The following is a 57,671-nucleotide window of genomic DNA, read 5'->3' on the forward strand; positions in this document are numbered from 1 at the left end:
ACCGTGCCTCCCGTCCGTCCGTCCGTCCGTCCCGGGTCGCGTCCGTTACCGGCGCGCCACCTGCGTCATGCCGGTGAAGGACACTGCACCGAGCCCCGTGACGTCGTCGTACCCCTTGGCGGTGGTGAGCGACGTGTCGTGGTCGAGCGTGACCAGGTAGTCCTTGCCCGAGGTCGCACTCGTGTAGGCCAGGGCGATCGGCGACCGCGGCGGCCGCACGTCGCTGAACGCCGTCGGTGCGGCACGGTAGGTCGCGTACAGCGTCGGGTTGGCGAACCCGAGCCGCGTGTGCGTCGACTGCTGGACGAGCGCCGACAGCGCCGCGGTCAGCGGCGAGGCCAGCGACGTGCCGCCGTACGTCTCGTTCTCGAACGCGCCGACGGCCAGCGTCGAGTCGTCCGTGATCGGGCGGATCCCGATCGAGAACCCGGTGTACGGGTCCGCGAGGGCCGCGAGGTCCGGCGAGACGCGCTTGCCACCGGCGAGCGACGCCGGGACGACGCCCTTCTGGTACGCGGGCTGGTCGAAGAGCGTGCTCCGGCCACCGCCGGCGCCACCGCCGACCAGGCCACCGGGGAGCGGCGTCGAGTAGACGTTGCCGCGGTCGCTGCTGACGATCTGGTCGAGCACGTCGCCCCACCCGGTCTCGAACGTCTTGCGGTCGTCCTTGCCGATGCCGAGGCTCGTGCCGCCGACCGAGGTCACCCACGGGCTGGACGCCGGGAAGTCGGGCTGGGCGCTGCCGAGCGCTGCGGACTCGTCGCCGTTGTCGCCGCTCGAGAAGTACAGGCCGATGCCCTCGCCGGCGGCCTGGACGTGCAGGTTCTCCTGGCCGCGGATGCTCGACAGGGGCACGTTCTCACCGATGTCGCCGTAGCTGTTGCTGACGAGGTTCGCGAGGCCCTGGTCGAGGATCTTCGACATCGCCACGTCGAGTCCGCCGCCGCAGTTCGTGCCGCCGACGTAGAGGATCTTCGCGGCCGGAGCGACGGCGTGCACGGACTGCACGTCGAGGGTCTCCTCGCCCTGCCACCCGCTCGGCTGCTGGCAGAGCGCCTGGTCGGTGAACTGCGCGGGCGAGGGGATGCGCTGGGCGAAGGTCGCGCTCGTCAGGGCCGGCTCGCCGTTCTGCACCGAGTAGCTGTTCGTGTCGTGGACGATCGACGGCGAGGCGTACGCGTCGATGATCGCCACGGTCTGGCCCTGCCCCTGGACGCCCTTCGCGGCCAGCCCGTCGACGCCGTACGCCGAACGGATCTGCTTCGGGACGTAGCCGCACGCGAACGTGTGCACGCTGGTCTTGCCGTAGGCCGCCGGCACCGTCGCGGTGTGCTGGCCGTCGTACTGCGAGCACTTCGCCTGGATGCCGGTCGGGGCCGTCGCCTGCTGCTTGAGCGAGCGGGCGGGGGTCGAGGTCGCCGGTGTCTCCCCCTGCTGGACGAGTTCCGGGTGGGTCAGCAGGCGGCCCTGGTCGACGCTGACGCCGCTGACGAGCCCGGCGACGGACGCGGGCAGGCTCGGCGCGGACGACGGCGCGACGAGGGTCCGACCCGCGTGCTGGTACTGGTGCAGCGAGACGCCGAGCACCGAGTTCACCACCGAGGCAGGACCGCGGAACACGACGTACTCGTGGCTGGCCGGCACGGCGGTGATCGAGAGGCCCTGCGCCCGCAGGAACCCGGTCACCTGGTCGGCGTCCGCCTTCGTCGGGGCGTACTTCGCGATCCACGCCGACGGGCTCAGGGGCTTTCGGTAGCGCGCGCTCCCGGGCGTCGAGACGGCGGTCGCGAGGGCCTCGGCCCCGCGCTGGTCCTGCAGCGGCAGGTACACCTCGCCCTCGACGTCGGTGCTGGCTGCGACCGTGCCGGCGTCGTTCGCGCTCGTCGCCCAGGTCGGGGTCGAGTCCGGCAGCACGTGCCGGGTCGCCGCGTCGGCCGGGCCGGCGGCGAAGAGCACGGCGCCGATGGTGCACGCCGCGGTGGTGAGCGCGATCGCGGTGGTGCGCGTCCGGCTCGTGGAGGGGGTGGTCCGACCGGGGGTCGGTGGGCGTCGTTGCACTTCGGGTCCTCTCGACGGTGAGCCCCTCGTGGTCGCGGGTCGCCGGGGCGGTCCGTTCCCAGCGGTTTCGTGGGCTGCGGTGAGGTGACTGTAATGAGTGGCGCGACGGCTCGGACAGTCGGTGGTTCCACCGACGAACCATGTCACCCGTCCGGGGGGCGAAGCTGTTGCTCCCCTCAGCCGTTCCGCCCCGCCGTTGCTGGGATCGACGGCGGCGTGCTGGGTCCCTGCCCTGAACCGGCGTGCCGGTGTTGCGCGCGGCGCGGCGGCATCGTGTGCACTTGCCGCGCTCAGCCCGTGGTGGGCTTCTCGCCCCGCTGCAGCGACTCGACGACGGCGACGGACTTGCCGACCAGGGCCGCGTCGGAGTCCGTGCCCTGCACCCGGTAGTCCGAGGCGACGCCGTCACCGCCCGTCCCCGACGCCGGCAGCGGGTCGCCGAGTGCGACGACGACCGCACCGGCGTCGTGCGCGACCTGTATCTCGCCGCTCAGGGCGGACGGGTCGGCGGCCTCGACGAGGAGCACCTTCGCGCCGGCTCGGACGAGGGTCCGGAGTGCCGCCCGCTGGTCACCGGACGGGTCCGTCGCGCCGGCCACCCGGACGTCGGGCCGGAAGCCCGCCGAGGTCAGGTCCCGCTCGAACCGGTCCGGCAGGGCGACCCCGCCGGAGGTCGGACCGGCGGTGGCGGCGGCGGGGAGCAGGACGACCCCGACCACGGCGTGCTGGTCGAACCCGCCGTCCGAACTCGTCAGGTCCGAGCTCTCGACCGGGGTGGGCGCATCGGACGTCGTGCCCTGGCACCCGGCCAGGACGAGCATCGAGCACACCGCCACGAGGGCGGCCACGGAGCGCAGCACGACGGATCCTCCAACGCTTGATCGGTCTGCCACGCTACCCGGTCCCGCCGGTCGCCGACGCCGAGCCAGAGGTCGAGCCCGACGCCGGGGGCGGCACCGGCCCGAGCCGACGGACGGCGGCGATCGCCAGGACCGCGATGACGATCATCCCCGCGAAGACGAGCGGGAACGACACCGTGCCCTCGGCGCCGCCGGTACCGATGAACAGCAGGCCGGTGACGGCGAGGCCGATCACGCTGCCCGAGGCGTCGGCGATGGTCAGGGCCGAGCTCGCGAAGCCGTCGTCGCCCTCGCGCGAGAACCGCAGCGTGAGCATCGAGGTCCGCGGGTAGATCGCGCCCATGCCGGCGCCGCCCACGAACCACCCGACGACGAGCAGCCACCACGGCAGGGCCAGGGACGCGACGGCGAGCGCGGTGAGCAGGCTGACGAGGACGAGTGCCAGACCGACGCCGAACGTGCGGGCGGCGGTGAGCCGGTCCTCCCCCAGGCGGCCGTGCACCCACGACGCTCCGGCCCAGCTCAGCGCGGCGACGGTGAGCGCGAGCCCGGCGGCCGATGCCGAGAGTCCGTCCTTCGCCTGCAGCAGGAACGGCACGTACGCCTCGCTGCCGAAGAACGCCGCCGCGACGAGCCCGCGGAGCAGGACCACCGACGACAACCCCGGAGCGGCGCGGAAGGTCCCGGCGGGCAGCAGCGGGCGCAGGGCGAACCACGTGCCGACGAGTCCGACCACGACGGCCGCCACCCGGGCCCAGGCGCCGAGGTCCGGAGCGATGTTGAGCAGCAGGATCGCGACCGCGGCGCCGACCGACCACGCGATGCGGGCACGCTGCCACGGCGGTCGGAGCGACGCGGCCGGCGGGTGCAGGCGGCCGAGGGTGGGGACGAGCAGGGCGAAGGCGCCGAGGGCGATCACGAGCGCGCCGGCGAAGACCCAGTGCCAGTTCCAGACGTCGGTGACGATGCCCGCCAGGGCCGGACCGACGAGCGCTGGCACCACCCAGGCGGCGGCGAACCCGGCGAACACCGGGCCGTGCAGCTCGGCGGGGAAGATGCGGGCGACGAGCACGTAGAGGACGACGTCGATCGCGCCGGCCCCGAAGCCCTCGACCAGTCGACCGGCGAGGAAGACCTCCATCGTCGGCGCGAGCATCACCACCGCGGTCCCCACGGCGAACAGGGCGGCGGACACCCACGCGACGACCCGGCCGCCGGCGCGGTCGGTCCAATTGCCGGCGAGCACCATGCCCGGCACGCCGGCCGCCAACGGTGCAGCGAAGGCGAGGGCGTAGAGGGTCTCGCCGTCGAGGTCGCGGCTGATCTCCGGCATGACGGTCGTCATCGCCAGGTTCTGGAACGCGGCGACGGCGACGATCGCGACCATGCCGACGGTGGCGAGGGCGTACGGTCCGCTGAACAGACTCGTCCTCGTCGCCGCGGTGCTCACCCGATCATCGTAGGGCGAGCCCGCGACGTCGGCGCGTGCGCGCCGTCCGTCAGCGCGCGAGCGCCTGCTGCAGGTCCGCCACCAGGTCGCCGGCGTCCTCGATGCCGACCGACAGCCGGACGACGTTCTCCGGCACGGCGAGCTCGGTGCCCTTCACCGACGCGTGCGTCATCTCCGACGGGTACCCGATGAGCGACTCGACGCCACCGAGGGACTCGGCGAGCGCGAACAGCTCGGTCGACTCCGCGAACCGCCGTGCGGCCGACGGCCCACCGGACAGCGCCACCGAGAGCATCCCGCCGAAGCCCCGCATCTGCCGGGCGGCGATCTCGTGCCCCGGGTGGTCGGACAGCCCCGGGTAGTAGACGCGCTCGACGCCCGGCGCGGCGACGAGCGCCTCGGCCACGGCCTGCGCGTTCAGCGAGTGCCGCTCCATCCGGACCGCGAGCGTCTTGATGCCGCGGGTCGTGAGGAACGCGTCGAACGGCGACGAGATCGCCCCGGCGCCGAACTGCAGGAACTGCACCTTCGCCGCGAGCTCCTCGTCGGCGAGCACCACGGCACCGCCCACCACGTCCGAGTGGCCGCCGAGGTACTTCGTGGTCGAGTACACGACCACGTCGGCCCCGAGCGCGAGCGGCTGCTGCAGCGCCGGCGAGGCGAACGTGTTGTCGACGACGACGAGCGCACCGGCCTCGTGCCCGAGGGTCGCGAGGGCGGCGATGTCCGCGATCTTCATGAGCGGGTTGGTCGGGGTCTCCACCCAGAGCACCGTCTGCGCCGGAGCGCCCTCGAGCGCGGCGCGCACCTGGTCGAGCTCGCTCATGTCCACGACGACCAGCTCGACGCCCCACGGCACGTGCAGGCGGCTGACCAGGCGGTGCGTGCCGCCGTAGACGTCGTTGCCCATCACGACGCGGGCGCCCGGGGCGAGCGCGGCACGGAGCAGGGCGTCCTCCGCCGCCAGACCGGAGGCGAACGAGTACGCGGCGATGCCGCCGTCGAGGTCCGCCAGGAGCGTCTGCAGCGAGTCGCGCGTCGGGTTGCCCGCCCGCGAGTACTCGTAGCCGTTCCGCATGCCTCCGATGCCGTCCTGCACGTACGTCGACGTCAGGTGGATCGGCGGGATGACGGCGCCGGTGGGGCCGTCGGGCTCCTGGCCGGCGTGGATGGCGCGGGTGCTGAACTCGGTCATGCGGGCGGGTTCCTTACTCGGGAGCGGTCGGGCGACCGGTCACTCGGACAGGTAGGTCATTCAGACAGGCCGGTCACTCGGACAGGTAGGTGAGGAGGTCGTGGCGGGTGAGGACCGTGACGGGCTTGCCGTCGGCGACCACGAGCAGCGCGTCGACGGACTCGAGGGCGCGGCGTGCGGACGACACGGACTCGCCGACGCCGATGAGCGGCAGCGGGTCGCCGACGAACCCGGTCAGGGCGTCCGCCATCTTCGCGGCGCCGGTGAAGACCTGCTCGAGCAGCGCCTTCTCCTCCACCGCGCCGACGACCTCGCCGATGACGACGGGCGGCTCGGCGCTCAGCACGGGCATCTGCGAGACGCCGTACTTCGTCATGATGTCGACGACCTCGCGCACGGTGTCGGACGGGTGCGCGTGGACGAGGTCCGGCAGCCGGCCGTCCTTGCCCGCGATGAGCGAGCCGACGGTCCGCTCGTCGTCCGTCTCGGCGAAGCCGTACGAGCGCATCCACCGGTCGTTGAAGATCTTGCCGAGGTAGCCGCGGCCGCCGTCCGGCAGGAGCACCACGACCACGTCGTCCTCGGTCAGGTCGCGGGCCGCACGGAGCGCGGCGACGACCGCCATGCCGCTCGAGCCACCGACGAGCAGCCCTTCCTCGCGCGCGAGCCGCCGGGTCATCGCGAACGAGTCGGCGTCGGACACGGCGATGATCTCGTCCGGCACGCCGGCGTCGTACGCGCCGGGCCAGAAGTCCTCGCCGACGCCCTCCACCAGGTACGGGCGCCCGGTGCCACCGGAGTAGACGGACCCCTCGGGGTCGGCGCCGACGATCCGGACGCGGCCGTCCGACGCCTCCTTCAGGAAGCGTCCGGTGCCGGAGATGGTGCCACCGGTGCCGACGCCCGCGACGAAGTGCGTGACGCGTTCCTCGGTATCGCGCCAGATCTCCGGACCGGTGGTCTCGTAGTGGCTGCGCGGGCCGTTCGGGTTCGCGTACTGGTTCGGCTTGTACGCCCCGGGGATCTCGCGGACGAGCCGGTCGGACACCGAGTAGTAGGACTCGGGGTGCTCCGGGGGCACGGCGGTGGGCGTCACGACGATCTCGGCGCCGTACGCCGTCAGCACGTTGCGCTTGTCCTCGCCGACCTTGTCGGGCAGCACGAACACGCACCGGTAGCCGCGCTGCTGCGCGACGAGCGCGAGCCCGACGCCGGTGTTGCCGGAGGTCGGCTCGACGATGGTGCCGCCCGGGCCGAGTTCGCCGGAGGCCTCGGCCGCGTCGAGGATGCGGGTGGCGATCCGGTCCTTCGAGGACCCGCCGGGGTTGAGGTACTCGACCTTGACGAGCACGGTCGCGCGCACCCCCTCGGTCACCCGGTTGAGCTTGACCAGCGGGGTGTCGCCGACGAGGTCGATGACGGAGTTCGCGTAACGCACCCGTCGATCCTAGGCGGCGGACACCGTCCGCTGCTGGGATGCGACGTGCGCGGACACCGCGGCCGAGACCTCCTGCCGCCGCCGGTCGATGACGTCGCCCATGTCCCGCGCCAACGCCGGGGTCCCCCGGACGATCTGGTCGAGCGCCGTGGCGGGCACGACCAGCACCGCGACCTCGGTGAGGGCGTACGCGCTCGTGAGCAGCGCCTCCCGGGTCAACGCCGTCTGCCCGACGTAGTCGCCGGCCTCGACGCGGGTCGCGGGCAGCTCGGCGTCCTCGAACGGGACCCGCAGGTCGACGCTCCCCGACAGCACGAACCGGACCGCGTCCGGCACCGTGCCGGCGGTGAGGATCGTCTCCCCCGCCGCGTAGCGCTCCAGCCGGGTGACCGGTGCCAGGGCCGCCACGTCGTCGCCCGTCAGGTACAGGGTCGCGGCGATCGTCTCGACGGCGGCGTCGCGCCGTTCGTCGGTGACGAAGTCGTCGGTGGTGTCGCCGTCCAGCCCGAGGCCGGCGCGACGCGCCGCGTACCAGAGCCACATCCGGAACTGGGCGAGCGCGTCGCCCTCCTGCGACGGGCCCCGGACCTCGAACGCCAGCGAGTACCCGGCGCCACCCGTCGGGACGGCCACCGGCTGCGTGCCCGGGTACCGCTGCGGCAGGCCGGACGCGACCCGCTGGAGCAGCGCGACCACGGCCGCCGGTGGGTCGTCCGTCGTGAACGTGACGTCCGTCGTGACCGGGAACGTGCCTCCCGTCCGGCTGAGGTTCGTGAAGGACGCGCCCGCCAGCGACGAGTTCGGCATGATCAGGATCCCGGCGCCCGTGTCGATGTGCACCGACCGCCAGTTCACCTCGACGACCCGGCCCCGCACCCCGCCGGTGTCCAGCCAGTCGCCCAACCGGAACGGCTGCTCGAAGAGCAGGAACAGGCCGGCGATGACCGGGCCGACCGCGGACTGCAGCGCGAGGCCGATGACGAGCGACCCGACGCCGAGGGCGGTGAAGATCCCGCCGACGTCGGCGCCCCACACGATCTTGAACACGAGCGCCAGCCCGAGGGCGATGAGCACGATGCGGGCGATGTCCACGAAGATCGACGGGATCTTCTCGCGCCAGCTGCCCTTCCGGGCGTTCGTGAACAGGACGATGTTGAGGCCGTTCAGCACGAACACGATGATGAGGAAGCCGAGCACCGTGCCGATGACCTGGTTCGCCACCGGCTTGCCCGGGTCCACGGCGTCGGTCACCTGGACGGACAGGACGAGGATCGCGATGATCGGCACGACGGCGTTCCGGAGCAGCCCGACCACCTTGTGCATCGCGTTGCCGCGACGCTCCAGGTTCGACTGCAGCTCGGTCAGGACCAGCAGCACGAGCGGCAGCCCGACGATGACGCTGATCGCCGGCCAGAACCACGCCTGCTCCCAGAACGCGGTCACGACACCGCTCCCGACGTGCGCTCGAGCTTCCAGATCCGCTGCGGACCGGCCTGGGTCTGCACCTCGCCGGCGTCCTGCACGCCGGCCCGGTCGCCGAGCTTGTCGACCACCCGCTGCGTCGCGTAGACCCCAGGCGCCGGTGCGATGCCCTGCACCCGGTACGCCAGGCTCACGGCGTCGCCCCACATGTCGTAGACGATGCTCGACCGGCCGACGAGCCCGCTCGTGACCTGACCGGTGTCGATCCCGGCGCGCAGGCCGATCTTCGCGCCGTGCTGCGCGTTGAAGCGTTCGAGCACGCCCTGGGCCTCCTCCGCCCAGTCGACGACCCGGCGGACGTTGTCCACGCGCGGCACGCTCAGTCCGCAGCTGGCGAGGTAGCCGCTGCGGGTCGTGCGGACCCGCTCGATGCCGTGTCGTCCTGCGGCCTCGTCGAGGGAGCGCCAGACGTCGTTGACGAGCGACAGCGACTCCTCCGCCGTCAGGTCCGCCGCGAACTCGTCGAAGCCGGTGATGTCGGCGTACACGACCGCGACGTCCTGGTGGTCCGCCGCGATCGTCTCGTCGCCCTGCTTGTAGCGGCGGGCGACCTCCTCCGGCATCAGGGTGAGCAGCAGCGTGTCGTTCTGTCGCCGCTGCTCGTCGAGGAGGTCCTGCTTCACCTGCAGGCTCCGGCTCATGTCGTTGAACGCCAGGCCGAGGTCGCCGATCTCGTCGCCGGCCTTCGTCTGCACCTCGACCCCGAGGTCACCCGAGCTCACCCGGTTCACCGCGGTCTGCAGCCGTCGGATCGGCCGGACGAACACCTGCGCGAGCAGCAGGGACAGCAGGCTGACCAGCACGATGATGCCGACGAGCGCGAGACCGATGTTCCGGGCGAAGTCGTTCACCGGCGCGAACGCCTCCGACGAGTCCATCTGCGCGACCACCACCCAGCGCAGTCCGTCGACCTCGAGCGGGGCGTAGGCGGACAGCACCTCCTTGCCCCGGTAGTCGGTCGAGATCATTGTGCCGGTCTTGCCCTGCAGCGCCCGACTGACCGGGGTGGTGTTCACCTCCTGCAGCAGGACCGACCCCTTGACGGCCACCTCGCGCTTGGCGGTCGCCGGAGCAGTCCCGGCCGAGACCACGTCGCGCCGGTACTGCTCCGGGTGCTGGAGCAGCTGGCGCGGGTACGACCGCATCAGGCTGTCGTCGCCGACCAGGTACGACTCCCCGGTGTCCCCGAGGCCGTCGTCCTTCCACTGCTCGTTGCCCGTCATCACCTGGTTGATGAGGTCGATCGGCACCTGGACCGCCATCACGCCGATGACCTTGCCGTCCTCGCCCACCGGGGACATCACCCAGAGCGTCGGCACGTTCAGGCTCGGCACGTACCGGGCGAAGTCCGTCACCACGAAGTCGTCGGCGCTCGTCAACTGCAGCGCCTGCTCGTAGCCGGTCGCCAGGTTCGAGTCGCGGAACGGGCCGTCGTCGAGGTTCGTGCCGAGGTCGGCCCCCGAGTACGCCGAGTACACGACGTCGCCGTCGGTGTTCATCAGGAGCAGGTCCTCGTAGCCCGCAGACTCGACGGCCTGCCGGAAGTACGACTGGTACTCGGCGTGCGCCGTCGACCACGCGCTGCCGTCCCCGGCGTCGTCCTGCACGATCGCCTTGTCGTAGTCGGTGAACGGTGCCGTGTACCGCGCCTGCAGGTACGCCTGCGGGTCCTCGGTCGGGGCGAACTGGTCCGGGTTCGCCGACCCGCCGTTCCGCTCGTCGAGCTGCGGCACGAAGCTGTCGCGGTACCAGGCGTCGACCTTCGCGTGGTCGTCGTCCGACACCGGACGCGACTGCAGCTCGTCCCACCCGGACTCGAAGGCCTTCGTCGCGCCGATGACGCTCGCGTTCCGCGTCTGCGACACCACCGTCTGGGTGAACTGGCCGAACGAGCGCTTCAGCTCGGTCGTGCGGCTCTCGCGGAGCGAGGTGACCTGGTTGAACGCGGCGGTCTCGAGCGAGGCGCGACCGTTCAGGTACCCGACGACGCCCACCACCAGGGCGGCGACGATGCTCACGGCCAGGAGCATCACGAGCAGCTTCGACTGGATGTCCAGCGTCCCGCTCGTGAGGAACGCGCGGAACTTCCCCCTCCGTCGTGGCGCGTCCTCGACGACGCGAGGAGCACCGGGACTCGCCGGGCCCGTGGGCGGGATGGGGTCGGACGGTGGGACAGCTGTCACTTCGGACTCCGCTCAGGGCACGGGGTGCTCGCGATCGTGTTCGCGCTCTCCGGACAACTGCTACCACGCGAGCAACGCTCGCGTCATCATCGGTGCCGTTTTCGTACCGGCCTGGAGGCGCGGGGCGGCGCCGACCCGCGCCTCCAGTCCGTCTCGTGGGACGCGAGCCGCTCGCGCTCGAGCGTCGGGATGCACGCCGCACGCCGCCACGCAGCGCGCCGCCACGGCACGCGCGGACCGCGCCACGTCAGCTGCCGAGTGCGTCCGCCGGGGCGTTCTGCTGCCGGTGCAGCGTCGCGTAGATGCCGTCGCGGCCGAGCAGCTCCTCGTGGCTGCCCTGCTCGACGATCTGGCCGTGGTCGAGGACGAAGATGACGTCCGCGTCACGGATCGTCGACAGCCGGTGCGCGATCGAGATCGTCGTCCGCCCCGCGGCGGCCGTGTCGAGTGCCGTCTGCACCACGCGCTCCGAGATGGAGTCGAGCGCGCTCGTGGCCTCGTCGAGGACGAGCACCGGCGGGTCCTTCAGCAGCACCCGTGCGATCGCGATGCGCTGCTTCTCGCCGCCGGACAACCGGTACCCGCGCTCCCCCACGACGGTGTCGTACCCGTCCGGGAACGACGCGATCGTCTCGTGGATGTTGGCCGCCCGCGCCGCCTGCTCGAGTTCCTCGTCGGTGGCGTCCGGCTTCGCGTAGCGCAGGTTGTCGCCGATCGTGGCGTGGAACAGGTAGGTCTCCTGGGAGACGATGCCGACGTGGCGCATGAGGTCCTCGTGCACGATGTCCCGGACGTCCTGCCCGGCGAACCGGACCGAACCCGCCGTCGCCTCGTAGAGCCGCGGCACCAGGTACGACACCGTCGTCTTGCCCGCGCCCGAGGGGCCGACGAACGCTGCGAACTGTCCGGGCTGGAGCTCGAACGACACCCCGCGGAGGGTCGGCTTGTCGGCCTCGCCGTCCGGGTAGGTGAACGTGACGTCCTCGAACGCGACGTGCCCGACGCGCGACTCGTCCACCGGCTTCGCCGTCGGTGAGTCCGTGATCGCCGGCTCGAGGTCCATGTACTCGAAGATGCGGGCGAACAGTGCCCCGGAGGTCTGCAGGTCGAGCACCACCCGGAGGAGGCCGACGGTCGGGAAGAGCAACCGGGACTGCACGGTCGTGAACGCCACGATCGTGCCCGCGGTGATCGGGACGTCGCCGATGATGAGGAACGCGGCGACGACGTAGATGATCGCCGGGATGATCGACAGGAAGATCTGCACGATCGCGAAGAACCACTGGCCGGACATCTGCTGGCGGACCTGCAGCCGGATCTGGTTCCGGTTCTCGGCGCCGTACCGCTGGGTCTCGCTGCGCTGCTGGTTGAAGCTCTTCGCGAGCAGGATGCCGGAGACGCTCAGGGCCTCCTGCGTGATCGCCGTCATGTCCGACAGCGACTCCTGCGTCTCGCCGGCGATGCGTGCGCGGACCTGTCCGACCCGGCGCTGCGCGATGACGAGGAGCGGCAGCAGCACGACCGCCACCAGGGTCATCTGCCAGCTCAGCAGCAGCATCGCGACCACCGCGGCGATCACCGTCACGGTGTTGCCGAGCACGGACGAGATGGTGTTGTTCAGCACGCTGGCGACCCCGCCGACGTCGTTCTGCAACCGCGACTGGATCACGCCGGTCTTCGTGCGGGTGAAGAACGCCAGCTCCATGCGCTGCAGGTGCCCGAAGAGCCGCATGCGCATCGAGCCCATGACCTTGTTGCCGACCGTCGCCGTCAGGTAGGTCTGCCAGACGCCGACCCCGGCGCTCGCGATCCACAGCGCGACCATCGCGCTGACGAGTTCGTAGAGCACGGGCAGGTTCGGCCCGCGGCCGTCCTTCGGGAAGAGGCCCTCGTCGAACGCCTTCTGCGTGAGGAGCGGCGGGATCACCGAGATCGCCGCGCCCACCAGCACGAGCACCACCGTGAGCATGATCGCGTTCCGGTGCGGCACGAACAGCCCCGAGATCCGCTTGACGAGGTTGGGGATCCGGGGCGCCTCGGCGTTGGCGGCCTTCTGCGCCGCGAAGTCGCCGCTCGAGATGCGACCGCCACCGCGGCCACCACCACCACCGCCCCCGCCGCGCATCCCGCCGCCGTGCATGCTCATGGAGCCAACCTAGCCCCGGGGTGCGACGTCGGCCGTCCCTGCTCATTTGACCCTGTTCAGGGGGCATGCGACGATTTGCCGTCCCCATCCCCGCACCACTCGAGGTCCCATGACGTCCGCGTCCACCCGCCCCACGTCCCTCCGCACGCAGCTCGCACGCCGCAAGCCGATCGAGCAGCTGCAGGCCGAGGCCTCGGCAGGGGTGGACGGCGAACCGCTCCGGCGCTCGCTCGGGGTCTGGCACCTGACGATGATCAGCGTCGGTGCGACGCTCGGCACCGGCATCCTGGTCGTCCTCGGCACCGCCGTGCCGCTCGCCGGGCCCGCCGTCTGGATCTCCTTCGTGCTCGCCGGGATCGCCGCGCTGCTCTCCGCGCTCTCGTACGCCGAGATGGCCGGCGCGGTGCCGACCTCCGGGTCGAGCTACTCGTACACCTACGCCACGATGGGCGAGGGGATCGCCTGGGTGTGCGGCTGGTGCCTCGTGCTCGAGTACGCCGTGTCGGTCGCCGCCGTCGCGGTCGGCGCGAGCGAGTACGTCGACGAGACCCTGCGGGTGTTCGGGCTGCACCTCCCCGCCGCGCTCTCGGCACCTCCGGGCGACGGCGGCGTGGTGAACCTGCCGGCCGCCGTCCTGGTGCTCCTCGCCACAGCGATCCTGCTGCCCGGCGCGCGGGAGAGCGCCTGGGTGAACACCGTCATGGTGCTCGTGAAGATCGCCCTGCTCGTGTTCTTCGTCGTGGTCGCGTTCTGGGCGTTCCAGGCGCAGAACTTCGAGCCGCTCGCGCCGATGGGCGCCGCCGGGGTCACGGCCGCGGCGTCCCGCCTGTTCTTCTCGTACATCGGGTTCGACGCGGCGTCCACCGCGGGCGAAGAGGCGAAGAACCCCCGCCGCGACCTCCCCCGCGCCATCATCGGCTCGATCGTGCTGATCACCACGCTCTACATCCTCGTCGCGATCGCCGCGATCGGAGCTCGCTCGTGGACGCAGTTCTCGTCGTCCGAGGCGTCCCTCGTGCGGATCGTCGTCGACGTCACCGGCCAGCCGGTCGTGGCGCTCGTGTTCTCGATCGGTGCCGTCGTCGCGATCGCCAGCGTCGTCCTCACCGTGCTCTACGGGCAGACCCGCATCCTGTTGACCATGGCCCGGGACGGCCTCGTGCCGAAGGTCTTCGGCAAGGTCTCTCGCCGCACCGGGACCCCGATCTGGAACACGCTCATCATCGGGCTCGTCGTCACCGTGGTCTCCGCACTCGTGCCGCTCGGGGAGCTCGCCGACGCGACGAGCATCGGCACGCTCGTGGCGTTCGCCCTCGTCAACGTCTCAGTCATCGTGCTCCGCCGCACGCAGCCCGGACTCGAGCGGTCCTACCGCGTGCCGCTGTTCCCCGTCGTGCCGGTCGTCGGGGCGCTCTGCTGCGTGCTCCTCGCGGTGTTCCTCGGCGTCGGGACGTGGATCGCGTTCGGCATCTGGATGGTCGCCGGCGCGGTGCTGTACCTGGCCTACGGCCGCCGCCACAGCACGCTGCGCTGACGCGCGCTACGGGGGCGGTCCCGCACGCGGCGCGCGGCGCGCGGCGGCCCCGATTCGCGAAAGCGACAGTTGGCTGCGGAACTTCCGCGCGCATCTGTCGCTTCGCCGGGAGGAACGGTGACCGTTCCGCGAGATCTGTCGCGCAGCGAGTCGGCCGGGGTGCGCGCGGGGCGCTCGCTCCTCACCGACACGGGACACCGTGCTGCCGGAGATGGGTGCGGAGGCGCTCCGGATCGGCACAGTGCGCCCAGTGCACACGCACGAACCTGCGGACCTCCCGACGACTTCGGATCCGGTCTTCGCGCTGCTTCTCGATCCACAGCGCTTCGGACCCGCTTCGGCCATGCAGCATCGCCGGGTCCTCGTACTTCTGCCGACCGTCGAACTCGATCACGATGCCCTGCCGCGGCAGCCAGAAGTCGACCCGGTCGACGGCGCCGTCCACGCCGACGAACTCGTGCTGCGGTTCCATGTCCGGGCACCCGAGCTCGGCCGCACGCGCTGCGAAGTAGGACTCGCCCACCGACTCGTGGCGAACGTCGCAGATCTCCAACGCGTGCTCGAGCCGGACCGCGCCCCACGGACCCGCAACCAGCGCCAGGCGCTCGAGGTCTTCGTGCGTTACTCCGTTGCGGAGCGCGTGGTCCAGCCCGACGACCGCCGCGGCCAGGGGTCCTCGACGGGCGAGCTCGATCGTCGTCTGCGCGAGATCGGTGTACTCGACACCGTGGAACCGGCGCCCCGACACGAGCGAAGACCCGGCGTGCATCGTCAGTCCGGCACGGCGGAGATCATGTTCCAGCCCGAGCACGTTCGCATGGACGCGCTCCGGCCACGGGTCGAGACGAGGTGCCCCGAAGATCGCAGCCGCCGAGTCGAGCGACCACACGGCGCCTTCGCGGAGCAGCGGGAGTGCGGCACGCATGCGGACGAGGTGTCGGCTCAGGCCGTCGAGTGCGTCCCACGCCGAGCGTTCGACGTAGACGCCATGGCGCACGCGGACGAGTTCGCCGGCCAGCTTGCGGCGCTGCAGCTGTCGTGCGGCTGCGCGCTCGAGTTTGTTCGTCCGGAACAGTGCGATGGCATTGGCGGGGTGCATCGCAGCACTCTGTCGCCCAGCGCAACCAATGCCGGCGTCGTTCGCCGATCTGTGGAAAACCCACGTGCCTCCAGGCAGCCGGCCGGCGATGCGGAAGCGACCAACCTCGGGAAGCGGGCACCGTCAGAGGCGCCGAAGCGACAAGAAGCCGTGATCCTTTCGGGCCCATCTGTCGCTTTCGCGAAAGCGACAGAAAGCGGCCCGGCCCGCACCGCGCTCGCACCGCACCGCACCCCGCACACGACGAAGGCCGCCACCCCCGGAGGGGCAGCGGCCTTCGCGCAGAGTTGCGCAGTACTTACGCGAGCTCGATCGTGGCGCCGGCGGCCTCGAGGGCCTCCTTCGCCTTGTCGGCCGTCTCCTTGTTGACACCCTCGAGGATCTTGGCGTCAGCGGTCTCGACGAGCGCCTTGGCCTCACCGAGGCCGAGCGACGTCAGGCCACGGACCTCCTTGATGACCTGGATCTTCTTGTCACCGGCCGACTTGAGCACGACGTCGAACTCGGTCTTCTCCTCGACCTCCTCGGCGGGGGCAGCAGCGCCACCGACCGCGGCAGCGGCGACGGGGGCAGCAGCGGTGACCTCGAAGACCTCTTCGAACTTCTTCACGAAGTCCGAGAGCTCGATGAGCGTGAGCTCCTTGAAGGCCTCGATGAGCTCGTCCTGCGAAAGCTTCGCCATGATTTTCTCCTACTACTAGCTAGTACGTGTGGTTGATGAACGCGTGCCTGATCAGGCCGCGGACTCCTGCTTCTCGCGAAGGGCGTCCACGGTGCGGACGGCCTGCGAGAGGGGTGCCTGGAACAGGTACGCAGCACCGAACAGCGAGGCCTTGAAGGCGCCGGCGAGCTTGCCGAGCAGAACTTCACGGGACTCGAGGTCGGCGAGCTTGTCCACCTCGGTCGCGGAGAGCGGGTTACCGTCGAAGTAACCACCCTTCACCACGAGCTCGGGGTTCGCCTTGGCGAATGCACGCAGCGACTTCGCGACGGCGACGGTGTCACCGTGGACGAAGGCGAGAGCGGACGGACCGGCGAGTTCGTCGTCGAACGACGAGATGCCGGCGTTGTTCGCCGCGATCTTGGTCAGCGTGTTCTTCACCACGGCGTACGTGGCGTGCTCACGGATCGAGTTGCGGAGCTCCTTGAGCTGCGCGACCGTGAGACCGCGGTACTCGGTGAGCAGAACGGCGTTCGAGCTACGGAAGGACTCCGTGAGCTCGGCGACCGCAGCTTCCTTGTTCGCCATGGTTCTCCTTGGGGGTCTTGCCGGCAGCCCCAGGTCCACGAACGAAAAAAGCTCCGGCGCAGAGGCTCGGAGCTGCTCTCACCAGATGGTGGGAGTGGTTCGGAACACCTGCGCGGGATGCCTCTCTCGAGAGAGGACCTTCGGTTGCGACGCAAGCGCAGCAACATCCGGCGGTCTTTGGCTTCGAGAACTGTACCAGACGCTCTGGTCGTCACCAAACGGCGGACGGGAGGCGCGGCGCGGGCCCGCCCCGCGCCTCCCGACCGACGGTCCGATGGACCGATGGACCGATGGACCGATGGACCGATGGACGGTCAGTCCCGGGCTGCCGACTGCGAGACCGGCAGGTGCACCGTGAACACGGTGTCCCCCGGCTCGCTCCGCACGTCGACGGACCCGCCGTGCGCCTGCACGACGGCGTCCACGATCGCGAGCCCGAGGCCCGTCGACCCGGCGGTCCGGGATCGCGAGCTGTCCGCACGGGCGAACCGCTCGAACAGCTTCGGCAGGAACTCGGGGTCGATCCCCTGCCCGGTGTCCCGCACGGTCAGGTCGACGCCGCCCGCGACGGGCGTGATGCCGACGGTGATCCGGGTGCCGTCCGGCGTGTGGGTCCGGGCGTTCGTCACGAGGTTCACGATGACCTGGTGCAGCCGCGCGGCATCGCCGACGACGACCACGGGCGAATCGGGGACGTCGACCTCGATCGGGTGCTCGGGCGATGCGGCGTGGGCGTCGTTCACGGCGTCGAGCACGAGGCCGGTGAGGTCGACGTCGTCGAACTGGACCTCGCGGCCCTCGTCGAGGCGGGCGAGGAGCAGCAGGTCCTCGACCATCGACGTCATCCGGATCGACTCGGACTCGATCCGGCTCATCGCGTAGACGACGTCCTGCGGCAGGTCCCCGCCCATCCGCCGGGTGAGTTCGGCGTAGCCGCGCACCGACGCGAGCGGCGTGCGGAGCTCGTGCGACGCGTCGGCGACGAACTGGCGCACCTTCTGCTCCGAGCGTTCGCGGGCCTGCATGGCTCCGGCGATGTGCCCGAGCATCCGGTTGAAGGCGCTGCCCACTCGGCCGACCTCGGTGCGGGGGTCGGTGTCGGGGACGCGGACGTCCTGCAGGGCGTCGCTCCGCTCGAGCGGCATCCGGGCGACGGTCGACGCGGTCTCGGCGACGCGTTCGAGCGGCCGGAGGGAGCGGCGGACGACGACGGCTGCCACGAGCGATGCGGCGACGAGTGCGGCCGCGACGACGAGGATCACGACGAGCAGCAGGGACCGGACGCTCTCGTACACCGGGGACATCGGCAGCCCGACGACCAGCACCGCGTTGCCGAGCACGGGGTTGTCGACCTGCACGGCGGCCACACGGTACCGGCCGATCCCCCCGCCGAGGTCCATCGTGGCCGGCGCGACGCCGACCTTGACGTCGCCGAGGCGTTGCAGCTGCAGGGTGGAGAGCTGCCCGCGGGAACCGTCCTCCTGCAGGACGATGCCGCCGGCGCCGCCACCCGTCACGTAGTAGGCGGTCAGCGTGCCGGCGGCCTGGCCGAGCGGTTGCAGGAGGTCGTCGCTCGGTCGCCCGCCCTGCTGCCCGTCCCCCTCGCCGAACTTCGTGCTCGCACGGGTCGTGGCCTTCTGCAGCTGCCCGTCGATCGCCCCCGTCTGGATCGACGCGAGCGCGATGATGCTGCCCGCGCCGATGACCGCGCTGACCGCGACGACGAGGGCGACGATGCTCAGGACGAGCCGACGCCGGAGGGTCACGAGGTGGGCTTGATGACGTACCCGACGCCGCGCACCGTGTGGATCATCGGGGTCTCACCGACGTCGATCTTCTTGCGCAGGTAGGAGATGTAGATCTCGACGACGGAGGACTTCCCGCCGAAGTCGTACGACCAGACGCGGTCGAGGATCTGCGCCTTCGACAGCACACGACGCGGGTTGCGCATCAGGAAGCGGAGCAGTTCGAACTCGGTTGCCGTCAGCTCGATCGAGCGGCCGGCACGCGAGACCTCGTAGGACTCCTCGTCGAGCACCAGGTCGCCCACGACGATGCGGGAGTCCCCGGCCTCGGAGATCGAGATCTGCGAGCGGCGGATGAGCCCGCGCAGACGTGCCACGACCTCCTCGAGGGAGAACGGCTTCGTGACGTAGTCGTCGCCGCCCGCGGTGAGCCCGGTGACGCGGTCCTCGACGGAGTCCTTCGCGGTGAGGAACAGCACCGGGGTGTCGTCGTTGTTCTGCCGGAGCCGGCTGAGCACCTGCAGGCCGTCGAGGTCCGGCATCATCACGTCGAGCACCATCGCGTCGGGCTTGAACTCCCGCGCGGTCGTGAGTGCGTCCTGCCCGCCGTTCGCGCTCTTCACGTCCCAGCCCTCGTACCGGAGCGCCATGGACAACAGGTCGGTGAGGCTGGCTTCGTCGTCGACGACGAGGATGCGCAACGGGGTTCCGTCGGCACGTGTGAGGCGCGGTGCTGCTGCAGGCTGGGAGATGGTCACGTCTTCGAGTATCGAGAGATTCCTATGAGGCGTCTGTGGAGCGCCCCTCTGCCGTCTGTGGGTTGCCGAGGACGCGCACGGACACGCGTCCGTAGGTTCGAGGAATGCTGCGTTCCTCGGCCTGGCCGTCCTCCGCCCGTCGCGTCGACAGCGCCCGGATCGAGGAGCAGGCCGGGAGGCACGGCTCGTCCCCGGCGGACCGGCTCGCGTTCGCGCAGACGGTCACCACCACGGCGTCGATCCTGTCCGCGGGCACCGCCGGCTCGTGCTTCGCGACGCTCGCGGCGATCGCCGCGGCCGACGTCGCGACCGCTCGGACGGTCGAACCCCACCTGGACGCGCTCGGCATCCTCGCGCAGGCCGGAGTCGCCGTGCCGCCGGGCTCGACGTGGGGCGTGTTCGCCGCCGAGGGGCCGGGGCTCCGACTGACGGCCTCGAGCGTCTCGTCCGACGGGTCGTCCGACGGTCCGGTCGTGCTGGACGGGACGAAGCCCTGGTGCTCGCTGGCGTCGACGCTCTCCCACGCGCTCGTCACCGCGCACGTGTCCGCGGACGGAGAGGTCGAGCGTCAGCTGTTCGCGGTCGACCTCCGCCAGCCCGGCGTGACCGTGCACGACGAGGCCTGGGTCGCCCGGGGCATGCCGGACGTGCCGAGCGGCCCCGTGGACTTCGCCGGCGTCCGTGCCGAACCGGTCGGCGGTCCCGGCTGGTACCTCCGGCGTCCGGGGTTCGCGTGGGGCGGGATCGGCGTCGCGGCGTGCTGGTGGGGCGGCGCGGTCGGACTCGCCCGGGTGCTCCGTGCGCTGGCGGCCGACCACCCCGACTCCGAGTTGCTGCAGGCGGCGCTCGGGGCCACCGTTGTCGACCTCGCCGACGCCGAGGACGCCCTGGCCGACGCGGCCGCGCGGATCGACGCGACCGAGCAGGACGACGACACCGACTGGTCCCTGCTCGCGCAACTCGTCCGGTCGCGGGTCCGCCGCGCCGTCGACGCCGTGCGTTCCCGGGTGGTCGCGACGGTCGGCCCCGGCCCGCTGACCACCGACCCGGCGGTCGCCGCACGGGTCGCCGACCTCGAGCTCTACGTGCTGCAGGACCACGGCGACCGCGACCTGGCACGCATCGGCCGGAAGGTCCTGGCGGGCGCCGGCGGTGTCGCGTGGTGAGCTTCGACCACCGGCAGCCCGGCACGGACCCCGCTGCCTGGACCCGTTCGACGGCCGGCGTCGCGGCAGCACCGGTGACCCTCGACGGCATCGGCTCCGTGGTCGTCGTCGCACCCCACCCGGACGACGAGACCCTCGGCGCCGGTGCGCTCATCGCCACGGCGGCCGACGCCGGGGTCCCCGTGCACGTGCTGCTCGTCACGCGCGGCGAGTGGTCGCACCCGGACTCGCCGACGACCACCCCTGACGACCTCCGGAGGGTCCGCGAGGACGAGTTCCGGACCGCGCTCCGGGTCCTGCACCCCGCGGCGAGCGCCACCGTCCTCGACGTGCCCGACGGCGGGCTGCGCGAGCACCCCGACGTGCTCCGCGACGCCCTGGCCGCACGGCTCGCCGGGGCATCGCGCCCGACGCTCGTGGTGGCGCCCTGGCGCGGCGACGGTCACCGTGACCACCGCATCGCGGGCGAGGTCGCCGAAGAGGTGGTCGACGGGTCCGAGGGCGCAGTGCTGCTGACCTACCCGATCTGGGCCTGGCACTGGGACGACCCGGACGCGTCGGCGATGCCCTGGGACCGTGCGCGGGTGCTCGCGGTGCCGGCCGACGTTCTCGACCGCAAGCGACGGGCGCTCGACGCGTACCGGTCGCAGACCCAGCCGCTGTCGCCGGCGCCCGGGGACGAGGCCATCGTCGACGACCGGCACGCCGCGCACCACCTCCGCTCCGTCGAGTGGTTCTTCGCGCCGGACGACGACCGTGCCTCGGCGGCGGCGGCCTCCCGCTCCCGGGAGTCCTTCGACGCCCACTACGAGCGGAAGCCGGAGGGGTGGGACTTCGACGGCTCCTGGTACGAGCGGCGGAAGCGTGCCGTGACCCTGGCGGCGCTCCCCCGCGAGCGCTACCGATCGGCGCTCGAGCTCGGCTGCGCGACCGGCGTGCTGACGGCAGCGCTCACGGAGCGTGCCGACGACGTGCTCGGCACCGACATCTCCGCCGCACCGCTCGAGCGTGCGCACCACCGTGCACCGACCGCGCGGTTCGTGCAGGCCGCGCTGCCGTCGGAGTGGCCGGCCGGCCGGTGGGACCTCGTCGTGATGTCCGAGGTCGGCTACTACCTGTCCCCCGCCGACCTCGACGCGACGATCGACCGCGTGCTCGCCTCGCTCGACGACGACGGCGTCCTGGTCGCCTGCCACTGGCGGCACCCCGACGACGAGGCGGTGTCGAGCGGTGACGTCGTCGACGCGCGGCTCGCCGAGCGGTGGCCGCGCCCGGCGCTCGTCCGGCACGTCGAGGAGGACTTCGTGCTGAGCGTGTTCCCCGGCGCCGCCGTCGTCTCGGTGGCGACCGCCGAGGGACTGACCCCGTGAGCCTCCCCGCGCGCATCGACGTCGTCGTCCCGGCGCACGACGAGGAGGACGGGATCGCCGGCTGCTTGGGCGCGCTCGCCGACGCCGTCCGGATGCTGGCCCGTACCCACCCGGAGGTGGCGGTCGCCGTGACGGTCGTGCTCGACGGGTGCACCGACCGGACCGCTGACGTCCTCCGCGCCGCCGCAGCCGCCGATCCGCTGTGGGAGACGCTGCCGCTCGACGTCGTGGAGACCGAACGGCTCGGCGTCGGACGGGCGCGTGCAGTTGGCACCACCCGCGCCCTGGCCACCGGTCCGGAGCCGTCGCGCCGGTGGACCGCGCACACCGACGCGGACTCCCGGGTCGACCCCGGGTGGCTCGCGCAGCAGGTCGAGGCCCACGACGCCGGCGCGCACGTGCTCGTCGGGGCGGTCGTGCCGGACCCGGACGACCTCGACCCCGTGGTGCTCGCGCGGTGGCTGCACGCCCACCCGCCGGGGTCGACGCTCGGCCACGTCCACGGCGCGAACCTCGGGCTGCGCGGCGACGTCTCCCTCGCGCTCGGCGGCTTCGACCCGGTGCCCGAGCACGAGGACGTCCGACTGGTGGAGCGCGCCCGCGCCCTCGGGTTCGACGTCCGCGCGACGACCGAGCTGCCGGTGGTGACGAGCGGCCGGTTCGACGGCCGGACCCCGGGCGGGTACGCCGAGCACCTCCGGGTCACCTACGGCGACGCGAGTTGAGGCGTCCTTAGGATTCACATAGCGACGGGCAGGGCCGGTGATAACCGAGCTGCCTAGGTTCTCCTCCGTCGGCCCCGCCGTGCGCTCTGCACGGCCGGTGACCCCAGCCGGCCACCACCGAGGAGAACCATGTTCCTGACCTACCTCAGGCGCGAACTCACGAACCGCAAGAAGCAGACCGTCATCATCGCGATCGGCATGGCCCTCGCCATCGCCCTCGTGGTCATCGTGTCCTCGATCGCGGGCGGCGTGCAAGCCGCGCAGGCGACCGTGCTGCAGTCCGTGTACGGCGTCGGCACCGACATCACCGTCACCAAGACCGAGGAGCCGACGTCGTCGAGCACCGGCCGGCCGAGCTTCGACTTCGGCAGTCAGGGCAGCTCCGACAGCGGCAGCGGCTCGACGGACCTGTCGCAGTCGCGCCTCGCCGTCACCCGCGGGACGAGCACGCTCACCGCGGCGGACGTGACGACGGTGACGGGCACGAGCGGCGTCAAGGCCGCGACCGGCGTCCTCACCCTCGAGAACAGCACGTTCTCCGGCCAGGTCCAGCAGCAGTCCGACAGCGGCTCGAGCGACAGCACCGCCCAGCGGGCGCCGTCCACCGGCGGGACCGAGGGCGGGCGTGGCTTCGGCGGCGGCTCGTTCAGCGTCGACTCGTTCACGGTCACCGGCATCCCGGTCTCGGGTGACGCCGTCGGCCCGCTGACGAGCACCGAGCTCACGAAGGGCCGCACCTTCACCGCGAAGGACGCCGGCAAGGACGTCGTCGTGCTCGACGCGACCTACGCGAAGAGCGAGTCGAAGGCAGTCGGGGACACCGTGTCGATCGGCGGGAAGGACTTCACCGTGATCGGCATCGTCTCGTCGACCGGTTCGTCGTCGACGACCGGCTCGAACACCTACGTCCCGCTCGACACCGCGCAGGCGCTGGCGGACCTCGACGGCAAGGTGACCTCGATCTACGTCTCCGCGGAGTCCTCCGCCGACGTCGACACGATCAAGTCCGCCCTGCAGAAGCAGCTGACCAGCGCGACCGTCTCCACCGAGTCCGACCTGGCGTCGAGCGTCTCGGGGTCGCTGAGCACGGCCTCGAACCTCGTCTCGAACCTCGGCACGTGGCTGTCGATCGTGGTCCTCGCCGCGGCGTTCCTCATCGCGATCCTCTTCACGATCTCCGGCGTCACCCGCCGCACGCGTGAGTTCGGCACCCTCAAGGCGATCGGCTGGTCGAACGGCCGGATCACCCGACAGGTGGCCGGCGAGTCCCTCGTGCAGGGCATCATCGGCGGCGTCATCGGCGCCGCCGTGGGGCTCCTCGGCATCCTCGTGGTGAACGTCATCGCCCCGACGATCTCGGCGAGCGCCACGAGCACCACGAACCGCGGGCCCGGTGCCGGCGGCGTGCCCGGCGGCGCCGCGACCGCAGCGGCCGGCAGCGGCACGACGGGCGGCGCCCCGGCCGGCGGGTTCGGCGGCGGTGCCAACACGGCCAGCACGACCGATGTCGTCCTGCACGCGCCGGTCACGGTCGAGGTGATCCTGCTCGCCATCGGGCTGGCGATCCTCGGTGGCCTCATCGCCGGCGCCCTCGGCGGCTGGCGCGCGAGCCGGCTCCGTCCGGCCGAAGCACTGCGGAGCGTGGCCTGATGACCGAACCGACCAACACCGACGTACCCGGACCGACGACAGGAGCCCCCGTGACCAGCACCGAGACCGCAGCCTCTCCGGCGGACGCGAGCCGCGCCTCCAGTCCGATCTACCGTCTGCAGAACGTGAGCAAGACGTACAAGCAGAAGAACCGGACCGTCACCGCGCTGACGAACGTCGACCTGACCATCCCGCAGGGGCAGCTCGTCGCGGTCCAAGGGCCGACCGGCGGCGGCAAGTCGACGCTGCTGCAGATGCTCGGCGCGCTCGACCGGCCGAGTGCGGGATCGATCCTGCTCGGCGAGCGGGACGTCGCGAAGCTCGGCGACGGGGCGCTCACCGATCTGCGTGCGACCGAGATCGGCTTCGTGTTCCAGAGCTTCAACCTCATCCCGACCCTGACGGCGCTCGAGAACGTGGAGACCGCGTTCGCCGGGTCGTTGGCGAACCGCTCCCGGGCCGAGGTCCGGGCACGCGCGACGTCGGCGCTGCAGGAGGTCGGGCTCGGCGAACGGCTCGACCACCTGCCCGCGGAGCTCTCGGGCGGGCAGCAGCAGCGCGTCGCCATCGCCCGGGCACTCGTGAAGAACCCGAGCGTGCTGCTCGCCGACGAACCGACCGGCGCGCTCGACGAGGCGACCCGTGACGAGATCATGGGCCTCATCGAGAAGCAGTGGAAGGACCGCGGGCTGACCGTGGTCATCGTGACGCACGACTCGTGGGTGGCGAAGCGGGCCGAGCGCCGGCTGCACATCAAGCAGGGCCAGGTGCGCGAGGTCTAGCGGGGCGGGCGGGCGGGCGGCCGGGCGGGGCCGGACCGCGAAACGCAACCAGGGCGGTTCCTCGCAGCGGTACAGCGCTGCGAGGAACCGCCCACGTTGCGTTTTGCGCGGGGGGGGGGGCAGCGCCGCGCCTACCGCGCGACGGGGTAGTCGCAGTAGGCGAACCAGGTCGAGTCCGGCGCCCACGGCGGCACGTTGACCGTCCCCTGGCCACCCTCGAGTGCGACGAGGGTCTCCGGCAGCACCGCGATCCGTGCGCCGCGCACCAGGCTGCCGGGCAACAGCCGCAGCTCGACCGGGTGGTCCGCGGGGTGCCCCTGCACGCCGGGCTCGTACGACAGGTACAGCAGGTGCGCGGCGTCCGGCGACAGGTGCGGGAACCAGTCCACTCGGTCGTCGTTCGTGAGCCGGACGGGGTCGTCGGCGCCCGGCCGGAGGGTCGCGAGCTGCGCCGTCCCCGGGGTGAACCGTTCGGTGTTCCAGAGCAGCGTGCCGTCGGCCGCGATCGTGCAGCCGTCGTCGGGGTGCTCGTCGCGGGTGACGAAGGTGGTCTCCCCCGTCGTCGCGTCGACCATCGCCACGTCGGTCGTCCAGACGCCGTCCTCGGACAGCTCCCCCACGATCGCGGCCAGGGAGGAGCCGTCCGGGGCGATGCCGTGCAGGTAGTACTTCCGGGTGACGGGCAACGCCGCCGCCGCGTCGGTGATCTGCGTCGTTGCACCGCCCGCGGGCAGCGGCACGCGGTACAGCTCGCCGTTGCGCGCGCTCACCACGATCGAGGTCCCCGACGGGTCGAGCACGTGGTCGTTGTTGATCTCGTCGACGCCGTCCATCGGCACCGGGACCAGCGCCGACTCGTCGAGCACGGTGGCGGTGTCCGCCGCCGGCAGCCGGAGCAGCCAGAGGTCCCCGTTGCCGTTCAGCACGAGGCTGTCGGCGTCGAGCACGTTCGGCGCCTCGACGAGCACCGTGTCGGACTCGAACACGAGCCGGGAGGTGCGGGCCTCGACGTCGTACACGTGCACGCGGCTGGTCTGGCCGGGCAGCAGCTGTCGCCCTCGGGTCTCGGTCATGCGTCCATCCTGTCGTCTGGGGGGGGAAAACGAGACTCGGGCTGAGCGACCTCTCTCGGGCTCCGCGCCACGAGATCAGTCGCCCAGCCCGAGTCTCGGGTGGGGCAGTGTGCCTACTTCACCGCGCCGGCGGTCAGACCGGCCACGAACTGGCGCTGCACGATGAGGAACGCGGCCACGACCGGGATCGACACGACGAGCGACGCCGCCATCACCTGGTTCCAGTAGACGTTCGTCTGCGTCGAGTACTGCTGCAGACCGACTGCCAGGGTGGAGCCGAGCCCGTTCGTCATGACCGAGGCGAAGAGGACCTCACCCCAGGCGGTCATGAACGAGTAGATCCCGACCGCCACCAGACCCGGACGGGCCGAGGGCAGGATGACCCGGAACAGGGCACCCATCGGGCCGGAGCCGTCGACCATCGCGGCCTCGTCGAGCTCCCGCGGGATGGTCTCGAAGTAGCCCGCGAGCATCCAGATCGAGAACGGGAGCGTGAACGTCAGGTACGTGATGATCAGGCCGGTCCAGCTGCCGACGAGCTGGATGCCGAGCGAGTTCCCGAGGTTCGTGAAGATGAGGAACAGCGGCAGCAGGAACAGCACGCCGGGGAACATCTGGGTGGAGAGCACCGCGGTGGTGAAGGTGCTCTTGCCCTTGAAGTTCCAGCGCGAGACACCGTAGGCGGCGAACGTCGCGATGATCAGCGAGAACACCGTCGCGACCGTGCAGACCACGAGCGAGTTGATGAAGTACCGGCCGAGCGGCACCGTCGACCACATGTCGATGAACGGCTGGAAGGTGATGTTCGACGGGATCCACGTGAAGTTGTCCTGCACGTCCCCGAGGGGCTTGATCGCCGTGGTGATCATCACGTAGAGCGGAACGACCGTGAACAGCGTCAGGACGATCAGGGTGATGATCTTGAAGGACTTGGCGCCAGTTGTCTCACGCACGGACGGACCTCCGGTTGGTCACGGCGAGGTAGATGCCGGTGACGACGAGCAGGAAGAGCAGGAGCAGGACGCTCATCGCGGCACCGGAGCCGAAGTTCCAGGTGATGAACGAGGCGTTGTAGATGTGGAAGCTCAGCAGGTCCGCGGCGGGTGGTTGCGCGGTCGAGCCGAACAGCACGAACGGTGTGTTGAAGTCGTTGAACGTCCACAGGAACATCACGAGCACGAGCGTGACGTTGACCGGGCGGACCATCGGCAGCGTGATCGAGCGCCACTGGCGGAACGGCTTGGCACCGTCGACCGAGGCGGCTTCGTACACGTCGTTCGGCACGGACTGCAGACCGGCCATCAGCATCAGGAACGCGAAGGGCCAGGTCTTCCAGATCGCGACGACGACCACGGCGACGAAGGCGTTGTTGCCGATCAGCCAGAACGGGGCGTTGCCACCGAAGAGGTGCAGCTGGTCGACGAGCAGGTGGTTCAGCGCGCCGGTGTCGCGCTGGAACATGAACTTCCAGGTGATCACGCCGGCGTACATCGGCAGCGCGTAGGGCACCAGGAACAGGGTGCGGAAGAGTCCGCGACCGGCGAACGGCTTCTGCAGCGCGACCGCCGCGGCCATGCCGAAGGTCCAGGAGAGCCCGACCACGAGCACCGTGAAGGCGCAGGTGATGAGGAACGAGTTGAGGACGCCCTTGCCGATCGCCTGGTCGAAGTCGACCACGACGGCGTAGTTGCCGAACCCGGCGAAGGGGGCGGCGCCCCAGTTCGCGATGAAGTACTTGGTGAGCTGGATGAACGAGATCCAGATGCCGACGAGCATCGGCACGATGTGGATGAGCAGCTCGAAGAGGATGGCCGGCGCGACGAGCGCGTAGGGCAGCCAGTGACGCTTCGGCTTCCGACCCGGCTGCGGACCCGACAGGGTCGGCGCCTTCGTGTGGGTCAGGTCGATGCTCTCGGAATCGGGCAGGACCGAGGTGGACATGGGTGGTGGCCTTTCGGCAGGAGGAGGATCGGGGCTTCGCGCCCGTGACCGTGGCAGCGGTCTGGAGGCGCGGCATGCGTGAGCCGATGCGCTCACCCCCGGCGCGGGGCCGGGTGCGGGGGGTGGAGGCCCGGGACGCGTCCTGCGGACGCGCCCCGGGCCTCCAGGCTGGATCAGCCGTTCGCCTGGGACACCTGGTCCTGGGCGGTCTGGAGCGCGGTCTTGATGTCCGACTCGGACACCTTCGAACCGGTGGCGATCTTCGCGAACATGTCGTTCATCGCCTTGCCGACCGTGGACTCGAACTGGTCCTCGGCGGGCACCAGCGGGAGCGGCTTCGCCTTGTTGTTGTAGATGTCGAGGAACGTCTTCGTCTGCTCGTCGGTGACCGAGTCAGCAGCCGCGGCGAGCACCGGGAGAGCCGAGTACGGCTTGTCCAGCGTCGTCTGCGTGTCCATGCTCGTCATGTACTTGACGAACTTGAGCGCGCCGTCCTTGTTCTTCGTGTTCTTGAACACCGACAGGTTGATGCCGGCCGGGAAGCTGGCGATCTCCTTGCCACCGGACGGGGCCGGCAGCGGCACGACGCCGAACTCGTCCGACTTCATCCCGAGGGACTCGATCGTCGCGTTCGCGTTGTTCTGGTTGAGGATGAACGCGGCCTTCTTCTTCGCGAAGTCCGTGGTCGACTGGGTCGCGTTGTCGTACTGCGCGTTCGACGGGTTCGCGACCTTGGCGTCCTGCATCAGGTCGAGGTAGCGCTTGATGCCGTCGACGTTGGCCTTCGACGTGAACGTCGGCTTGCCGTCCTTGTCGAACCACTCGCCACCGTTCTGTGCCGAGTTGATGAACGCGAAGTGCGAGTTCTCGGTGTACGAACCGCCAGCGAGGCTGAACCCGTAGGTGTCACCCGTCGTCAGCTTCTTGGCGTCGGCGACCAGGTCCTCCCACGTCGTCGGCGGGGTGATGCCGGCGTCGGAGAGCATCTTCTTGTTGTAGTACAGGCCGTACGCGAGGCCGTAGAGCGGGACGCTCGTGACGGTCTTGCCGGGCGCGCCACCCGTGGAGAGCGCGACCTTGCCGAACTTGTCGGACCCACCGATCGCCTTCATCTCCGAGTCACCGAACTCCTGGAAGGCGCCGGTGGCCTGGAGCGAGGTCGCCCAGGTGTTGCCGATGTTGACGACGTCCGGGCCCTGGCCCGAGGTGACGGCGGTCTGGATCTTGTTCTGCAGGTCGTTCCAGCCGATGACCTGGAGGTTGACCTTGATCCCGGTCTCCTTCGTGAACTTCTTGAGGACGGGGGTCAGCACCTCCTTGTCGTTCTGGAGCGACGTGCCCTGGTTGGACGCCCAGTAGGTGAGCGTCTTGGAGTCGCCGCCGGAGCCGGAGGACCCGGAGGAGCAGGCTGCGAGGCCGGTCACGGTGAGTGCCGCGGCCGCGGTGATGGCCAGTGCGCGGATGGCAGTGCGCATGACTCTCTACTTTCTCGTCGTTGAGATGGTGCAGGGGATGGAAAGGGTGTTGCTGTCGGGTGCTGCTGTGTGGTGCGGTGTCGCCCGGTCCGTGGCGGCCGGGGTCCCGTCCGTCTCCGGGCGGGACCCGTCCGTCAGGACAGGGTGGACGCCGCGGGGTCCCAGCCCTCGGGGAGGGTCGGGGAGGGTGCGACGGTGCTCTCGACGAGCACTGCCGCACCACGTTCGGCTGCCTCGGCGATGGAGACCATCACGTCGAGGACGTGGAAGGCGAGGGCACCGGGAACCCGGTTCTCCTCACCGGCGCGGAGGGCACGGGCGAGGTCGACCACGCCGGTTCCGCGCGAGTAGGTGGACCCCACGGCGGGGATCGTCTCGGGCTCCTCGGCGCCGAGCGCGTACAGCTCGGTGTCGCCGTCGAAGTTGTTCGGGTCGGGGAACACGACCGTGCCGGTCTCGCCCGCGATCTCGACGAAGCCGGTGCGGCCGCGGTCGGACTCGAACGAGAAGACGCTCTGCGCGCTGCCGCCGTTCTCGAACTCGATGAGTGCCGAGTGGTTCGTCGGGACGTCGACCGGGAACTCGGTGCCGGCCTTCGGGCCGGAGCCGATCGTGCGCGTGGCACGGGACTTCGACGAGGTCGCCGTCACCTTCGCCACCGGGCCGAACGCCTGCACGAGGGTCGTGATGTAGTACGGGCCGATGTCGAACAGCGGGCCCGCGCCGTACGCGAACAGGAACTCGGGGCTCGGGTGCCACGACTCCGGACCGGGGCTCTGGAAGAGCGTCAGGCCGTTGAGGGGTGTACCGATCCGGCCGTCGCGGATGGTGCGGAGGGCCGTCTGCAGCCCGGCGCCGAGGAACGTGTCCGGGGCGACGCTGACCGTCTTGCCCGCGGCACGTGCGGCCTCGCGCAGTTCGGCGGCGCTCGAGCGGTCGAGGGCGTAGGGCTTCTCGCCCCAGACGTGCTTGCCGGCGGCGAGGGCCTGCAGGGCGACCTCGACGTGGGCGGCCGGGATGGTCAGGTTGACGACGATCTCGATGTCGTCGTTCGCCAGGAGCTCCTCGACGGTGCCGGAACCGGCGACTCCCCACTTCTCGGCCTGGGCGGCGGCGCGCGGCAGGTCGATGTCGGCGATGAAGTGGACCTTCACGTCGGGGAAGACGGTGAGGTTCGAGAGGTACTGGTCCGAGATGACCCCGGCGCCGATGACGCCGACGCCGACGGGACCGGTGCGCTTGGTGTCGTCGGTCGTCGTGCCGGTGGTGGTCGTGGTGTCGGTCATGCGCGGGCCCCCTCGAGGAACGTGTAGGAGTCGGCGACGGCCTGGAACACGTCGCCCTCGTGGTCGTCGAGCTCGATCACGTGCAGGGCGTCGGGCGCCGCGGCGATGATCTCGCGGATCGGCATGATGCCGTTGCCGACGGCGACCTGCTTCTTGTCGTCGTGCGAGCCGTCGCCGTCCTTGACGTGCAGGAACTGCACCTTGTCGCCGTACTTGCCGATGATCGAGACCGGGTCGTCGCCGCCGACCTTCACCCAGTACGTGTCGAGCTCGAGGACGACGTCGTCGGACAGGGCGTCGGCGAAGACCTCGTAGGCGCTGACGCCGTCGATGCGGTTCGAGAACTCGAACGCGTGGTTGTGGTAGCCGAGCGTCAGGCCGTGGTCGGCCGCGCGCGGGGCGAGGGCGCTGAGCTCACGGGCGATCGCCTCGACGTCCTCGCGGGTGGTCCAGCGGGCCTCGTCGATGTGCGGGTCGATCAGCGTCTGGGTGCCGATCGTCGCGGTGGCGTGGAAGATGCGCTCGAGGTCCTGCTCTCCGGCGTCCAGCAGCCGGGCGTGACCGCTCGGCGCGGCGAGGCCGGCGTCCTTCAGGGCGGTCGCGTACTCGTCGGCGCGGTCCACGTAGCCGAAGAGCTCGACGTTCGTGAAGCCGATGCCGGCGATGCGCTGCAGGGTGCCGGGAAGATCAGCACCGAGGGCGTCGCGGACCGTGTAGAGCTGGACCGAAAGCGGTTGGGTCACCAGGGGTTCTCCTCGTCGAGATGGTGGTGGTCGACTTCGACCGAGCGTCACACTACGAGGACTTTTGTCGGCGGTCAAGCAGAAGTTCGAGGAATGTCGACGTACTTCGTTGCGTGGCGCGTTCGATGTGTGCTTCACTCCCCCACATGGTCGACTTGACTCGGACGGCAGCGTCGCCTCCGGTCGGGACGAGCGAGCTCTTCCAGATCCTCCGCGACGGCGTGCCGCGCACCAGGGCAGAGCTCGCCGCACTGACAGGACTCGCACGCTCGACGATCGGCGTGCGCCTCGATGCCCTCATCGAGGTCGGGCTCGTCGGACCGGTGGACACCGCAGCCTCCACCGGTGGGCGTCCGCCTGCCCAGGTGGCACTGAAGCCCCGCGCCCGGCTCGTCATCGCCGCCGACCTCGGAGCCTCGCACGGCCGCGTCGCCGTGACCGACCTCGTCGCCGCACCCCTCGCCTCGCGCGAGGCTCGGATCGACATCGCCGCCGGCCCCGTCCCCACGCTCACCTGGCTCGTCGAGACCGTCGACGCCCTGCTCGACGAGGTCGGGCGCTCCCGCGACGACGTCATCGCGATCGGCATCGGTGTGCCCGGCCCGGTCGAGTTCTCCACCGGACGCCCCGCGAACCCGCCGATCATGCCCGGCTGGGACGGCTTCGACGTGCCCGGCTGGCTCCGTGGGCACATCGCCGCGCACGTGCTGCTCGACAACGACGTGAACATCGCGGCGCTCGGCGAACGCGAACACGGCTGGCCGGACGTCGACCACCTGCTCTTCGTCAAGGTCGCCACCGGCATCGGCTCCGGCATCGTGTCCGACGGCGAGCTCCAGCGCGGCGCCCAGGGCACCGCAGGCGACATCGGCCACGTGCGGGTCTCGCGCGCCGGCGACGTCCCCTGCCACTGCGGCAACACCGGCTGCCTCGAGGCCGTCGCGTCCGGCCCCGCGATCGCCCGCGGGCTCCGGGCGAAGGGGCACGACGTGCAGACCAGCGCTGACGTCATCGACCTGGTGAACCGGTCCGACCTCGACGCGATCTACGCGGTCCGGCAGGCCGGGCGCGACATCGGCGAGGTCCTGGCGACCTGCGTCTCGCTGATGAACCCGTCCGTGATCGCACTCGGCGGCTCGATCACCCAGGCCGGGGAGCACCTGCTCGCCGGCGTGCGCGAGGTCGTCTACTCCCGCTCCATGCCCCTCGCGACCGAGCACCTGGTCATCGCGCAGTCCCGTGCCGGGTCCGTCGCGGCGCTGCAGGGAGCCGCGGCCCTCGCCATCGGCTACGCACTCTCCCCCGCCGGCGTCGACGAGCTCGTCGCGTACGCCGAGGGTCGCCAGCTCGTGTCCTGAGCACGCGCCGGTGCGTCGGTTTCGCGACGTCGGTGCGCGGGGGGACAATCGTCGGGTGACGATCGTGCAGCCCACCCTCTGGGGTGACCTGGATCCGGGCCTGGAGCTCGACCCGGGTTCCGGCCTGGAGGCGCGCCCCACCCCCGGGACGCCCGCTGCGGTCGCGCACGCCCCGGCTCCGGACCGCCGTGGTCACGACGCGTTCACCGCGTTGCGCGGGCACACCGAGCGGATCGTGGCGCACTCGTCCGACCGCGTCGCGTGGCTCCGCGCCCGGGCGATGGGGATCACCGCGACCGACGTCGCCCGACTCGCCTCGTTGCGCGCCGTCGACGCCGTCGTCACCGACAAGCGGTACGGCTCCCGGTTCTCCGGCAACTCGTACACCGAGCACGGCAAGGAACGCGAACCGGTCATCGCCGCCTGGGTCGCCGCGACGCACGGCATCCAGCCCTCGGCGCACCTGTTCCACGCCGCCGCGAACCGTGCGCACCTGGCGACACCGGACGGTGTCGGCGTCGACGGGGCCGCGCGGGTCGTGCTCGCCGAGATCAAGACCACCGGCAAGGCGTGGCGGAGCATCCCGCGCCACTACCTCCGGCAGATCTGGTGGCAGCAGTACGTCCTCGGCGCCGACCGCACCCTGTTCGTCTGGGAGCGCCACGACGAGTTCGTGCCCGTCGCCGACGAGCCCGAGTGCCGGTGGGTCGACCGCGACGACGACCAGATCCGCGGGCTCATCCAGCTCGCCGACCTCGTGCTCGACCGGCTGCGGGGCTTCCGGGTCTAGACCTTCACGAGTCGGAGGCGACTCATCCCCACCACGAGCACGCCGAGCAGCACGATCGACGCCGCCACCCCGAGGCAGTACAGCGCGACGACGCCGTAGCCGAGGTCGGGGTTCAGGAACGGGTACGGCACCCACCCGTCGGTCGCTCCGCGGATCAGGATCACGATCGTCCACACCGCGGGGTAGAGCAGGAACCACCAGATGTGCCGGAACACCAGCCGGGCACGGTCCGAGAACAGCAGCCAGTCGAGCACCGCGTACAACGGCATGATCTTGTGCAGGATGTCGTTCGACCACTGCACCGAGGTCTGCACGTCGACGCTCGTCAGCAGGGTGTTGTAGACGATGCCGGTCGTGGCGATGTACACCGTCGCCGCACCGCGGAACACCGACAGGCCGACGCCCTGGCGCTTCCGCTGCGCTGCAAGCACCAGCGTCGCCGCGAACGCCACCGCGACGATGATGTTCGACTGGATCGTGAAGTAGCCGAAGAAGTTCCAGAAGACGTAGTCGTCGAGCTTCGAGCTGACGAGCCACTGGCCGAGGATCGCCGCGACGACCGCGATCACGGCGATCAGGCGGAGCGAGTTCACGAGGATGCGCACGTGGCCACGCTATCGGGACATCGTGCCGGGAACGCGAAAGGACCCGCACCGAAACCGGTGCGGGTCCTTCGTTGCTGATCCGGGGATCAGATGCTGTTGACGTCCAGCGGGATACCGGGGCCGAAGGTCGTCGAGACGGCGCCCTTCATGATGTAACGGCCCTTCGAGGCGCTCGGCTTGAGGCGGTTGACCTCTTCGAGAGCGGTCGAGATGTTCTCGTCGAGCTGCTCCGGCGTGAACGAGGCCTTGCCGACGACGAAGTGCACGTTGGCGTGCTTGTCGACGCGGAACTCGATCTTGCCGCCCTTGATGTCGTTGACGGCCTGCGCCACGTTCGGGGTCACGGTGCCGGTCTTCGGGTTCGGCATGAGGCCACGCGGGCCGAGCACCTTACCGAGACGACCGACCTTGCCCATGAGCTCGGGCGTCGCGACGGCGGAGTCGAAGGCGGTGTAGCCCTCGGCGACCTTCGCGATGAGCTCGTCGCCACCGACCTCGTCCGCACCGGCGGCGATGGCGGCCTCAGCCGCAGCGCCCACGGCGAAGACGATGACGCGGGCGGTCTTGCCCGTGCCGTGCGGCAGGATGACCGTGCCACGGACCATCTGGTCCGCCTTGCGCGGGTCGACGCCGAGCTTGAGGGCGACCTCGACGGTGGAGTCGGTCTTGGTCGAACCGGTCTCCTTCGCGAGGGCGACGGCCTCGGTGGGGGTGTAGAACTTGTCGGCCTCGATCTTCGCGGCCGCGGCCTGGTAGGCCTTGGACTTCTTCGCCATGGTGTTCTCCTTGGGAGCTACGTGGTTGACGAGCCGGCGACGGCTCTCCCACGGAAGGGTGTTTTGGGGGTGTGCCGGAGCGGTGAGGCTCAGGCCTCGACCGTGATGCCCATCGAACGAGCGGTGCCGGCGATGATCTTCGCGGCCTGCTCGATGTCGTTGGCGTTCAGGTCGGCCTGCTTCGTCTCGGCGATCTGACGGACCTGGTCCATCGAGATCTTCGCGACCTTGACCGTGTGCGGGGTCGAGGACCCCTTCTGCACACCCGCAGCCTTCTTGATGAGCTCGGCGGCCGGCGGGGTCTTGAGGACGAACGTGAACGAACGGTCCTCGTAGACGGTGATCTCGACCGGAACGACGTTGCCGCGCTGCGACTCGGTCGCGGCGTTGTACGCCTTGCAGAACTCCATGATGTTCACGCCGTGCTGACCGAGCGCCGGACCGATCGGCGGGGCCGGGTTGGCGGCGCCCGCGTTGATCTGCAGCTTGATCAGGCCCGTGACCTTCTTCTTCGGTGCCATGTGTGCTTCCTCCTGGGAATCGAACGCACGGTGTTCCGTGCACTCTCCCGCTGGCCCGGCCGTTCCGGACCGCGGTGAAGCCCCGCACGCACGAAGCGTGCGGGGCCAAACTCATTGAGTCTACCCGACCTGAGCGGTCGGTACTAGAGCTTCGTGACCTGGTCGAAGCTGAGCTCGACCGGGGTCTCGCGCTCGAAGAGCGAGACGAGGACGGTGAGCTTGCCGCTCTCCGGCTTGATCTCGGAGATCGAACCCGGCAGGCCCGCGAACGAACCTTCCTTGATGGTGATCGTCTCGCCGACCTCGAAGTCGACCTCGGCTGCCGGCTGCGACTGTGCACCGCCGGTGCCCTTGCCGCCGCCCTTGGTCGGTGCGGCCTCGGCCACCTGCACGAGGGACTTCAGCATGCCGAACGCCTCGTCGAAGCGGAGCGGCGTCGGGTTGTGCGCGTTGCCGACGAAGCCGGTGACACCGGGGGTGTGCCGGACGACGGACCACGAGTCCTCGTTGAGGTCCATGCGGACGAGCACGTACGAGGGGATCCGGACGCGGGTGACCAGCTTGCGCTGCCCGTTCTTGATCTCGACGACGTCCTCCATCGGGACCTCGACCTGGTAGATGTAGTCCTCCATCGACATCGACACCATGCGGTTCTCGATGTTCGACTTCACGCGGCGCTCGAAGCCCGCGTAGGAGTGGATGACGTACCACTTGCCGGGCTTCATCCGCAGCTCGGCCTTGAAGGCGTCGTACGGGTCGACCTCGGCCTCTTCGGCGCCGTCGTCCTCGTCGCCTTCGGCGTCGATCGCCTCGTCGGCGGCGAGGGTGGCGTTCGCCTCTTCGGCGGACTCTTCCTCGAGCTCGATCTCTTCCTCGTCCTCGACCGCCTCGACGGCGGCCTCGGCCTCGTCAGCGGTGTCGATCTCGAGTGCGTCGTCGACGACGGCGTCCGCCTCGGGGTCGCGGGACTCGGCGAGGGCGTTCAGCGCCTCGTCGATGGAGGCGTCGACGGTGCCGTCGTCCGGCTCGTCGCTCAGGCCGAGGGACTCGTCGTCCTCGCCCTCGATCGAGATGGCGCGCTCTTCAGCAGACTCGACCGCACGGCCCTCGCTGGTCTCGACGTCGCCTTCCTGGTTCTCCTCGACTTCGGAGGACTGCTCGGCAGCCGTGGCGAGGTCGATGTCGTCGCGGGAGTTGTCAGACACTGTCGATTCTTTCCGTTCGGTGGTGCGGATCGGGTTGGCGTGCAGATCGGTTCACGATCGACGCTGTCTCGGGCGACCGTACTCCTGTCCGCATCGGGACAGAGTGGCCGGTGTCCGGGTCAGGCCGTCGGCCCGTTGCCGAACACGTACCCGACACCGAGTCCGAACGCGAAGTCGAGGATCGACACCAGGATCATCATCACGACGACGAAGACCAGGACGACGCCCGTGTAGCTGAAGAGCTCCTTGCGGGTCGGTGTGACGACCTTGCGCAGCTCGGCGATGACCTGGCGGATGAAGAGCACGATGGCCGCGAAGGGACCACGGCGCTCGGCCCGGTCCTGCTTCGCCTTGGCGACGACGTCGTCCGCCGTCGTCTCCATGTCTTTGCTCGCCAACTTCTACCCTTCCAGATGTGCAGGGCGGACAGGACTCGAACCTGCAACCTGCGGTTTTGGAGACCGCTGCTCTACCAATTGAGCCACCGCCCTTCGGACGCAGTTCGTCACCGATCCGCGTTCCGGTGGACGAGTCTACGGGAGTCCGTCACACGGTGTCCACTTGACGGATGCTCCGGCGTGCCGCGCCGATAGGCTGGCACCCGTGAGCACCGAAGCCCCCGGCCCCGAGTCCACCGCAAACCCCACCGCCACGACCCCGACCGACGGGTCGGGCGACCGGCCGCGCATCGCGTCCCGGATCGCCGCGATCGCCGAGTCGGCGACGCTCAAGGTCGACGCGAAGGCGAAGGCGCTCAAGGCCGCCGGTCGTCCGGTGATCTCGTTCGCCGCGGGCGAGCCCGACTTCGCCACCCCGGAGCACGTGGTCGACGCCGCCGTCCAGGCCGCGCAGGACCCGAAGAACCACCGCTACACGCCGGCGACCGGCCTGCCCGAGCTCAAGCAGGCGATCGCCGAGAAGACGGCCCGCTCGTCCGGCGTCACCGTCGAACCGGGACAGGTCATCGTCACGAACGGCGGCAAGCAGGCCGTCTACCAGGCGTTCCAGACCATCGTCGACGCCGGCGACGAGGTCCTCCTCCCCGCCCCGTACTGGACCACCTACCCCGAGGCCATCCGGCTCGCCGGCGGCGTGCCCGTCGACGTGTTCGCGGGCAGCGACCAGGACTACCTCGTCACGGTCGAGCAGCTCGAGGCAGCCCGCACGCCGAAGACGAAGGCGCTGCTGTTCTGCTCCCCGTCGAACCCCACCGGCGCCGTGTACACCGCCGAGCAGACCAAGGCCATCGGCGAGTGGGCGCTCGAGCACGGCATCTGGGTGATCAGCGACGAGATCTACCAGGACCTCGTGTACGACGGTGTCCGCTTCACCGGCATCCTCGAGGCCGTCCCCGCCCTCGCGGACACCACGATCCTCGTCAACGGCGTCGCGAAGACCTACGCGATGACCGGCTGGCGCGTCGGGTGGTTCATCGGTCCGGCCGACGCCGTCAAGGCCGCGTCGAACCTGCAGTCACACCTGTCGTCGAACGTCTCGAACGTGTCGCAGCGGGCCGCGATCGCCGCGCTGACCGGGCCGCAGGAGCCGGTGACGGCCATGCGCGAGGCCTTCGACCGTCGCCGCAAGTCCATCGTCGAGGGGCTCAACGCCATCCCGGGCTTCGTGACGCCGACCCCGCAGGGCGCCTTCTACGTCTACCCCGACGTCACGGCGCTGCTCGGTCGCGAGTGGGCCGGTTCGACCCCCACCACGACGCTCGAGCTCGCCGACCTGATCCTCGAGCAGGCCGAGGTCGCGGTCGTCCCCGGCGAGGCGTTCGGCCCGTCCGGCTACCTCCGCCTGTCGTACGCCCTCGGGGACGACGACATCGCCGAGGGCGTCGCCCGCCTGGCGGCGTTCTTCGCGGCGACCCCGGGACAGTAGACCGCAGGAGCACGGAACGGGCCGCCTCGCCGAGGTGGCCCGTTCCGTCGTTCCGGGAGGCGCGGATCGGCTCAGTCGACCAGGTCGCCCACCACGACGGGTTCCGGCACGAGCGCGACCCCGAAGCGGTTGAGGACGGTCACCTGCACGTAGCGGGCGAGCTCGGCAACCTGCGCGGCGGTCGCTCCCCCGCGGTTCGTCAGCGCCAGGGTGTGCTTGGACGAGATGCCGGCTCGGGATCCGGGGACCGCGTAGCCACGGTGGACACCCGCGTGCTCGATGAGCCACGCGGCGCTGAGCTTGACCTCGTCGCCGGCGGGCCACCGCGGTGCATCGGCCGGCAGCGTCTCGGCGAACTCGGGCGACACGAGGGGGTTCGTGAAGAAGGACCCGGCGCTCCAGGTGTCCGGGTCGTCAGTGTCGAGGACCATGCCCTTCGACCCGCGCAGCCGCAGGACCTCGGACCGGACCGTCGACGGCGGGACGAGGGCCCCGAGCTCGACGCCGAGCGACCCGGCGAGCTGGGCGTACCGGACCGGCACCCCGTCGGACGAGGCCGTCCCGAGGCGGAACTCCACCGTCAGCACCACACCCCGGCGTCCGTGCTTGAGCGTCGACGTGCGGTAGCCGAGCGCCAGCTCGGCCGCGGGTACCCACGCGCGCTCCCCCGTGACCGCATCGAGGAACTCGATCGCGGTGAGCACGTCGGAGAGCTCGACCCCGTAGGCGCCGATGTTCTGCACGGGGGCGGCACCGACCGTGCCCGGGATGCCGCTGAGTGCCTCCAGGCCGCTCCAGCCGTTCTCGACGGTCGTGGCGACGAACGCGTCCCACGGTTCACCGGCCGCGACGCGGACGGTGACGCCGTCCGCGTCGGCCGAGGACGCGACGCCCGTCGTGCGGACGAGCACGACGGTGCCGTCGAAGCCGTCGTCGGCGACCAGGACGTTGCTGCCACCACCGAGGACGAGCCACTCGCCGTCCTCCCACGCGGTGAAGGCGGCTGCGACGAGCTCGTCCGTCGTCGTCGGGGTGAGCAGGCGAGCGGCGGGACCGCCGACGCGCAGCGTCGTGAGGTCCGCGAGCACCGGAGCCGACACGGTCAGCGGAACGCCACCGTGACCTGCGCCTTGCCGAGCACGGTCTGCCCGGCGGCGGTCACGGTGAGGTCGATGCGCTGGGGTCGGCCGTCCTCGTCCACGGTGCCGACCTTGGCGACGACGCCGACGGTGGCGCCCTGCTCGGGGTCGACGACGACGGGACGCGTGAAGCGCACGCCGTAGCGGACGACCCAGCCGCGGTCGCCGAGCCACTCGGACACCGGCTGCACGGCGAGGCCCATCGTCAGCATGCCGTGCGCGAGGACGCCGGGCAGCCCGACCGAGGCGGCGACGTCGTCGCGGTAGTGGATCGGGTTGAAGTCGCCGGAGGCGCCGGCGTACCGGACGAGCGAGTCACGGGTCAGGTGGACCTCGCGCTCGGCGACGACGGTGCCGACCTCGAGCGCGGTCACGGGTGCGGTGGTCATGCGTCGTCTCCTCGGACGACGAGGGTGGATGTCGCCGTGACGACGTGCTCCCCCGCGGCGTCGTTCATCGTGCTCTCGGCGGTGACCATGGCGTTGCCGCCGAGGGTCTTGACGCTCGTGACGGTCAGCGTGGCGGTGAGTTTGTCACCGGCGACGATCGGCCGGTCGTACGTGAAGGCCTGCTCGCCGTGGACGACGCGGGAGAAGTCGATGCCGGCGTCCGGCTCGGCGAGGAGCTGGGCGAGCGTGGCCTCTTGCACGACGACCGCGAAGGTCGGCGGTGCGACGACGTCGTCGTAGCCGGCGGCACGGGCGGCCTCGGGCTCGTGGTGGATCGGGTTCGTCGCGAAGACGGCGCGGGAGAACTCGCGCACCTTCTCACGACCGACCAGGTAGGGCTGGGCCGGCGGGAACGTCCTGCCGACGAGCTCGGGGTTCACAGACACGTCGGCAGTCTACCGACGCCCTTCTGGGGGCCTGTGTTCCATGAGTATGCATCGGCTATGCTCGACGGGCGCGGTTCGGGGGAACCGCGCCCGGCGCAGGGACCGAAGGACGACTCCGGGGATGGGGAGGGACGATGGACGCGACGACCGAGTTCGCCGTGCACACGGGAGACCGGTGCACCGCCATGGAGGTCGCCAGCGCGGCACTGCGCCGCACCGGGCACCAGGTCGAGTCGACCGGCGGCACGCTCACCGCCACGACGGGCAACCGCGTGCTGACGATCCTGCTCGGGGCGCTCGTGCACCCGTCGCGGGAGTTCCGTCGCTACGAGCTGTCGACGACCGTCACGGGGACGTCGACCACGATCACGTTGCGGCACGCCGGGCACGGCACGGCGGTGTCCGGCGGTGGCATCGGTGCGGACCGGCGGCAGAGCGCGTGGCGGCAGGTGAACGCGACGCTGGAGCGGGCGCTGCGTTCGGCCGGGGTGCTCGTGGCGCGCACGGAGCACCGGCCGTTCTGACCGGATGTGGCCCGGCCGGCCCGCCCGGCCCGGCCCGGTCCGGCCCGCGTCTCGCGCTCAGCGACACTTCACGCGCCGACGAGCCCGTGAGGTGTCGCTGAGCGCGACACTCGGCCACCCGTCTGCGGCCGCAGAGCGACAGATGGACGCGAAGCTCCGCGGACGCGGCCAGCAGGGCGACAGATCGGCGCCGGACGTTCGCGCCCATCTGTCGCTTTCGCGGCAGGCGGCCAGGCGGCCAGGCGGCCAGGCCGCGGCCGCACGCATACCGCAGCGCGCATGCACGCCCCCGGGAACGACGAAAGCCCGGCGAACGATCGCCGGGCTTGCGGTAGCGAGGGCGGGACTTGAACCCGCGACCCCACGATTATGAGTCGTGTGCTCTAACCAACTGAGCTACCCCGCCAAGGATCCGGAGCGGCGTACCGCTCCGAGTCGGAGCCCCGAGTCAGGATTGAACTGACGACCCCTTCCTTACCATGGAAGTGCTCTACCACTGAGCTATCGGGGCATGTGCCGCGAACGGCACCACACGAGGATAGCAGACCGGCGACGGTGCTCAGGAACCCGGAGCGACGCCCGGGCGTGCCGCGCCGGACCGCTAGTTCGCGTTGGCCTTGAGCCACGCCAGCGGGTCCACCGGAACGCCGTCGACGTGCACCTCGAGGTGCAGGTGCGGGCCCGTCGAGTTGCCGGTGCTGCCGACGAGACCGAGCTCGTCACCGACCGCGACCTGCTGGCCCTTGACCACCTTGAAGGAGTTGTCCTCCATGTGGCCGTAGACGCTGACGAACTGCTTGCCGTCGACGTCGTGCTGGACCCAGACGTCGTTGCCGAAGCCGCCGTCGTTCGCCTGCACCTTGATCACGGTGCCGCCGGCGATGACCCGGATCGGGGTGCCCTCACCGGGCGCGAAGTCGACGCCCATGTGGTTCGTCGAGCAGAACGAGCAGCCCTCGACCTGGCGGCCGCCGAACCCGGAGGTGATCGGCACGCCGGTGAGGAACGGCCACTGAATGCTGCCGTTCGGGTCGTTCGTGAAGCTCGACGAGTCGACGTTCTTGTACTGCGCGGCGCTCGACACCGAGTACTGGTCGCGGTTCGTCTCGGCGTCCGTCGCGCCCGAGCCGACACTGAGCGACTGGGTCGCGCCGGCGACGGTGCGCTCCGAGGTCGAACCGGTCTCAGGCGTGTAGAGCGCCTGCGCCGGCAGCGACGTGGACACGACGAGCCCGGCGGCGAAGAGGAGCGCACCAACGGCCGTCACGCGCGATGCCGCACGACGGAACGACGCGCCCTGCTTCTTCGGGGTAACGACGGTCGGGGCGACGGCGCGCGTGGACCGCACGGCGCCGAGGTGGCGGGTGGCGCGGTCGACGTGCAGCGTCGCGGTACCCCCGGTGCGGACGGCGCGTGCCGGTCGACGCGACGCCGGGACCTGACCGAGCACCCGACGCGTCGTGGGCGCGGCCGGAGCGGCGGGCGCAGCAACAGCGGCAGCGGGGGCGACGACGGGCGACGTGGGCGCCGGCGGCGTCACAGGTGCGGCGGTCGACGCAGGCATCGCCGGCGCGAAGTCGATCGGGGACGCCGGGGCCGGCGGCGTCATGGGCGTCACGAGGTCGTCGAACGACGGACGGGAGGCCGTGCCCGCCCCCGCGACGACCGGCGCCTGCTCGACACGGTCACCACCGGCGACCGCCGTGGATGCTGCTCGCTCTGCCTCGATGCGTGCCCGTCGGGTGAGGTGGACGACCGGTTCCGGTGCGTTCACGGGGCCGTCGGTCTGCACGGGCGAGAGGGAGGAGTGGGGCATACGTCGGTGAGGATCCTGATCGAGGCGAAGAGCGCTCGTTGGTAACGAGCAGATAACGGGACTGGAGAACGGTAGCAAAAGCCCTAGCGGGTTTCCAGTCCTGGTCATGACCACAGGGGTCCCCCAGAGCGAGGGACGTGCGGCTCAGCCTGCGAGGACGGGGCCCTCGAGCCGCCGCAGCAGGGCAGCCAGCTCGTCGACGACGGCGGGGCTCGCGAACAGGAAGGACCGCGTCCCGCCGGCGTCCCAGATGCGGGTCTCGGCGCCGGCTTCGCGCGCGACGATCGACCCGGCGGCCATGTCCCACGGGTTGATCCCCCGCTCGTAGTAGGCGTCGACCGTGCCTGCCCCGACCGCGCAGCAGTCGAGCGACGCCGCTCCCCCGCGGCGGATGTCCCGGACCTCGCCGATCAGCCCGGCCAGCACCGCGACCTGCTCCCGGCGGCGGTCGGCGGTGTACCCGAAGCCGGTGGCGACGAGGGTCTCGGCGAGGGACGCGGGGGCGCTGACCCGGAGCGTCACGCCGTCCCGCGTCGCACCCTGCCCCGTGACCGCACGGTGGACGACGCCGGTCGCCGGAGCGACGACGACGCCGGCGACCGGCTCCCAGGTCGCCGGGTCGGCCGCCCCGCGGACGACCCCGATGCTGACGCCGTACTCGGGGCTGCCGTAGAGGTAGTTGACGGTGCCGTCGATGGGATCGACCACCCAGGTGGTGCCCGACGTGCCGGCTCCGGTGCCGGACTCCTCGCCGAAGAACGCGTCGTCCGGACGGGCCTCGGCGATGCGGGCACGGATGAGGGCCTCGACCTCACGGTCGGCGGCGGTGACCACGTCGGCGATGCTCGACTTCCGGTCGGCGACCTCGACCCCCTCGGCTCGACGGCGTGCGGCGAGGTCGGCGGCCTCGCGGGCGATCGACTCGGCGAGGTCGGCATACTGGGACGGGGTGAGCGCGGAGGTCATCCACCGATCCTGCCAGGAACGACGAAAGCCCCGTCCTAGGACGGGGCTTTCGTCGATCACGTGGCAAGTGAGGGATTCGAACCCCCGAAGGCTACGCCGGCTGATTTACAGTCAGATCCCTTTGGCCGCTTGGGTAACTTGCCATGCGCGCACCCGGCCCGTGTAGTCACCAACCGAAGGCGCGCATGAAAGCATAGCCGATCGGAGACGGTGCTCGTGACCACCGTGGGCCGACCTGCGGGAGCCGAACCGCGCCTCCTGTCCGCCGTTAGGCTGTCCGGCATGGCAGACAGTTCCTTCGACGTGGTCAGCAAGGTCGACAAGATGGAGGCGGAGAACGCCCTCAACCAGGCGGCCAAGGAGATCGAGCAGCGGTACGACTTCAAGGGTGCCGACGCCTCGGTCGCATTCAGCGGTGAGGACGTCCTCATCAAGGCGAACTCCGAGGAGCGCGCCAAGGCCGTCCTCGACGTGCTCCAGAGCAAGGCGATCAAGCGGAACATCTCGCTGAAGAGCCTCGACGCGGGCGACCCGTACCCGTCGGGCAAGGAGTACCGCATCGAGGTGAAGTTCAAGAACGGCATCGAGCAGGACGTCGCGAAGAAGATCGGTGCCTTCCTCCGCGCGAATGCGCCGAAGACCGTGAAGAGCCAGATCCAGGGCGACGAGCTCCGCGTCTCCTCGAAGAGCCGCGACGACCTGCAGAACACGATCCAGCTCCTCAAGGGTGAAGAGTTCGACGTGCCACTCCAGTTCATCAACTTCCGCTGACGCGCCGCCCGCCGCCTTGGAGCACTGGCTCAACGTCGCGATCGTCGTCCTGCTCGTCCTGCTGGACCTGGCGATCCGCGTCTTCTCGATCATCTACGTCCCGATCAACCGGAAGCCGCAGACCGCGACGGCCTGGTTGCTCGCGATCTTCCTCATCCCCTACGTCGGGTTCATCGTCTTCCTCATCATCGGGTCGACGAAGCTCCCGCATGCCCGGCGTGAGAAGCAGACCGAGATCAACGCCTACATCCTCGAGCAGACCGACGGCATCGAGCGGGTCCGCCGTGACCACCCGTGGCCGCTGTGGCTCGAGAGCATCACGACGCTGAACCGCGAGCTCGGCGCGATGCCCCTCGTCGGCGGCAACTCCGCCGAGCTCTACCCGGACTACGAGGAGTCCATCGCCGAGATGACCCGTGCGATCGACCAGTCCCGGCGGTTCGTGCACGTCGAGTTCTACATCGCGACGATCGACGACACCACCCGCCCGTTCTTCGACGCCCTCGCCCGTGCCCAGGCACGCGGGGTGTCGGTGCGGTTCCTGCTCGACCACTGGGCCAGCCGCGGGTACCCCGGCTACAAGGAGACGCTGGCGTTCATGGACCGCGCCGGCATCGAGTGGCACCTCATGCTGCCGCTCCTGCCGCTGCAGGGGAAGTTCCAGCGCCCCGACCTCCGCAACCACCGGAAGATCATGGTCATCGACGGCTCGGTGGCCTTCACCGGGTCGCAGAACCTCATCGACAGCTCCTACGACCTGCAGTCGCACATCGACAAGGGCATGGTCTACAAGGACCTGTTCGCCCGGTTCGAGGGTCCGGTCGTCGCCGGCCTCAACGCCCTGTTCGTGACCGACTGGTACAGCGAGACCGACGAGCTGCTGCTGCGCGAGAGCGACCCCGTGCAGCGTGCCGACCGCGGTGACGCCCTGGACTGCCAGGTGGTCCCGTCCGGCCCCGGCTTCGACGGCGAGAACAACCTGCGCCTCTTCAACGCGCTGCTCTACTCGGCGCAGGAGAAGGTGTCGATCACGTCGCCGTACTTCGTGCCGGATGACTCGATGCTCTACGCGATCACGACCACGGCACAGCGCGGGGTCGAGGTCGAGCTGTTCGTCGGCGAGATGGGCGACCACGCGATGACCTGGCACGCCCAGCGCTCCTACTACGAGGGCCTGCTGCGGGCCGGCGTCAAGATCTGGCTCTACCGGGCGCCGACGATCCTGCACGCGAAGCACTTCACGATCGACGACGAGGTGTCCGTGATCGGGTCGAGCAACATGGACATGCGGTCCTTCAGCCTCAACCTCGAGGTCTCGGTGATGGTCCGTGGCAAGCGGTTCGTCGACGCCCTGCGCGAGGTCCAGGACGCCTACAAGGAGAACAGCTTCGAGCTGCGGTTGGACTCGTGGCTCGGTCGCCCGCGCCGGTCCCAGGTGCTCGACAACGTCGCGCGGCTCACGGCGGCGCTGCAGTAGCGGACAGCCGGGAGGCGCGGCCCGGCCCCGGCAGGCGTCGCGCGTCGTCGACGCGGTGCGACCAGGGCGTCGTCGGACGACGTCGACGGTGTCGCGCGTTCGCGCCGACGGTTCAGCGCAGCGGGACGAGTCCGCTCAGCGTCGCGGTCAGGCGTTCGAGGGGACCGCGACCCAGGGCCGTCCGCCACGCCATCGCGAACAGCACCGACCCGATGGCGAACCACGCCCACGCCGCACCCGAGTCCGGGTACCCCGGCAGCAGCGCCAGCACGACGAGGTGCCCGGCGTAGACCGTGAGCGGCATCGACCCGACCGCGGCGAGCGGGAACGCGATGCGCTCGGCCAGGCGGCCGCCCGCGCTCCCGCCTCCGTGCCCGTCGAACAGCAGGGTGCACAGGGCGATCACCGCGACCGCGACACCCGCCGTCCCGACGACGTCGACGACCGACGACGAGTGGTCACGCGGCGACAGGAAGAGCTGCGCGAGGGCCGCCGACGGCGGACTGCCCTGCCCGGCGTACGGCACGCCGGGGAAGGCCTGGACGGCGTCGACGGGCACCGGGGCGAGCACGTTCCCGACCACGTAGGCGGCCGCGGCGACCACGGCGCCGGACGCGAGGAGCGCGACCTGGCGGCCACGTTCCTCCAGGCCCGCACGGACGACCGCGAGACCGACCAGGACGTACGCCAGGAAGGTGACCACGGGGTAGACCAGGCCGAGCTGGACCTCCCACATGCCGGCGTCCGCGTAGAGCGGCACGATGCTCAGCGCGACGACCGGCGAGGCCACCGCGCACGCCGCCGCCAGCACGAGCAGCCATCCGGCCCGGACCCGCAGGACGGGGACGGCCAGCAGGAAGAGGGCTCCGTACGTCGGCAGGATCACGTACACGGGGGTCTGCAGCGCCATCAGGAGCAGGCCGATCGCGACCACGACCGCCGCGCGGATCGCGAGCCGCGCGCGGACCCTGCCGATCGTCGGCGGACCGGGCGGCGCGGTCCGGCCGCTCGTCAGCCCGATCGAGACGCCGGCGAGCACGGCGAAGAGGGACGACGAACGACCGTGCGCCACCGCGGCCCAGGTCGTCGGGTCGGACCAGTCGACCTCGTCGGCGATGCCGCCCACGTGCGTCGCCATCATGCCGAGGAGCGCCAGTGCCCGCGCGACGTCGACTCCCTGCAGACGGGCACCGGAGACGGACACGCCCCGCAGCGCGGCGGGCGGTGCGGGGCGTGCGGTCGACATGGCGGTCGGCTCGGCGTCAGCTGGTGCGTGCGTCGGCGGTGCGGGCGTCGGCGCTGTGCGCGTCGACTGTGCGCCCGAGCGACACCTCGACCATCTCGTCACGCGGCACGACCTTGATGCGCTCGCGACCCTCGGCCGCACCGAGCGCGAGCTCGTGCGCGTCGAGGTTGTGCCAGCCGTCGAGGTCGGTGTACTCGACGCCGCGCGCGGCCAGCAGCGCCGGGACCGCACCCTCGGACGGGTCCTCCGGCGTCCACCAGCTCGCCTGGTCGTTGACGATGTGCTGCACGGTCTCCATCGCGTCGGACTTGGTGTGCCCGATGAGGCCGACCGGCCCGCGCTTGATCCACCCGGTGGCGTAGACGCCCGGGATCTGCTGGTTGTCGTCGTCGAGGACCTGGCCCTCGTGGTTGGGGATGACCCCGTGGCGCTCGTCGAACGGCACCCCCGGCAGCGGCGAGCCGAAGTAGCCGACCGCACGGTAGGCGGCCTGGATCGGGATCTCGCGGACCTCGCCGGTGCCCTCGACGCCGCCCTGCCCGTTCGGACGGGTGCGCTCGTAGCGGATGGCGGTGAGCTTGCCGTCCTCGCCGACGAACTCGAGGGGCTTCGCGTAGAAGTGCAGGTGCAGGCGGCGGCTGGCCTGCCCGGTCTCGCGGGTGCGCCACTGCTCGAGCACGCGGTTCATCACCATGACCTGCTTGTTCGTCGCGATGGCGTTCTTCGAGGCCTCGTCGTGGTCGAAGTCCTCGTCGTAGACGACCATGTCGACGTCGCGCAGCTCGCCGAGCTCGCGCAGCTCGAGCGGCGTGAACTTCACCTGCGCGGGGCCGCGACGACCGAACACGTGCACGTCGGTCACCGGGGAGGCCTTCAGCCCCTCGTGGACGTTCGCCGGGATCTCGGTCGGCAGGAGGTCGTCGGCGTGCTTCGCGAGGATGCGTGAGACGTCGAGGGCGACGTTGCCGTTGCCGATCACGGCGACGCTCGAGGCCTCGAGCGGCCAGGTACGCGGGACGTCCGGGTGGCCGTCGAACCAGCTGACGAACTCGGCCGCTCCGTAGGAGCCCTCGAGCTCGACACCCGGCACGTCGAGGTCGGCGTCCTTGATCGCCCCGGTGGAGAACACGACCGCGTGGTAGTGCTTCCGGAGGTCGTCGAGGGTGATGTCCTCGCCGAAGCGGACGTTGCCGAACAACCGGACGACCCCGCGGTCGAGCACGTCCCGCAGGGCGTTGACGATGCCCTTGATCCGGGGGTGGTCCGGCGCGACGCCGTACCGGACCAGGCCGTAGGGGGCGGGGAGCTGCTCGAACAGGTCGATCGACACGTCGTGGCCGTGGGCTTCGCGCAGCAGGATGTCCGCGGCGTAGATGCCGGCGGGGCCGGCGCCGACGATGGCGACTCGGAGGGTGGGCACTGATCGTCTCCAGTTTCGTTCGGGCAGGGTGCTCCCGATGGGCTGTGTCGCTGGGTGGTGGTCGGTCCGTCGCTCGGGGCGGTCCGTGTCAGCGGCTGCGTTCCACGACGGACTCGGCGAAGCGGATCAACGCCCGCTTCACCGTCCCGTCGGGGAGCGGTGCGAGCGCGTCGACCGCTTCCGTCGCCCACCGGACCGCGACGGCCCGGGTGGCGGAGGTGGCCTCGTGCTCGCGGAGGGCGGCGACCGCGGACTGGTACGGCGCGGAGTCGACCACGTCGTCCGGCGCCGCGTTCACGTCGCGCTCGATCCGTTCGAGGAGCGCGACGGCGTCCGGCGCTCCCGTCGCTGCGAGGCGGCGCAGCTGGAGCAGCGGCAGCGTGTCGACGCCGGCGCGCAGGTCGTTGCCGGCGATCTTGCCGGTCTTCGCCTTGGCCGGTGCGAGGTCGATGACGTCGTCGACGAGCTGGAAGGCCACGCCGACCTTCTCGCCGAACGTGCCGACGGCGTCGAGGTACGACCGGTCGGCACCCGAGAACATCACGCCGGCGCGGGCGGCGGTCGCTATGAGCGACCCCGTCTTGTCGCTGAGCACCTGGATGTAGTGCTCGACCGGGTCGTCCTCGGGCTGGGGGCCCGTCGTCTCGTGGAGCTGCCCCATGCAGAGGCGCTGGAAGGTCTCGGCCTGCATCCGGATGCCCTCGGTGCCGAGGTCGGCGGTGATCAGGCTGGCCCGCGCGAAGAGCAGGTCGCCGGTGAGGATCGCGACGTTGTTGCCGTACGTCACGTGCGCTGCCGGGACCCCGCGGCGCACCGGGGCCTCGTCCATGACGTCGTCGTGGTAGAGCGACGCCAGGTGGGTGGTCTCGATGCTGACCGCGGCCTTCACGACCGCGTCGGTCACGCCGTCGCCGAGCTGCGCGATGAGCAGGGTCAGCGTCGGCCGGATCCGCTTGCCGCCGGCGGAGAGCAGGTACCGGCTCGTCGTGTCGGCGAGGGTGTCGGTGGAGCGCATCGCTTCTTCGAGGCCCTGCTCGACGAGCTCGAGCCCGTCGTCGACGGCCGAGATGAACCGACGCTCGGCCGGGGTCGCGAACAGACGCTCGCCGATGCCCAACGATGCGCGGAGACTCGGTGCGCGACGTGCGACCGGGACGCTCGGGTTCAAGTGCTGCTCCGTGGTTCGGGGGTGGACCGGTCAGCCGGCGGTGGGCTCGGCGCTGGGCTGGTCGGCGCTGGGCTGGTCGGCGCTGGGCTGGTCGGCGCTGGGCTGGCCGGTGACCGGCTTGCCCAGGCTGGGCTGCTCGCCGGTGTGCTGGTGCGCACGACGGGCCTTCGCGCGGCGGGCGACGGACTCGCGCACCGGCTCGGCCACGGGCTTCCGACCACGGTGCAGCGCGACGATGCCAGCGGTGAGGTTCCGGTAGGCCACCATCGTGAACCCGACGCCCCGGAGCCACTGGCTCAGCACCTGCTGCTCGGGCCAGGCCTCGATCGACTCGGCCAGGTAGCGGTAGGCGGCCGGGTTGCTCGACGACAGGCGTGCGACACCGGGCAGGACGCGCTTGAGGTAGGCGCCGTAGCCGAAGCGCAGGAGTGCGAGCGGCGGCGTCGAGAACTCGCAGATGACGACGCGGCCGCCGGGCTTGAGGACGCGGAGCATCTCGCCGAGGGCCTGCATCGGGTCGTTGACGTTGCGCAGGCCGAACGAGATCGAGACGGCGTCGAAGGAGTCGTCGTCGAACGGCAGGTGCTCGGCGTCGCCCTCGACGAAGGTGATCTCGGGGTGACGCTCGCGGCCGACGGCGATCATGCCCGCCGACAGGTCGAGCGCGGTGACCTCTGCCCCCTTCTTGGCGAAGGCCGCGGCGCTCGTGCCGGTGCCGGCGGCGATGTCGAGCACGCGTTCGCCGGGCTGGGGGTCGACCGCGCGGACCGTCGCGACACGCCACAGCGGGGCGTTGCCCGCGGAGAGGATGTCGTTCGTGAGGTCGTACTTCGCGGCGACGTCGTCGAACATGGCCGCCACCTCGTCCGGCCGCTTGTTCAGGTCCGCTCTGCTCACCCACAACATCCTAGAGGTCCCGGCCGAGCGTTCCCCGGTCCGTCGTCGGATCGCCCGACGCGTACGATCGGACCGTGACCCGAACCACCACGGCGGCCCCACCGCTGACGGTCTCGACCCGGATCCTCGACGACCCGGGCGCCGTCCTCCGCCACACCCTCCGGGACAGCCCGCTCGCGTTCGTCCGGAACGGCGACGGCATCGTCGGGATCGGCGAGGCGCTCCGCTTCACCTTCAGCGGCCCGGAGCGGATGCGCGAGGCGTCGGCGGTCTGGCGCACGCTCGTGCAGGACGCGGTGGTGGACGACCCGGTGCAGCTCCGCGGGACGGGCCTGGTCGCGTTCGGGGCCTTCACGTTCGCCGACGACTCCGCCGAGACGAGCGTCCTGATCGTGCCGCGCGTCGTGATCGGCCGGCGTCGCGGCAAGGCGTGGCTGACCGCGGTCGACACCACGCCGGACCCGGCCCCCCTCACGTTCACCCGCACGTCCGCACCGGTCCCCCGCGTCGGCGAGCACGTGTCGGTGCAGCTCACCCCCGGCCGGATCGGCCCCGAGGCCTACGCCGCGCGTGTCGCCGACGCCGTCCGCCGGATCGCCGCCGGGGACGCCGAGAAGGTCGTCCTCGCACGCGACCTCGTCGGGCAGCTCCCACCCGGCGCGGACCACCGGGCGCTGCTGCTCGACCTCGCCGCCGCGTACCCGCAGTGCGTCACCTTCGCGGTCGACGGACTGGTCGGCGCCACCCCGGAGACCCTCGCCCGCACCGACGGCACGCGGCTCTCCGCCCGGGTGCTCGCCGGCAGCGCGGCCCGCGGCGCGGACGCTGTGTCCGACCGTGCCGCCGCCGAGGCCCTGGCGGCCAGCGCGAAGGACGTCGGCGAGCACGCGTTCGCGATCGACAGCCTCCTCGCCGCGCTCCGCCCGATCGCCACGGACCTCCGTGCCGACCCGGAGCCGTTCCGGCTGCAGCTGCCGAACCTGTGGCACCTCGCGACCGACGTGCAGGCGACGCTGCCCGTCGGGACGACCTCGCTCGACGTCGCGGACGTGCTGCACCCGACGGCCGCGGTCGCCGGCACCCCGACGGACGTCGCGGTCCGGCTCGTCTCCGAGCTCGAGGGCGCGGACCGCGGTCGGTACGCCGGTCCGGTCGGCTGGCTCGGCGCGAACGGCGACGGCGAGTGGATGCTCGCGCTCCGCAGCGCGCAGATCAGCGAGGACGGATCCCTCCGGGCCTGGGCGGGCGCCGGGATCGTGGCGGGGTCGGATCCCGACCGCGAGGTCGCCGAGACCGCGCTCAAGTTCCGTCCGATGACGGACGCACTCGCCTGATCGGCGGCCGGCCCGGCCGGCTCACTCGGCCAGCGGGACCTCGATGACGAGCCGCTCGGCGGGGTCCGTGAGCACCTGCTCCAGGTCGCCCCACGTCGCGGCACGTCGGTACTCCCACCCGAGGCCGGTCACCACGCGCTCGACGTCGACGTGCTGTGGCGTCGTCATCATCCGTCGCATGTCCGCCTGGGGAGTGGTCGCGGCGACCTCGAGGCCACGGAAGATCGCTCCCCCGGCGTCGTTGCCGACGATGACCTGCACGCGGTGGTGCGGCTCCTCGGTGCCGGTCACGAACGCGCCGACGTCGTGCAGCAGGGTGAGGTCGCCGAGCAGCACCCGGGTCGTCCCCACCGGGGCCGACGACCGCTCGAGCGCCGCCGCGATGCCGAGTGCGGTCGAGACGGTGCCGTCGATTCCGGCGAGCCCACGGTTGGCGTGCACCCGGATCGCCTTGCCGGCGACGTGGCCGTCGGCGACGCGGATGATCTGCGACGCCCCGAGCACGAGCCGGTCGTGCGGCCAGGTCGCGCCCCACACCGCGTCGGCGAGCATGGTGCGGTCGACGGGACGGCGGCGGAGGGCGACCTCGTCGCGGAGGAACTTGTTGCGCTCGGCGCGGTCCTCGGACCGCTTCGCGTCGAGGTCCGGTCCGGCGTCGCCGTCCCCGAGGAGCGCGCGGCTCGCCGCCACCCAGCGCCCCACCCACGCCCGGTGTTCCGGCCGGGTGCGGCCCGTCACGCGGACGTCGGACACGAAGGTGGTCGGGGCGTCGGGCCGGGAGGCGCGGGCCGGGTCGAACGGGTCGGCCGCCGGTGAGCGGACCACGATCGTCTCGACGTCGTCGCGCTGCAGGAGCGCGGGGACCTCGCGGCTGAGCGTCGGGTGGCCGAGCACGACGGCGCGGCGGACCACGCCGCCGAAGGCCGGGTCACGGAGGAGCTCGCGGTAGGTGACGACGAGGTTCCGCCCGAAGCGGGCACCGCTCGACACCTCGGCGATGAGCGGCGCGCCGAGCTCCCAGGCGATGCGCTCGGCGTCGGCACCGGCGTCGTGCCCGGCGATGACGACGGTCGCGGGCTCGTCGTCCGGCGCGAGCTCGATCACCGGCAGTCCGGAGTGCACGCGGCGTGTGGCGAAGGCGAGGTCGACCTCGTCGTCGGGGACCGCGTGGACGTCCTCGTCGCTGAGTCCGGCGGAGAGCGGTTCGCGGAACGCCACGTTGAGCTGCACCGGACCGGGCTGGCCCTGGTGTCCGGCGGCCGCGGCGACGGCCTGGCGGACGAGGGTCCGGACCGTGTCGACCGTGCTCGCGTCGACACCGTGCACGGAGGGCGCCTCGACGTCGCGGACGAAGTGGACGGCCGCGCCGAAGATGCCGGGCTGGACGGTGGTCTGGTTGCTGCCGATGCCCCGGAGCTCGTCGGGCCGGTCGGCGCTGACCACGATCATCGGGACGCCGGAGTGGTGCGCCTCGAGCACGGCGGGGTGCAGGTTCGCCACGGCGGTCCCCGAGGTGGTCACGACCGCGGCGGGCCGACCGGACTCGACCGCCAGGCCGAGCGCGTGGAAGCCCGCGGTCCGTTCGTCGAGGCGGACGTGCACGCTGATGCCGCCGGCGCGCTCGAGGGCGGCGGCGGCGAGGGCGAGAGCCTGCGACCGTGACCCGGGGCTCACCACGACGTCGGTGACGCCGGCGCGGGCCAGTTCGGTCAGGAGCGCGAGGGCGAAATCGGTCGCGGTGCTGCCGGACCCCGCAGGGCCGTCAGCGATCGGTGCGGCCGTCGTCGGGCCGCTGGTCCCGTTCGCCTCGTTCGCGGCGGCGGTCCCGCTCGCGGTCGCGGAACTGCTGCTCGAGGTCTCGGAGGGTCTCGTCGTCCTGGTCCTTGTCCGTGCGGTGCTGCTCGGGGCCTGATGGGCCGCCGAGGAAGTCCGGGTCGTCTTCGGGTCCACGGTACCCGGACCCGCCGCCGGGTTCGGTCGCGGGAGCACGACCGAGCAGGAACCAGAGGACGGCGCCGAGCACAGGGAGGACGATCACGAGGAGGATCCAGATGCCGCGTCGGAGGGAGCGGATCCGCTGGCGGGGCATGGTGGCGCAGTCGATCACCGCGTACACCGTGAACGCCACGGCGGCCACGACGACGATCAACCACAGTCGGACCATGGCGACGACACTACGTCGCGAGCCTGTGGGGTCCCTCCGCCTGCGCTCCCAGCGGCCTGCGCTTCCGTAGACTTGCCGGGTGAAAGCGTGGCTCGTCTACACCCTGGCCCGTCTCGGCATCTTCGCCGCGGCCGTGGCGCTGCTCCTCCTGACCCCGTTGCCCTGGTACTGGGCCGTGATCGTCGGAGCCCTCATCGGCCTGCTCGTGTCGTACATCGCCCTCGGCAAGCTGCGCGAGCAGGTGACGACGAGCCTGGCGAACCGCCGCGGCAAGCCCGAGCGCGACGCGGACTCCGACTTCGAGGACGACTTCGTCGACACCGCCGACTCCGACGCCCCCGTCGCCCGTCCGGTCTCCGACGCCGACCGGCACGCCGCCCGTCGCGAGCACGACCAGGACTGAGCCCGACCACGGCCGAGCCCGACCAGGGCTGGTCCGTGGCGCCGGCGGGGGACTACGGCTGGATCGCCAGCGTGATCCCGAGCACGACGCCGAACACGAGCGACGCGAACGACGACAGCTGGAGCGCCGTGATGAGCTCGCGCGGCTTCCGCGACGACACCCCGATCGCGAGTGCCGGCAGGGCCAGCAGCAGCGAGAAGTACGTGAAGCCGGTGCGGAAGTAGAGCAGGACGAACCAGAGCAGCACCACGTACGGCAGCATCAGGAACAGCCCGTACAGCACCCGGGCCACGGGCCGTCCGACCACGACGGCGAGCGTGCGCTTGCCGGCGAGCCGGTCCTCGTCGATGTCGCGGATGTTGTTCACCATCAGGACGGCGCAGGCGAAGAAGCCGGCGGCGACGGCGGCTGCCCAACCGCTCGTCGTGACGTCGCGGATGAGCACGTACTGCGTGCCGAGCACCGCGACGAGGCCGAAGAAGACGAAGACGAAGACCTCGCCGAGCGCGTTGTACCCGTAGGGCTTCTTGCCGCCGGTGTAGAACCACGCGGCGACGATCGCGGCGGCGCCGACGAGGAGCAGCCACCACAGCTGGGTGAGCACGACGATCGCGATCCCCGCTACGGCGGCGAGCCCGAAGAACGTCAGGGCGACCGTCAGGACGGTGCGGGGCTTCGCGAGTCCGGCGCCCGTCAGCCGGGCCGGGCCGACGCGGAACTCGTCGGTCCCGCGGACGCCGTCGGAGTAGTCGTTGCTGTAGTTCACGGCGATCTGCAGGAACAGCGCCACGAGCAGCGCCAGGACCGCGATGACGACGTGCCCGTCCTTCGCCAGGTACGCGCCGAAGTCGCCCGGCTCACCGCTGTCCACGAAGCCGACCGTGGTTCCCATCACGACGGGCACGACGCCGAGCGTCAGGGTGCGGAGCCGCGCGCCGCCGATCCAGTCGCGGGCGGTCGCCTTGCGCTTCGTGCGCGCGGGCGCCGCGGCCTTCGCCGGGTTGCCGGAGCGGCGCTTGGACTGCGTCGAGTTCTTCGTTCGTGCCACGACCGCTCATCCTATTCGCCGGTCGGCAGCAGCACCGCGCCGGGGCCTACGGAGTCGCTGCGAGTGCCTGGATCGCCCGCCGGTCGGGCTTGCCCGACGCGAGCATCGGCAGCGCGTCCACCAGGACGACGGCGGCGGGACGGGCCGCTCGACCGAGGGCCGCTCCGACGTGCTCCCGGACGCGGTCGAGGTCGAGCGGTCGCGCCGTCACGACGACCGGTACCTCGCCCCACTCCCCCGACCCGCGGCGGGTGACCACGGCGGCGTCCTGCCCGGGGAGTTCCCGGACGAGCCGTTCGACGAGCCCCAGCGGCACCTTCTCGCCCCCGGAGATGACGACGTCGTCGAGGCGGCCGAGCACTTGCACACGGTCATCGACCGTTGCGGCATCGCCCGTGCGGTACCAGCGGAGGCCGTCCCGCTCGACGAAGGTCGTCGCGGTGCGGGCGTCGTCGCCGAGGTACCCCTCGGCGAGCATCGGCCCGTGCAGCCACAGTTCGCCGTCGACGACCGCGGTCCGGACCGTGCCGAAGGGCACGCCGTCGTACACGCAGCCGCCGCTCGTCTCGCTCGCGCCGTAGGTGGTCACCACCCGGACCCCGGCCGCACGGGCTCGGTCGCGGAGGGGCGCGGGCGTGGCCTGACCGCCGACCAGGACGGCGTCGAAGGACGCGAGCGCCTCGGTCGCACGGGTGTCGTCGAGCACGCGGGCGAGCTGCACCGGCACGAGCGAGGTGTACCGCCGCGGGGCCGCGGGGCCCGTGTCGACGCGGTCTGCGGCGTCCGCGAACGCCGCAGCGTCGAAGTGCCCCGGTGCCACCACGGCGGGCGTCGTCCCCGCGGCGATCGACCGGGTCAGGACGTTGAGGCCCGCGATGTAGTGCGTCGGCAGCGCCAGCACCCACGCGCCCGGTCCGCCGAGCGCCGCGTCCGCGGCAGCGGCGCCGGCGAGGAGCGCGTCCGACGAGAGCGCCACCCGCTTGCCCGTCCCCGTGGAGCCGCTCGTCTCGACCACCAGGGCGACCCGCTGCGAGACGTCGGCCGGAGCCGGTGTCGGCAGCGCCGGGGCGCCCTCGGCGACGGGGAGCAGTGCGGGGCCGCCGGCGAGTGCTGCCTCCAGGCCGCGCAGCACGCTCACCGGGTCGGACGCACCCAGGGTGACCAGCGGACGCGTCATCGGTCGGACCCGGCCATCAGTAGTGCCAGGGGAACGCGGTCCACTCGGGCTTGCGCTTCTCGAGGAAGGAGTCGCGGCCCTCGACGGCCTCGTCCGTGCCGTAGGCCAGACGGGTGGCCTCGCCCGCGAAGACCTGCTGGCCGACCAGGCCGTCGTCGACCGCGTTGAAGGCGTACTTGAGCATCCGGATGGCCGTCGGCGACTTGCCGAGGACGATCTCACCCCAGCGGATCGCCTCGCGCTCGAGGTCCTCGTGCGGCACCACCTTGTTGACGGCACCCATCTCGTACGCGCGCTGGGCGGAGTACTCCTCGGCGAGGAAGAAGACCTCGCGCGCGAGCTTCTGGCCGATCTGCTTCGCGTAGTAGGCGCTGCCGTACCCGCCGTCGAACGAGCCCACGTCGGCATCGGTCTGCTTGAACTTCCCGTGCTCGGCGCTGGCGATCGTCAGGTCGCAGATCGCGTGCAGGGAGTGTCCGCCGCCGGCCGCCCAGCCCGGGACGACCGCGATGACGACCTTCGGCATCATCCGGATGAGACGCTGGACCTCGAGGATGTGCAGCCGTCCCATCGACGCCTGCGCCGCGGCCGGGTCGACCCCCTCGGGTGGAGCACCTTCGTCGCCGACGTACTGGTAGCCGCTCCGACCGCGGATCCGCTGGTCGCCGCCGGAGCAGAACGCCCAGCCGCCGTCCTTCGGGCTCGGGCCGTTGCCGGTCAGCAGGACGACGCCGACGCG

At 71.2% G+C, this 57,671-nt stretch carries 52 protein-coding genes and 4 tRNA genes (1 of these 56 running past the window's edge); 14 read left to right on the plus strand and 42 right to left on the minus strand.

All coding sequences use genetic code 11. The annotated features are described in order from the left end of the window. Positions 1–45: 45 nt before the first annotated feature. The 8 genes from BIU96_RS00645 to BIU96_RS00680 form a co-directional block, all read right to left on the minus strand. The gene (locus BIU96_RS00645) at positions 46–2,058 is read right to left on the minus strand and encodes a protease pro-enzyme activation domain-containing protein (RefSeq protein WP_254785863.1); all 2,013 of its coding nucleotides are present in this window, start codon (positions 2,056–2,058) and stop codon (positions 46–48) included. 290 nt (positions 2,059–2,348) lie between these two features. Further along, positions 2,349–2,918 carry a hypothetical protein gene (locus BIU96_RS00650; protein ID WP_071290679.1) on the minus strand — a complete coding sequence of 190 codons (570 nt, stop codon included), beginning with the start codon at positions 2,916–2,918 and terminating at the stop codon, positions 2,349–2,351. Positions 2,919–2,952: 34 nt separating this feature from the next. After that, positions 2,953–4,368 carry an MFS transporter gene (locus BIU96_RS00655; protein ID WP_139199655.1) on the minus strand — a complete coding sequence of 472 codons (1,416 nt, stop codon included), beginning with the start codon at positions 4,366–4,368 and terminating at the stop codon, positions 2,953–2,955. A 49-nt stretch (positions 4,369–4,417) separates the two neighbouring features. Beyond that, positions 4,418–5,563 (minus strand): cystathionine gamma-synthase, encoded by a 1,146-nt coding sequence (locus BIU96_RS00660; protein ID WP_071290680.1) that lies wholly within the window; start codon positions 5,561–5,563, stop codon positions 4,418–4,420. Positions 5,564–5,636: 73 nt separating this feature from the next. After that, the gene (locus tag BIU96_RS00665; RefSeq protein WP_071290681.1) at positions 5,637–7,001 is read right to left on the minus strand and encodes a cystathionine beta-synthase; all 1,365 of its coding nucleotides are present in this window, start codon (positions 6,999–7,001) and stop codon (positions 5,637–5,639) included. A gap of 9 nt (positions 7,002–7,010) precedes the next feature. Next, positions 7,011–8,444: a mechanosensitive ion channel domain-containing protein gene (locus tag BIU96_RS00670; protein ID WP_071290682.1), complete on the minus strand. Its 1,434-nt coding sequence runs from the start codon at positions 8,442–8,444 to the stop codon at positions 7,011–7,013. After that, positions 8,441–10,666, minus strand: coding sequence for an adenylate/guanylate cyclase domain-containing protein (locus BIU96_RS00675; protein ID WP_083402541.1), 2,226 nt, complete (start codon positions 10,664–10,666; stop codon positions 8,441–8,443). Before BIU96_RS00675 ends, BIU96_RS00670 begins: the two co-directional genes overlap by 4 nt. 247 nt (positions 10,667–10,913) lie before the next feature. Then, positions 10,914–12,812, minus strand: coding sequence for an ABC transporter ATP-binding protein (locus BIU96_RS00680; protein ID WP_254785866.1), 1,899 nt, complete (start codon positions 12,810–12,812; stop codon positions 10,914–10,916). Between the two features lie 109 nt (positions 12,813–12,921). On the opposite strand from BIU96_RS00680, the gene BIU96_RS00685 reads away from it, so the two are divergent. Further along, positions 12,922–14,346, plus strand: coding sequence for an amino acid permease (locus BIU96_RS00685; protein ID WP_071290683.1), 1,425 nt, complete (start codon positions 12,922–12,924; stop codon positions 14,344–14,346). 181 nt (positions 14,347–14,527) lie between these two features. Here BIU96_RS00685 and BIU96_RS00690 read toward each other — a convergent pair whose 3' ends face one another. The 5 genes from BIU96_RS00690 to BIU96_RS00710 form a co-directional block, all read right to left on the minus strand. Then, positions 14,528–15,445, minus strand: a complete 918-nt coding sequence (locus tag BIU96_RS00690) for a hypothetical protein (RefSeq protein WP_071290684.1) — start codon at positions 15,443–15,445, stop codon at positions 14,528–14,530. 298 nt (positions 15,446–15,743) lie between these two features. Beyond that, positions 15,744–16,127 (minus strand): 50S ribosomal protein L7/L12, encoded by a 384-nt coding sequence (gene rplL, locus BIU96_RS00695; protein WP_071290685.1) that lies wholly within the window; start codon positions 16,125–16,127, stop codon positions 15,744–15,746. Positions 16,128–16,178: 51 nt separating this feature from the next. Then, a complete protein-coding gene (gene rplJ, locus BIU96_RS00700; protein WP_070418388.1) occupies positions 16,179–16,694 on the minus strand; it encodes a 50S ribosomal protein L10 in 516 nt (171 codons plus the stop codon). 314 nt (positions 16,695–17,008) lie between these two features. Further along, complete coding sequence (locus tag BIU96_RS00705) at positions 17,009–18,460, minus strand: cell wall metabolism sensor histidine kinase WalK (protein WP_071290686.1); 1,452 nt, start codon at positions 18,458–18,460, stop codon at positions 17,009–17,011. Next, complete coding sequence (locus BIU96_RS00710; protein WP_368072961.1) at positions 18,457–19,191, minus strand: response regulator transcription factor; 735 nt, start codon at positions 19,189–19,191, stop codon at positions 18,457–18,459. The genes BIU96_RS00705 and BIU96_RS00710 overlap by 4 nt, the downstream gene beginning before the upstream one ends. 110 nt (positions 19,192–19,301) lie before the next feature. On the opposite strand from BIU96_RS00710, the gene BIU96_RS00715 reads away from it, so the two are divergent. The 5 genes from BIU96_RS00715 (at position 19,302) to BIU96_RS00735 (ending at position 24,890) form a co-directional block, all read left to right on the plus strand. Further along, complete coding sequence (locus BIU96_RS00715; RefSeq protein ID WP_071290688.1) at positions 19,302–20,363, plus strand: hypothetical protein; 1,062 nt, start codon at positions 19,302–19,304, stop codon at positions 20,361–20,363. Continuing rightward, entirely contained in the window at positions 20,360–21,733 is a 1,374-nt protein-coding gene (locus tag BIU96_RS00720) for a bifunctional PIG-L family deacetylase/class I SAM-dependent methyltransferase (protein WP_254785869.1), read from the plus strand. Before BIU96_RS00715 ends, BIU96_RS00720 begins: the two co-directional genes overlap by 4 nt. Next, positions 21,730–22,458, plus strand: a complete 729-nt coding sequence (locus BIU96_RS00725; RefSeq protein WP_139199659.1) for a glycosyltransferase family 2 protein — start codon at positions 21,730–21,732, stop codon at positions 22,456–22,458. Before BIU96_RS00720 ends, BIU96_RS00725 begins: the two co-directional genes overlap by 4 nt. A 129-nt stretch (positions 22,459–22,587) precedes the next feature. Continuing rightward, the gene (locus tag BIU96_RS00730; RefSeq protein ID WP_071290690.1) at positions 22,588–24,108 is read left to right on the plus strand and encodes an ABC transporter permease; all 1,521 of its coding nucleotides are present in this window, start codon (positions 22,588–22,590) and stop codon (positions 24,106–24,108) included. A 107-nt stretch (positions 24,109–24,215) separates the two neighbouring features. Continuing rightward, a complete protein-coding gene (locus BIU96_RS00735) occupies positions 24,216–24,890 on the plus strand; it encodes an ABC transporter ATP-binding protein (protein ID WP_071290761.1) in 675 nt (224 codons plus the stop codon). 131 nt (positions 24,891–25,021) lie between these two features. Here BIU96_RS00735 and BIU96_RS00740 read toward each other — a convergent pair whose 3' ends face one another. The 6 genes from BIU96_RS00740 to BIU96_RS00765 form a co-directional block, all read right to left on the minus strand. Further along, positions 25,022–25,963, minus strand: coding sequence for a hypothetical protein (locus tag BIU96_RS00740; RefSeq protein ID WP_071290691.1), 942 nt, complete (start codon positions 25,961–25,963; stop codon positions 25,022–25,024). Positions 25,964–26,076: 113 nt separating this feature from the next. Continuing rightward, a complete protein-coding gene (locus tag BIU96_RS00745; protein WP_071290692.1) occupies positions 26,077–26,916 on the minus strand; it encodes a carbohydrate ABC transporter permease in 840 nt (279 codons plus the stop codon). Continuing rightward, complete coding sequence (locus BIU96_RS00750) at positions 26,909–27,904, minus strand: carbohydrate ABC transporter permease (protein ID WP_175477418.1); 996 nt, start codon at positions 27,902–27,904, stop codon at positions 26,909–26,911. Before BIU96_RS00750 ends, BIU96_RS00745 begins: the two co-directional genes overlap by 8 nt. Before the next feature lie 173 nt (positions 27,905–28,077). Then, positions 28,078–29,379 (minus strand): sugar ABC transporter substrate-binding protein, encoded by a 1,302-nt coding sequence (locus BIU96_RS00755; protein ID WP_071290693.1) that lies wholly within the window; start codon positions 29,377–29,379, stop codon positions 28,078–28,080. 134 nt (positions 29,380–29,513) lie between these two features. Continuing rightward, a complete protein-coding gene (locus BIU96_RS00760) occupies positions 29,514–30,665 on the minus strand; it encodes a Gfo/Idh/MocA family protein (RefSeq protein WP_071290694.1) in 1,152 nt (383 codons plus the stop codon). Beyond that, positions 30,662–31,408: a sugar phosphate isomerase/epimerase gene (locus BIU96_RS00765; RefSeq protein ID WP_071290695.1), complete on the minus strand. Its 747-nt coding sequence runs from the start codon at positions 31,406–31,408 to the stop codon at positions 30,662–30,664. The genes BIU96_RS00760 and BIU96_RS00765 overlap by 4 nt, the downstream gene beginning before the upstream one ends. 146 nt (positions 31,409–31,554) lie before the next feature. Here BIU96_RS00765 and BIU96_RS00770 point away from each other — a divergent pair, with 146 nt between their 5' ends. Together BIU96_RS00770 and BIU96_RS00775 are read left to right on the plus strand one after the other, a co-directional pair. After that, positions 31,555–32,766 (plus strand): ROK family transcriptional regulator, encoded by a 1,212-nt coding sequence (locus tag BIU96_RS00770; RefSeq protein ID WP_175477419.1) that lies wholly within the window; start codon positions 31,555–31,557, stop codon positions 32,764–32,766. A 211-nt stretch (positions 32,767–32,977) separates the two neighbouring features. Continuing rightward, a complete protein-coding gene (locus BIU96_RS00775; protein ID WP_254785893.1) occupies positions 32,978–33,556 on the plus strand; it encodes a YqaJ viral recombinase family protein in 579 nt (192 codons plus the stop codon). Here the strand turns inward: BIU96_RS00775 and BIU96_RS00780 are convergent. The 6 genes from BIU96_RS00780 to BIU96_RS00805 all read right to left on the minus strand — a co-directional run bounded on the left by BIU96_RS00780 (position 33,553) and on the right by BIU96_RS00805 (position 37,154). Further along, positions 33,553–34,161: a Pr6Pr family membrane protein gene (locus tag BIU96_RS00780; protein ID WP_071290697.1), complete on the minus strand. Its 609-nt coding sequence runs from the start codon at positions 34,159–34,161 to the stop codon at positions 33,553–33,555. The genes BIU96_RS00775 and BIU96_RS00780 overlap by 4 nt on opposite strands. An 86-nt stretch (positions 34,162–34,247) precedes the next feature. Continuing rightward, entirely contained in the window at positions 34,248–34,937 is a 690-nt protein-coding gene (gene rplA, locus BIU96_RS00785; RefSeq protein ID WP_071290698.1) for a 50S ribosomal protein L1, read from the minus strand. Between the two features lie 89 nt (positions 34,938–35,026). Beyond that, on the minus strand, positions 35,027–35,458 hold the full coding sequence (rplK, locus tag BIU96_RS00790) for a 50S ribosomal protein L11 (RefSeq protein WP_017888638.1): 432 nt from the start codon (positions 35,456–35,458) through the stop codon (positions 35,027–35,029). A gap of 143 nt (positions 35,459–35,601) precedes the next feature. After that, entirely contained in the window at positions 35,602–36,663 is a 1,062-nt protein-coding gene (nusG, locus tag BIU96_RS00795) for a transcription termination/antitermination protein NusG (RefSeq protein WP_071290699.1), read from the minus strand. A gap of 119 nt (positions 36,664–36,782) precedes the next feature. Beyond that, positions 36,783–37,061, minus strand: coding sequence for a preprotein translocase subunit SecE (gene secE, locus BIU96_RS00800; RefSeq protein ID WP_071290700.1), 279 nt, complete (start codon positions 37,059–37,061; stop codon positions 36,783–36,785). Positions 37,062–37,081: 20 nt separating this feature from the next. After that, a tRNA-Trp gene (locus BIU96_RS00805) sits at positions 37,082–37,154 on the minus strand. 196 nt (positions 37,155–37,350) lie between these two features. On the opposite strand from BIU96_RS00805, the gene BIU96_RS00810 reads away from it, so the two are divergent. Continuing rightward, the gene (locus BIU96_RS00810; protein ID WP_071290764.1) at positions 37,351–38,547 is read left to right on the plus strand and encodes a pyridoxal phosphate-dependent aminotransferase; all 1,197 of its coding nucleotides are present in this window, start codon (positions 37,351–37,353) and stop codon (positions 38,545–38,547) included. A gap of 71 nt (positions 38,548–38,618) precedes the next feature. Here the strand turns inward: BIU96_RS00810 and BIU96_RS00815 are convergent, their stop codons facing one another. From BIU96_RS00815 to BIU96_RS00825, 3 genes are read right to left on the minus strand one after another with little or no spacing between them, the layout of a single operon-like run. Next, on the minus strand, positions 38,619–39,635 hold the full coding sequence (locus BIU96_RS00815) for a UDP-N-acetylmuramate dehydrogenase (protein WP_254785871.1): 1,017 nt from the start codon (positions 39,633–39,635) through the stop codon (positions 38,619–38,621). 14 nt (positions 39,636–39,649) lie between these two features. Continuing rightward, the gene (locus BIU96_RS00820; protein WP_071290701.1) at positions 39,650–40,075 is read right to left on the minus strand and encodes a MaoC/PaaZ C-terminal domain-containing protein; all 426 of its coding nucleotides are present in this window, start codon (positions 40,073–40,075) and stop codon (positions 39,650–39,652) included. After that, positions 40,072–40,521 carry a MaoC family dehydratase N-terminal domain-containing protein gene (locus BIU96_RS00825; protein ID WP_083402542.1) on the minus strand — a complete coding sequence of 150 codons (450 nt, stop codon included), beginning with the start codon at positions 40,519–40,521 and terminating at the stop codon, positions 40,072–40,074. Before BIU96_RS00825 ends, BIU96_RS00820 begins: the two co-directional genes overlap by 4 nt. Positions 40,522–40,655: 134 nt before the next feature. Between BIU96_RS00825 and BIU96_RS00830 the strand changes: the two genes are divergently transcribed. Beyond that, positions 40,656–41,045 (plus strand): hypothetical protein, encoded by a 390-nt coding sequence (locus BIU96_RS00830; protein WP_071290703.1) that lies wholly within the window; start codon positions 40,656–40,658, stop codon positions 41,043–41,045. Between the two features lie 332 nt (positions 41,046–41,377). Here BIU96_RS00830 and BIU96_RS00835 read toward each other — a convergent pair. From BIU96_RS00835 to BIU96_RS00855, 5 genes are all read right to left on the minus strand, one after another. Then, positions 41,378–41,451: transfer RNA gene (locus tag BIU96_RS00835), tRNA-Met, on the minus strand. 33 nt (positions 41,452–41,484) lie between these two features. After that, positions 41,485–41,556 (minus strand) — tRNA-Thr (locus BIU96_RS00840). Between the two features lie 90 nt (positions 41,557–41,646). After that, positions 41,647–42,861 carry a M23 family metallopeptidase gene (locus BIU96_RS00845; RefSeq protein WP_071290704.1) on the minus strand — a complete coding sequence of 405 codons (1,215 nt, stop codon included), beginning with the start codon at positions 42,859–42,861 and terminating at the stop codon, positions 41,647–41,649. Between the two features lie 144 nt (positions 42,862–43,005). After that, a complete protein-coding gene (locus tag BIU96_RS00850; RefSeq protein ID WP_071290705.1) occupies positions 43,006–43,827 on the minus strand; it encodes an inositol monophosphatase family protein in 822 nt (273 codons plus the stop codon). A gap of 61 nt (positions 43,828–43,888) precedes the next feature. Further along, positions 43,889–43,970 (minus strand) — tRNA-Tyr (locus BIU96_RS00855). Positions 43,971–44,109: 139 nt separating this feature from the next. Between BIU96_RS00855 and BIU96_RS00860 the strand changes: the two genes are divergently transcribed. After that, positions 44,110–44,598 carry a YajQ family cyclic di-GMP-binding protein gene (locus BIU96_RS00860; RefSeq protein ID WP_017888627.1) on the plus strand — a complete coding sequence of 163 codons (489 nt, stop codon included), beginning with the start codon at positions 44,110–44,112 and terminating at the stop codon, positions 44,596–44,598. 16 nt (positions 44,599–44,614) lie between these two features. After that, positions 44,615–46,075, plus strand: a complete 1,461-nt coding sequence (gene cls / locus BIU96_RS00865) for a cardiolipin synthase (RefSeq protein WP_071290706.1) — start codon at positions 44,615–44,617, stop codon at positions 46,073–46,075. 112 nt (positions 46,076–46,187) lie between these two features. Here the strand turns inward: cls and BIU96_RS00870 are convergent, their stop codons facing one another. From BIU96_RS00870 to BIU96_RS00885, 4 genes are all read right to left on the minus strand, one after another. Continuing rightward, positions 46,188–47,321, minus strand: a complete 1,134-nt coding sequence (locus BIU96_RS00870) for a heparan-alpha-glucosaminide N-acetyltransferase domain-containing protein (protein ID WP_071290707.1) — start codon at positions 47,319–47,321, stop codon at positions 46,188–46,190. Positions 47,322–47,337: 16 nt separating this feature from the next. Further along, a complete protein-coding gene (locus BIU96_RS00875; RefSeq protein ID WP_071290708.1) occupies positions 47,338–48,741 on the minus strand; it encodes an FAD-dependent oxidoreductase in 1,404 nt (467 codons plus the stop codon). Between the two features lie 88 nt (positions 48,742–48,829). After that, positions 48,830–49,909 (minus strand): polyprenyl synthetase family protein, encoded by a 1,080-nt coding sequence (locus tag BIU96_RS00880; protein WP_071290709.1) that lies wholly within the window; start codon positions 49,907–49,909, stop codon positions 48,830–48,832. Between the two features lie 30 nt (positions 49,910–49,939). Beyond that, complete coding sequence (locus BIU96_RS00885) at positions 49,940–50,806, minus strand: demethylmenaquinone methyltransferase (RefSeq protein WP_254785873.1); 867 nt, start codon at positions 50,804–50,806, stop codon at positions 49,940–49,942. A 74-nt stretch (positions 50,807–50,880) separates the two neighbouring features. On the opposite strand from BIU96_RS00885, the gene BIU96_RS00890 reads away from it, so the two are divergent. Beyond that, entirely contained in the window at positions 50,881–52,140 is a 1,260-nt protein-coding gene (locus BIU96_RS00890) for an isochorismate synthase MenF (protein ID WP_071290710.1), read from the plus strand. A 21-nt stretch (positions 52,141–52,161) separates the two neighbouring features. On the opposite strand, the gene menD is transcribed toward BIU96_RS00890, so the two are convergent. Together menD and BIU96_RS00900 are read right to left on the minus strand one after the other, a co-directional pair. Next, positions 52,162–53,910: a 2-succinyl-5-enolpyruvyl-6-hydroxy-3-cyclohexene-1-carboxylic-acid synthase gene (menD, locus tag BIU96_RS00895; protein ID WP_071290766.1), complete on the minus strand. Its 1,749-nt coding sequence runs from the start codon at positions 53,908–53,910 to the stop codon at positions 52,162–52,164. Further along, positions 53,903–54,304 carry a PLD nuclease N-terminal domain-containing protein gene (locus BIU96_RS00900; protein ID WP_071290711.1) on the minus strand — a complete coding sequence of 134 codons (402 nt, stop codon included), beginning with the start codon at positions 54,302–54,304 and terminating at the stop codon, positions 53,903–53,905. Before BIU96_RS00900 ends, menD begins: the two co-directional genes overlap by 8 nt. 79 nt (positions 54,305–54,383) lie before the next feature. On the opposite strand from BIU96_RS00900, the gene BIU96_RS00905 reads away from it, so the two are divergent. Next, on the plus strand, positions 54,384–54,707 hold the full coding sequence (locus BIU96_RS00905) for a DUF4229 domain-containing protein (RefSeq protein ID WP_071290712.1): 324 nt from the start codon (positions 54,384–54,386) through the stop codon (positions 54,705–54,707). A gap of 52 nt (positions 54,708–54,759) precedes the next feature. Here BIU96_RS00905 and BIU96_RS00910 read toward each other — a convergent pair whose 3' ends face one another. The 3 genes in view from BIU96_RS00910 to BIU96_RS00920 are tightly spaced (at most 46 nt apart) and all read right to left on the minus strand, a layout consistent with a single transcriptional unit that may run on beyond the window. Beyond that, complete coding sequence (locus tag BIU96_RS00910; protein WP_071290713.1) at positions 54,760–55,755, minus strand: 1,4-dihydroxy-2-naphthoate polyprenyltransferase; 996 nt, start codon at positions 55,753–55,755, stop codon at positions 54,760–54,762. Between the two features lie 46 nt (positions 55,756–55,801). After that, positions 55,802–56,932: an AMP-binding protein gene (locus tag BIU96_RS00915; protein WP_071290714.1), complete on the minus strand. Its 1,131-nt coding sequence runs from the start codon at positions 56,930–56,932 to the stop codon at positions 55,802–55,804. Positions 56,933–56,948: 16 nt separating this feature from the next. Next, positions 56,949–57,671 carry the 3' portion of a 1,4-dihydroxy-2-naphthoyl-CoA synthase gene (locus tag BIU96_RS00920; RefSeq protein ID WP_071290715.1) on the minus strand. The gene runs 207 nt beyond the window's last position, so the window shows 723 of its 930 coding nt (coding positions 208–930); its start codon lies off the right edge, out of view — the gene reads right to left on this strand; it ends in the stop codon at positions 56,949–56,951.

The organism is Curtobacterium sp. MCBA15_008 (assembly GCF_001865065.1).
Taxonomy (GTDB): domain Bacteria; phylum Actinomycetota; class Actinomycetes; order Actinomycetales; family Microbacteriaceae; genus Curtobacterium.

Excerpts from the sequence above, each read along its gene's own strand:
- BIU96_RS00660 (WP_071290680.1), bottom strand. The coding sequence starts at position 5,563 with ATGACCGAGTTCAGCACCCGCGCCATCCACGCCGGCCAGGAGCCCGAC.
- BIU96_RS00680 (WP_254785866.1), bottom strand. The coding sequence starts at position 12,812 with ATGAGCATGCACGGCGGCGGGATGCGCGGCGGGGGCGGTGGTGGTGGT.
- BIU96_RS00685 (WP_071290683.1), top strand. The coding sequence starts at position 12,922 with ATGACGTCCGCGTCCACCCGCCCCACGTCCCTCCGCACGCAGCTCGCA.
- BIU96_RS00690 (WP_071290684.1), bottom strand. The coding sequence starts at position 15,445 with ATGCACCCCGCCAATGCCATCGCACTGTTCCGGACGAACAAACTCGAG.
- rplL (WP_071290685.1), bottom strand. The coding sequence starts at position 16,127 with ATGGCGAAGCTTTCGCAGGACGAGCTCATCGAGGCCTTCAAGGAGCTC.
- rplJ (WP_070418388.1), bottom strand. The coding sequence starts at position 16,694 with ATGGCGAACAAGGAAGCTGCGGTCGCCGAGCTCACGGAGTCCTTCCGT.
- BIU96_RS00715 (WP_071290688.1), top strand. The coding sequence starts at position 19,302 with ATGCTGCGTTCCTCGGCCTGGCCGTCCTCCGCCCGTCGCGTCGACAGC.
- BIU96_RS00730 (WP_071290690.1), top strand. The coding sequence starts at position 22,588 with ATGTTCCTGACCTACCTCAGGCGCGAACTCACGAACCGCAAGAAGCAG.
- BIU96_RS00740 (WP_071290691.1), bottom strand. The coding sequence starts at position 25,963 with ATGACCGAGACCCGAGGGCGACAGCTGCTGCCCGGCCAGACCAGCCGC.
- BIU96_RS00750 (WP_175477418.1), bottom strand. The coding sequence starts at position 27,904 with ATGTCCACCTCGGTCCTGCCCGATTCCGAGAGCATCGACCTGACCCAC.
- BIU96_RS00755 (WP_071290693.1), bottom strand. The coding sequence starts at position 29,379 with ATGCGCACTGCCATCCGCGCACTGGCCATCACCGCGGCCGCGGCACTC.
- BIU96_RS00760 (WP_071290694.1), bottom strand. The coding sequence starts at position 30,665 with ATGACCGACACCACGACCACCACCGGCACGACGACCGACGACACCAAG.
- BIU96_RS00770 (WP_175477419.1), top strand. The coding sequence starts at position 31,555 with ATGGTCGACTTGACTCGGACGGCAGCGTCGCCTCCGGTCGGGACGAGC.
- rplA (WP_071290698.1), bottom strand. The coding sequence starts at position 34,937 with ATGGCGAAGAAGTCCAAGGCCTACCAGGCCGCGGCCGCGAAGATCGAG.
- rplK (WP_017888638.1), bottom strand. The coding sequence starts at position 35,458 with ATGGCACCGAAGAAGAAGGTCACGGGCCTGATCAAGCTGCAGATCAAC.
- BIU96_RS00820 (WP_071290701.1), bottom strand. The coding sequence starts at position 40,075 with ATGACCACCGCACCCGTGACCGCGCTCGAGGTCGGCACCGTCGTCGCC.
- BIU96_RS00830 (WP_071290703.1), top strand. The coding sequence starts at position 40,656 with ATGGACGCGACGACCGAGTTCGCCGTGCACACGGGAGACCGGTGCACC.
- BIU96_RS00845 (WP_071290704.1), bottom strand. The coding sequence starts at position 42,861 with ATGCCCCACTCCTCCCTCTCGCCCGTGCAGACCGACGGCCCCGTGAAC.
- BIU96_RS00850 (WP_071290705.1), bottom strand. The coding sequence starts at position 43,827 with ATGACCTCCGCGCTCACCCCGTCCCAGTATGCCGACCTCGCCGAGTCG.
- BIU96_RS00860 (WP_017888627.1), top strand. The coding sequence starts at position 44,110 with ATGGCAGACAGTTCCTTCGACGTGGTCAGCAAGGTCGACAAGATGGAG.
- BIU96_RS00870 (WP_071290707.1), bottom strand. The coding sequence starts at position 47,321 with ATGTCGACCGCACGCCCCGCACCGCCCGCCGCGCTGCGGGGCGTGTCC.
- BIU96_RS00900 (WP_071290711.1), bottom strand. The coding sequence starts at position 54,304 with ATGGTCCGACTGTGGTTGATCGTCGTCGTGGCCGCCGTGGCGTTCACG.
- BIU96_RS00915 (WP_071290714.1), bottom strand. The coding sequence starts at position 56,932 with ATGACGCGTCCGCTGGTCACCCTGGGTGCGTCCGACCCGGTGAGCGTG.